At 68.7% G+C, this 57,433-nt stretch carries 47 protein-coding genes (1 of these 47 cut by a window edge); 31 read left to right on the top strand and 16 right to left on the bottom strand.

Translation table 11 applies throughout. The annotated features are described in order from the left end of the window. Together AB7M35_RS13155 and fsa are read right to left on the bottom strand one after the other, a co-directional pair. Window positions 1-840, bottom strand: partial view of a tyrosine recombinase XerC gene (locus tag AB7M35_RS13155; RefSeq protein WP_453960371.1) — the 5' portion only. 96 nt of this gene lie to the left of the window's left edge; 840 of the gene's 936 nt are visible here — the first part of the coding sequence; it begins with the start codon at window positions 838-840; the stop codon falls past the left edge of the window. A 148-nt stretch (window positions 841-988) separates the two neighbouring features. Continuing rightward, window positions 989-1,645 (bottom strand): fructose-6-phosphate aldolase, encoded by a 657-nt coding sequence (fsa, locus tag AB7M35_RS13150; RefSeq protein ID WP_453960370.1) that lies wholly within the window; start codon window positions 1,643-1,645, stop codon window positions 989-991. Window positions 1,646-1,713: 68 nt separating this feature from the next. Between fsa and AB7M35_RS13145 the strand changes: the two genes are divergently transcribed. The 7 genes from AB7M35_RS13145 to AB7M35_RS13115 all read left to right on the top strand — a co-directional run bounded on the left by AB7M35_RS13145 (window position 1,714) and on the right by AB7M35_RS13115 (window position 9,561). Then, window positions 1,714-2,103, top strand: a complete 390-nt coding sequence (locus AB7M35_RS13145; protein WP_453960369.1) for a VOC family protein — start codon at window positions 1,714-1,716, stop codon at window positions 2,101-2,103. 82 nt (window positions 2,104-2,185) lie between these two features. Further along, entirely contained in the window at window positions 2,186-4,336 is a 2,151-nt protein-coding gene (locus AB7M35_RS13140) for a primosomal protein N' (protein WP_453960730.1), read from the top strand. Window positions 4,337-4,541: 205 nt separating this feature from the next. Further along, window positions 4,542-5,102: a F0F1 ATP synthase subunit delta gene (locus tag AB7M35_RS13135; RefSeq protein ID WP_453960368.1), complete on the top strand. Its 561-nt coding sequence runs from the start codon at window positions 4,542-4,544 to the stop codon at window positions 5,100-5,102. Further along, window positions 5,102-6,634, top strand: a complete 1,533-nt coding sequence (atpA, locus tag AB7M35_RS13130) for a F0F1 ATP synthase subunit alpha (protein WP_453960367.1) — start codon at window positions 5,102-5,104, stop codon at window positions 6,632-6,634. Before AB7M35_RS13135 ends, atpA begins: the two co-directional genes overlap by 1 nt. Before the next feature lie 29 nt (window positions 6,635-6,663). Next, window positions 6,664-7,554, top strand: a complete 891-nt coding sequence (locus tag AB7M35_RS13125) for a F0F1 ATP synthase subunit gamma (protein ID WP_453960366.1) — start codon at window positions 6,664-6,666, stop codon at window positions 7,552-7,554. Between the two features lie 144 nt (window positions 7,555-7,698). Further along, the gene (gene atpD, locus AB7M35_RS13120; RefSeq protein WP_453960364.1) at window positions 7,699-9,120 is read left to right on the top strand and encodes a F0F1 ATP synthase subunit beta; all 1,422 of its coding nucleotides are present in this window, start codon (window positions 7,699-7,701) and stop codon (window positions 9,118-9,120) included. A 36-nt stretch (window positions 9,121-9,156) separates the two neighbouring features. Then, complete coding sequence (locus tag AB7M35_RS13115; RefSeq protein ID WP_453960363.1) at window positions 9,157-9,561, top strand: F0F1 ATP synthase subunit epsilon; 405 nt, start codon at window positions 9,157-9,159, stop codon at window positions 9,559-9,561. A 154-nt stretch (window positions 9,562-9,715) separates the two neighbouring features. On the opposite strand, the gene AB7M35_RS13110 is transcribed toward AB7M35_RS13115, so the two are convergent. The 6 genes from AB7M35_RS13110 to AB7M35_RS13085 all read right to left on the bottom strand — a co-directional run bounded on the left by AB7M35_RS13110 (window position 9,716) and on the right by AB7M35_RS13085 (window position 14,494). Beyond that, window positions 9,716-10,102 (bottom strand): ester cyclase, encoded by a 387-nt coding sequence (locus tag AB7M35_RS13110; RefSeq protein ID WP_453960362.1) that lies wholly within the window; start codon window positions 10,100-10,102, stop codon window positions 9,716-9,718. 13 nt (window positions 10,103-10,115) lie between these two features. Then, on the bottom strand, window positions 10,116-11,522 hold the full coding sequence (locus AB7M35_RS13105; RefSeq protein ID WP_453960361.1) for a serine hydrolase domain-containing protein: 1,407 nt from the start codon (window positions 11,520-11,522) through the stop codon (window positions 10,116-10,118). A gap of 72 nt (window positions 11,523-11,594) precedes the next feature. Further along, window positions 11,595-12,839: a CCA tRNA nucleotidyltransferase gene (locus AB7M35_RS13100; RefSeq protein WP_453960360.1), complete on the bottom strand. Its 1,245-nt coding sequence runs from the start codon at window positions 12,837-12,839 to the stop codon at window positions 11,595-11,597. Then, window positions 12,836-13,102, bottom strand: coding sequence for a DUF6111 family protein (locus AB7M35_RS13095; protein WP_453960359.1), 267 nt, complete (start codon window positions 13,100-13,102; stop codon window positions 12,836-12,838). The genes AB7M35_RS13100 and AB7M35_RS13095 overlap by 4 nt, the downstream gene beginning before the upstream one ends. 115 nt (window positions 13,103-13,217) lie before the next feature. Then, window positions 13,218-13,850, bottom strand: coding sequence for a CoA pyrophosphatase (locus tag AB7M35_RS13090; RefSeq protein ID WP_453960358.1), 633 nt, complete (start codon window positions 13,848-13,850; stop codon window positions 13,218-13,220). Window positions 13,851-13,879: 29 nt separating this feature from the next. After that, window positions 13,880-14,494, bottom strand: coding sequence for a DUF1285 domain-containing protein (locus tag AB7M35_RS13085; RefSeq protein ID WP_453960356.1), 615 nt, complete (start codon window positions 14,492-14,494; stop codon window positions 13,880-13,882). A gap of 228 nt (window positions 14,495-14,722) precedes the next feature. On the opposite strand from AB7M35_RS13085, the gene AB7M35_RS13080 reads away from it, so the two are divergent. From AB7M35_RS13080 to AB7M35_RS13065, 4 genes are all read left to right on the top strand, one after another. After that, the gene (locus AB7M35_RS13080; protein ID WP_453960355.1) at window positions 14,723-15,727 is read left to right on the top strand and encodes an AAA family ATPase; all 1,005 of its coding nucleotides are present in this window, start codon (window positions 14,723-14,725) and stop codon (window positions 15,725-15,727) included. Window positions 15,728-15,803: 76 nt separating this feature from the next. Then, a complete protein-coding gene (locus AB7M35_RS13075) occupies window positions 15,804-16,685 on the top strand; it encodes a DUF58 domain-containing protein (protein WP_453960353.1) in 882 nt (293 codons plus the stop codon). After that, a complete protein-coding gene (locus AB7M35_RS13070; RefSeq protein WP_453960351.1) occupies window positions 16,685-19,501 on the top strand; it encodes a DUF4159 domain-containing protein in 2,817 nt (938 codons plus the stop codon). The genes AB7M35_RS13075 and AB7M35_RS13070 overlap by 1 nt, the downstream gene beginning before the upstream one ends. A gap of 16 nt (window positions 19,502-19,517) precedes the next feature. After that, complete coding sequence (locus AB7M35_RS13065; RefSeq protein ID WP_453960350.1) at window positions 19,518-21,593, top strand: hypothetical protein; 2,076 nt, start codon at window positions 19,518-19,520, stop codon at window positions 21,591-21,593. Between the two features lie 76 nt (window positions 21,594-21,669). Here AB7M35_RS13065 and AB7M35_RS13060 read toward each other — a convergent pair whose 3' ends face one another. Continuing rightward, window positions 21,670-22,206 carry a GNAT family N-acetyltransferase gene (locus tag AB7M35_RS13060; protein WP_453960349.1) on the bottom strand — a complete coding sequence of 179 codons (537 nt, stop codon included), beginning with the start codon at window positions 22,204-22,206 and terminating at the stop codon, window positions 21,670-21,672. A gap of 345 nt (window positions 22,207-22,551) precedes the next feature. Between AB7M35_RS13060 and AB7M35_RS13055 the strand changes: the two genes are divergently transcribed. Then, entirely contained in the window at window positions 22,552-23,763 is a 1,212-nt protein-coding gene (locus AB7M35_RS13055) for a GGDEF domain-containing protein (protein WP_453960348.1), read from the top strand. 40 nt (window positions 23,764-23,803) lie between these two features. Here the strand turns inward: AB7M35_RS13055 and argE are convergent, their stop codons facing one another. After that, the gene (gene argE, locus AB7M35_RS13050; protein WP_453960347.1) at window positions 23,804-24,952 is read right to left on the bottom strand and encodes an acetylornithine deacetylase; all 1,149 of its coding nucleotides are present in this window, start codon (window positions 24,950-24,952) and stop codon (window positions 23,804-23,806) included. A gap of 229 nt (window positions 24,953-25,181) precedes the next feature. On the opposite strand from argE, the gene AB7M35_RS13045 reads away from it, so the two are divergent. Continuing rightward, window positions 25,182-26,948 (top strand): adenylate/guanylate cyclase domain-containing protein, encoded by a 1,767-nt coding sequence (locus AB7M35_RS13045; RefSeq protein ID WP_453960346.1) that lies wholly within the window; start codon window positions 25,182-25,184, stop codon window positions 26,946-26,948. On the opposite strand, the gene AB7M35_RS13040 is transcribed toward AB7M35_RS13045, so the two are convergent. Continuing rightward, entirely contained in the window at window positions 26,934-27,761 is an 828-nt protein-coding gene (locus AB7M35_RS13040; protein ID WP_453960345.1) for a creatininase family protein, read from the bottom strand. The genes AB7M35_RS13045 and AB7M35_RS13040 overlap by 15 nt on opposite strands. Continuing rightward, window positions 27,761-28,153, bottom strand: coding sequence for a RidA family protein (locus tag AB7M35_RS13035; RefSeq protein ID WP_453960344.1), 393 nt, complete (start codon window positions 28,151-28,153; stop codon window positions 27,761-27,763). The genes AB7M35_RS13040 and AB7M35_RS13035 overlap by 1 nt, the downstream gene beginning before the upstream one ends. Before the next feature lie 384 nt (window positions 28,154-28,537). Here AB7M35_RS13035 and AB7M35_RS13030 point away from each other — a divergent pair, with 384 nt between their 5' ends. The 9 genes from AB7M35_RS13030 (at window position 28,538) to AB7M35_RS12990 (ending at window position 37,400) form a co-directional block, all read left to right on the top strand. Continuing rightward, window positions 28,538-29,557, top strand: coding sequence for an ABC transporter substrate-binding protein (locus AB7M35_RS13030; protein WP_453960342.1), 1,020 nt, complete (start codon window positions 28,538-28,540; stop codon window positions 29,555-29,557). 28 nt (window positions 29,558-29,585) lie between these two features. After that, on the top strand, window positions 29,586-30,395 hold the full coding sequence (locus tag AB7M35_RS13025) for an ABC transporter ATP-binding protein (RefSeq protein ID WP_453960341.1): 810 nt from the start codon (window positions 29,586-29,588) through the stop codon (window positions 30,393-30,395). 91 nt (window positions 30,396-30,486) lie between these two features. After that, complete coding sequence (locus tag AB7M35_RS13020; RefSeq protein ID WP_453960728.1) at window positions 30,487-31,311, top strand: ABC transporter permease; 825 nt, start codon at window positions 30,487-30,489, stop codon at window positions 31,309-31,311. A gap of 4 nt (window positions 31,312-31,315) precedes the next feature. Continuing rightward, window positions 31,316-32,620, top strand: a complete 1,305-nt coding sequence (locus tag AB7M35_RS13015) for a cytosine deaminase (protein ID WP_453960340.1) — start codon at window positions 31,316-31,318, stop codon at window positions 32,618-32,620. A 10-nt stretch (window positions 32,621-32,630) separates the two neighbouring features. Continuing rightward, window positions 32,631-34,031, top strand: coding sequence for an FAD-binding oxidoreductase (locus tag AB7M35_RS13010; protein ID WP_453960339.1), 1,401 nt, complete (start codon window positions 32,631-32,633; stop codon window positions 34,029-34,031). Between the two features lie 28 nt (window positions 34,032-34,059). Further along, window positions 34,060-34,659 (top strand): NAD(P)H-dependent oxidoreductase, encoded by a 600-nt coding sequence (locus AB7M35_RS13005; RefSeq protein WP_453960338.1) that lies wholly within the window; start codon window positions 34,060-34,062, stop codon window positions 34,657-34,659. A 175-nt stretch (window positions 34,660-34,834) separates the two neighbouring features. Next, complete coding sequence (locus tag AB7M35_RS13000; RefSeq protein WP_453960337.1) at window positions 34,835-35,326, top strand: MarR family winged helix-turn-helix transcriptional regulator; 492 nt, start codon at window positions 34,835-34,837, stop codon at window positions 35,324-35,326. A gap of 142 nt (window positions 35,327-35,468) precedes the next feature. Beyond that, window positions 35,469-36,377, top strand: coding sequence for a DMT family transporter (locus AB7M35_RS12995; RefSeq protein ID WP_453960336.1), 909 nt, complete (start codon window positions 35,469-35,471; stop codon window positions 36,375-36,377). A 60-nt stretch (window positions 36,378-36,437) separates the two neighbouring features. Continuing rightward, window positions 36,438-37,400 carry a 2-hydroxyacid dehydrogenase gene (locus tag AB7M35_RS12990; protein ID WP_453960335.1) on the top strand — a complete coding sequence of 321 codons (963 nt, stop codon included), beginning with the start codon at window positions 36,438-36,440 and terminating at the stop codon, window positions 37,398-37,400. 30 nt (window positions 37,401-37,430) lie between these two features. Here AB7M35_RS12990 and AB7M35_RS12985 read toward each other — a convergent pair whose 3' ends face one another. After that, window positions 37,431-38,288 (bottom strand): isocitrate lyase/PEP mutase family protein, encoded by an 858-nt coding sequence (locus AB7M35_RS12985; RefSeq protein WP_453960334.1) that lies wholly within the window; start codon window positions 38,286-38,288, stop codon window positions 37,431-37,433. A gap of 136 nt (window positions 38,289-38,424) precedes the next feature. On the opposite strand from AB7M35_RS12985, the gene AB7M35_RS12980 reads away from it, so the two are divergent. Together AB7M35_RS12980 and AB7M35_RS12975 are read left to right on the top strand one after the other, a co-directional pair. Next, a complete protein-coding gene (locus AB7M35_RS12980) occupies window positions 38,425-39,603 on the top strand; it encodes a pyridoxal phosphate-dependent aminotransferase (RefSeq protein ID WP_453960333.1) in 1,179 nt (392 codons plus the stop codon). A 28-nt stretch (window positions 39,604-39,631) separates the two neighbouring features. Beyond that, complete coding sequence (locus AB7M35_RS12975; RefSeq protein ID WP_453960332.1) at window positions 39,632-41,812, top strand: FUSC family protein; 2,181 nt, start codon at window positions 39,632-39,634, stop codon at window positions 41,810-41,812. Between the two features lie 4 nt (window positions 41,813-41,816). Here AB7M35_RS12975 and ubiG read toward each other — a convergent pair whose 3' ends face one another. Continuing rightward, window positions 41,817-42,569, bottom strand: coding sequence for a bifunctional 2-polyprenyl-6-hydroxyphenol methylase/3-demethylubiquinol 3-O-methyltransferase UbiG (gene ubiG / locus AB7M35_RS12970; protein ID WP_453960331.1), 753 nt, complete (start codon window positions 42,567-42,569; stop codon window positions 41,817-41,819). Window positions 42,570-42,730: 161 nt separating this feature from the next. On the opposite strand from ubiG, the gene AB7M35_RS12965 reads away from it, so the two are divergent. The 6 genes from AB7M35_RS12965 to clpB all read left to right on the top strand — a co-directional run bounded on the left by AB7M35_RS12965 (window position 42,731) and on the right by clpB (window position 52,963). Continuing rightward, the gene (locus tag AB7M35_RS12965) at window positions 42,731-43,990 is read left to right on the top strand and encodes an aspartate kinase (protein WP_453960330.1); all 1,260 of its coding nucleotides are present in this window, start codon (window positions 42,731-42,733) and stop codon (window positions 43,988-43,990) included. Window positions 43,991-44,065: 75 nt separating this feature from the next. Then, window positions 44,066-46,327, top strand: coding sequence for a phosphoenolpyruvate--protein phosphotransferase (ptsP, locus tag AB7M35_RS12960; protein WP_453960329.1), 2,262 nt, complete (start codon window positions 44,066-44,068; stop codon window positions 46,325-46,327). Window positions 46,328-46,517: 190 nt separating this feature from the next. After that, window positions 46,518-47,588, top strand: coding sequence for a peptide chain release factor 1 (prfA, locus tag AB7M35_RS12955; protein WP_453960328.1), 1,071 nt, complete (start codon window positions 46,518-46,520; stop codon window positions 47,586-47,588). Further along, window positions 47,581-48,438: a peptide chain release factor N(5)-glutamine methyltransferase gene (prmC, locus tag AB7M35_RS12950; protein WP_453960327.1), complete on the top strand. Its 858-nt coding sequence runs from the start codon at window positions 47,581-47,583 to the stop codon at window positions 48,436-48,438. The genes prfA and prmC overlap by 8 nt, the downstream gene beginning before the upstream one ends. Before the next feature lie 583 nt (window positions 48,439-49,021). After that, window positions 49,022-49,729 carry a DUF4167 domain-containing protein gene (locus tag AB7M35_RS12945; protein WP_453960326.1) on the top strand — a complete coding sequence of 236 codons (708 nt, stop codon included), beginning with the start codon at window positions 49,022-49,024 and terminating at the stop codon, window positions 49,727-49,729. Window positions 49,730-50,362: 633 nt separating this feature from the next. Then, window positions 50,363-52,963 (top strand): ATP-dependent chaperone ClpB, encoded by a 2,601-nt coding sequence (gene clpB / locus AB7M35_RS12940; RefSeq protein WP_453960325.1) that lies wholly within the window; start codon window positions 50,363-50,365, stop codon window positions 52,961-52,963. 111 nt (window positions 52,964-53,074) lie between these two features. Here the strand turns inward: clpB and AB7M35_RS12935 are convergent, their stop codons facing one another. Continuing rightward, complete coding sequence (locus AB7M35_RS12935; protein WP_453960726.1) at window positions 53,075-53,995, bottom strand: LysR family transcriptional regulator; 921 nt, start codon at window positions 53,993-53,995, stop codon at window positions 53,075-53,077. Window positions 53,996-54,095: 100 nt separating this feature from the next. Here AB7M35_RS12935 and AB7M35_RS12930 point away from each other — a divergent pair, with 100 nt between their 5' ends. Next, a complete protein-coding gene (locus AB7M35_RS12930; RefSeq protein WP_453960324.1) occupies window positions 54,096-55,130 on the top strand; it encodes an aldo/keto reductase in 1,035 nt (344 codons plus the stop codon). An 83-nt stretch (window positions 55,131-55,213) separates the two neighbouring features. Here AB7M35_RS12930 and AB7M35_RS12925 read toward each other — a convergent pair whose 3' ends face one another. Then, window positions 55,214-57,148: a M23 family metallopeptidase gene (locus AB7M35_RS12925; RefSeq protein ID WP_453960323.1), complete on the bottom strand. Its 1,935-nt coding sequence runs from the start codon at window positions 57,146-57,148 to the stop codon at window positions 55,214-55,216. Window positions 57,149-57,433 lie beyond the last annotated feature (285 nt).

The following is a 57,433-nucleotide window of genomic DNA, read 5'->3' as shown; positions in this document are numbered from 1 at the left end:
CAGCTCCTGGATGGACCTGAGGTCGCCGCCGGCGGCCAGGAGATGGGTCGCGAAGGCGTGCCGCAGCGCGTGCGGCGTCGCGCTGTCGGGGAGGCCGAGACCGCCGCGCAGGGCCGCCACCGTGCGCTGGACGATGCGCGGCGAGAGCTGGCCGCCCTTGGCGCCGACGAACAGCGGCCCGTCGCTCGCCAGCGCATACGGCACCAGCCGCAGATAGGCCGTCACCGCGTCGGCGATGGCGGGCAGCACCGGCACGAGCCGGGTGCGGCCGCCCTTGCCGGTGACGCGCAGCGGCACGCCCACGTCGGTCGGGGCGGCCCGGCGGGTGATGGCCAGCGCTTCGCCGATGCGCAGCCCCGCGCCGTAGAGCAGGGTCAGCACGGCGGTATCGCGGGCGGCGATCCACGGGGTCTCGTGCTCGTCGGCCCCGTCGATCATGGCCCGGGCGTCGGAAACCCCTACCGGCCGCGGCAGGGTCTTGGGCGTCTTGGGGGCGGCGACGGCACGGAAGGCGGTGGCATCGAAGCCGCCGCGGCGCTCCAGCCAGGTGGCGAACGAGCGCACGCCGGCGAGGCCGCGACCGACGGTGCGCGTCGAGGCGCCGCCCATGCGCCGCCGCGCCAGGAAGGCGCGCACGTCCTGGGCCTTCAGGCCGGCCAGATCGTCCAGCGACGGCGGGTCGCCGATGTGCCCGGTAAGGAAGCCGCAGAACTGCCGCACGTCACGCTCGTAGGCGTCCAGCGTGTGGGCGGCGAGACGCCGCTCGCCGGCCAGATGGGCGAGCCAGCTGCGGACGCTGGCGGCAACGTCGGCCTGCATGATCGTGATCGGATCGGTCATCGCCTGCCACCTGCCCTGAAAGCGCATGGTCTGCGCGGAAAGCGCCGGACCGATCGCGCGCAACGCTGCGCCGACCGTCCTCGTTCCGCCGGGCACCATGCGGCCGGCCGATTAAGAACCGGTTAGGCGGGCCGGAGCGCACCGGCGATCAGATGATGGTCTGGCCGGTCTTCTTCCAGTCCGAAAGGAACTGGTCGAGGCCCTTGTCGGTCAGCGGATGGTCGATGAGCTTGTGGATGGTAGCCGGCGGGATCGTTGCGACGTCGGCACCGGCGAGCGCGCAGTCGCGCACGTGGTTGGAGGTGCGCAGCGAGGCGGCCAGCAGCTGGGTCGTCAGCTCCGGGTAGTTGTCGAACACCGTGCGGATCTCGCGGATCAGCTGCATGCCGTCGAGGCCGATGTCGTCGAGGCGGCCGATGAACGGGGAGACGAACGTCGCGCCGGCCTTCGCCGCCAGCAGCGCCTGAACGGCGGAGAAGCAGAGCGTCACGTTGACCATCGTGCCTTCACCGGTCAGCGTGCGGCAGGCCCGCAGGCCGTCCCACGTCAGCGGCACCTTGACGGTGACGTTGGGGGCGATCTTGGCGAGCTTGCGGCCCTCGGCGAGCATCGCGTCGACTTCGGTCGCGGTGACCTCGGCGCTCACGGGACCGTCGACGATGTCGCAGATCTCGGCGATCACGTCGGCCATCGGGCGGCCGGCCTTCATGATGAGGGACGGGTTGGTTGTCACACCATCGAGAAGACCAGTCTCCGCAAGGGCGCGAATCTCGGCTACATCGGCCGTATCGACGAAGAATTTCATGACGGCGTCCTTTTCCGTTTCCGAGCCGTCATGAGGCAGGCTCGCTTTCGACGCAAGGAGGAATGACGGTGGTTCTCGATCACATCGGGTTTGCGGTGGGCGACTACGAGAAGGCGAAAGCCTTCTACGAAGCGGCGCTGGCACCGCTCGGCATCGGGCCGGTCATGGAGGTCGGGCCGGACCAGACCGGCGAAGAGGGCTGGGCAATCGGCTACGGTCGCGGCCAGAAGCCGGAAGTCTGGATCGCCTCCGGCGGTCCGACGGAACGGATCCACATCGCGCTGACCGCCGACGACCGCGCCCAGGTCGATGCCTTCTACGAGGCCGCGCTTCAGGCGGGCGCCACCGACAACGGCGCGCCGGGCCTCCGGCCGCACTATCACCCGGACTACTACGGCGCCTTCGTCATCGACCCGGAGGGCCACAATCTCGAAGCCGTCTGTCACAAGCCGGGCTGAGGGGACGCACGGGCGGTTGATCGATCGGGGGACGGACCTTTTCGGAGCGGCGCCGGCGCGCGGCGCGCGGCACGACCACCGGGTGTCGGTGCTCGTGCCCGTTGCCGTGGAGGCGCCGTACACCTATGCGAGCGACCGGCCGCTGGTGCCGGGCACCGTCGTCGCGGTGCCGCTGGGCACCCGGGAAATGCTGGGCGTCGTCTGGGACGATCCGCCGGACCTGTCGATCGGCGGCAACCGGATCCGGCCGGTGATCCGCATCTTCGACGCGCCGCCGATATCCGACGATCTCCGCCGCTTCGTCGATTGGGTCGCCGCCTGGACGCTCGGCAGCCGCGGCATGGTGCTGCGGATGGTGCTGCGCGTGCCCGAGGCGCTCGAGCCGGAGCCGCCGATCCGGGCGGTGAGGTTCACCGGCCAGGAGCCGGAGCGGCGTACCGACGCCCGGATGCGGGTGCTCGAGCTCGTCCGGGAGGGCATGGCGTGGTCGAAGTCCGGGCTGGCGGCGGCGGCCGGCGTCTCGCCGTCGGTGGTCGACGGGCTCACCAAGCAGGGCTGCCTGGAGGAGGTGCTGATCCCGCCCGACACGGCCTATGCGGATCCCGATCCCGAGGCGCGGCCGCCGAAGCTGTCCGACCTGCAGGCGCACGCGGCCGAGAGCCTCGTGACCGCGGTGAAGGCGCAGCGGTTCTCGGTGTCGCTGCTGGACGGCGTCACCGGCTCCGGCAAGACCGAGGTGTTCCTGGAAGCGGTGGCGGAAACCCTGCGCCAGGGCCGACAGGTGCTGATCCTGATGCCGGAGATCTCGCTGACCAACATGGTCATCGACCGGATCGAGCGGCGCTTCGCGGCGCGGCCGGCCGAATGGCACTCCGCCGTGCCGCCGCGCCAGCGGGTGCGGGTCTGGCGCGGGGTCGCCGAGGGGCGGGTGCCGATCGTGGTGGGCGCGCGCTCGGCGCTGTTCCTGCCCTTCGCCAACCTCGGCCTGATCATCATCGACGAGGAACACGACCCCGCTTACAAGCAGGAGGACCGTGTCAGCTACCACGCCCGCGACATGTCCATCGTGCGTGGACAGCAGGGCGATTTCCTGGTCGTCCTGTCCTCGGCGACCCCCTCCATCGAAAGCCGCGTCAACGCCGACCAGGGGCGCTACCGCCGCCTGCACCTGCCGACGCGGGTGTCGGGCGCCGAGCTCCCCGACGTCACCGCCATCGACATGCGCCGCGACGGCCCGGGGCCCGGCGAGTGGATCTCGCCGATCCTGGCGTCGGCCGCCGAGCAGGTGCTGAGCGAGGGGCGGCAGGTGCTGTTCTTCCTCAACCGGCGCGGTTACGCGCCGCTGACACTTTGCCGCACCTGCGGCCATCGCTTCATCTGCCCCAACTGTTCCGCGTGGCTGGTCGACCACCGCCTGCGCGGCCGGCTTGAATGCCATCACTGCGGCCATGCGGAAAAGCGTCCCGACGCGTGCCCCTCCTGCGGCAGCGTCGACACCCTGGTCGCCTGCGGGCCGGGGGTGGAGCGCATCGCCGAGGAGGTGCGCACGCGCTACCCGGACAAGCGGGTGATGATCCTGTCGTCCGATCTGCCCGGCGGCACCGAGCGGCTCAGGCGCGAACTCACCGTCATCGGCGAGGGCAAGGTCGACGTCATCATCGGCACCCAGCTGGTGGCGAAGGGGCACACCTTTCCCCTGCTCGACCTAGTGGGCGTCATCGATGCCGACCTTGGCCTGTCGAACGGCGACCCAAGGGCGGCGGAGCGCACTTTCCAGCTTCTGACCCAGGTAACCGGCCGCGCCGGGCGGGTCGACGGCACCGGACGCGGCATGCTCCAGTCCTACGCGCCCGGCCATCCGGTCATCCGCGCGCTCGTCTCCGGCGACCGGGAGGCGTTCTACCGAGAGGAGATCGCCGCCCGCCGAAACGCCCGGTTGCCTCCGTTCGGCCGCCTCGCCGCGGTGATCGTGTCCGGCGCCGACAAGGCAGAGGCCGAGGCCTATGCGCGCACCTTCGCGCGCGCGGCGCCGCCCACCGACGAGGTGCAGATCCTCGGGCCGGCCGAGGCGGCGCTTGCCGTGCTCCGGGGGCGCTACCGCTTCCGGCTGCTCGCCCGCTGCGCGCGCGGCGTCGACCTGCAGGGATATCTCCGCGCCTGGCTCGCGGCGGCGCCGCGAACCCGCGGGAGCGTGCGCTGCATGGTCGATGTCGACCCGCAGAGTTTTCTGTGATGTGAGCGCCAAGCCGTGCCATAAGTGTGGCATCCGCGCACCGCGGGTTGTTGCACCTGCAAATCCCCTGTGCTAAGCGGGCCGCGGCCGCCGGGAAGGCCCGCTGGCCAACGATTTCCGCCCGACGTGATTTTCTTCGCTCGACGGACGATTGGTGGTTTTCCGGCAATCGTTGCCGACCCGCCCGAATGAAAGAAGGACACCGGTGACAGACGCACCATCGCTCACCTCCGGCGTTGCGCTTCGGTACGCATCCGCGCTGTTTGAACTGGCGCAGGAAGCCAACGCTCTCGAGTCCGTCGAAGCGGACGTCGACGCGTTCGGTAAGATGCTCGACGAGAGCGAAGACCTGAAGCGTCTGGTCGAGAGCCCGCTCTTCACCACCGAGCAGCAGGCCAGCGCCCTCGACGCCATCTTCAAACAGGCCGGCGCCGGCGAACTGGTGTCGAACCTGTTCAAGGTCGTTGCCCGCAACCGCCGTCTGTTCGCCGCCCGCGACATCGTCCGCGCCTTCCGCGGGCTGATGGCCGCGCACCGCGGAGAGATGGTCGCCGAAGTCACCACCGCGGAGCCTTTGTCGGATGAGAATGCGACACGGCTGCGCGAGATCCTTGCCGACCAGACAGGACGTGCTATCAAGCTCGCGACCAAAGTCGACCCGAGCCTGATTGGCGGTCTTGTCGTCAAGGTCGGTTCCCGCATGATCGATACGTCTCTGCGTACACGATTGAATTCGCTCAAGACCGCGATGAAAGAGGTCGGTTGATGGATATTCGCGCCGCGGAAATCTCCGCCATCCTCAAGCAGCAGATCAAGAATTTCGGCCAGGAGGTCGAGGTCACGGAAGTTGGGCAGGTGCTGTCGATCGGCGACGGCATCGCCCGCGTCTACGGTCTCGACAACGTCCAGGCCGGCGAGCTGGTTGAGTTCCCCAACGGCATCCGCGGGATGGCGCTGAACCTCGAGGCCGACAATGTCGGCGTCGTGCTGTTCGGCGACGACCGCGAGATCAAGGAAGGTGACACGGTCAAGCGGACCGGCACCATCGTTGACGCGCCGGTCGGCAAGGGCCTCCTCGGCCGCGTGGTCGACGCCCTCGGCAATCCGATCGACGGCAAGGGCCCGATCGATGCCGCCGAGCGCCGCCGCGTCGACGTGAAGGCGCCGGGCATCATCCCCCGCAAGTCGGTGCACGAGCCGATGTCGACGGGTCTCAAGGCGATCGACGCGCTGATCCCGGTGGGCCGTGGCCAGCGCGAGCTGATCATCGGCGACCGCCAGACCGGCAAGACCGCGATCATCCTCGACACGTTCCTGAACCAGAAGCCGCTGAACCAGGGCGACGACGAGAGCCAGAAGCTCTACTGCGTCTATGTCGCCATCGGCCAGAAGCGGTCGACGGTCGCCCAGTTCGTGAAGACGCTGGAAGAAAACGGCGCGCTCGAATATTCGATCGTCGTGGCCGCCACGGCGTCGGATCCGGCGCCGATGCAGTTCCTGGCGCCGTTCACCGCGTGCGCCATGGGCGAGTATTTCCGCGACAACGGCATGCACGCCGTGATCGGCTACGACGATCTGTCGAAGCAGGCCGTCGCCTACCGCCAGATGTCGCTCCTGCTGCGTCGTCCTCCGGGACGCGAAGCCTACCCGGGCGACGTGTTCTACCTGCACTCGCGTCTGCTGGAGCGCGCCGCGAAGCTCAACGCCGACCACGGCTCGGGCTCGCTCACCGCGCTTCCGGTCATCGAGACCCAGGCGAACGACGTGTCGGCCTACATTCCGACCAACGTGATTTCGATCACCGACGGCCAGATCTTCCTCGAGACGGACCTCTTCTACCAGGGCATCCGTCCGGCGGTGAACGTCGGTCTCTCGGTGTCGCGCGTCGGCTCCGCCGCCCAGATCAAGGCGATGAAGCAGGTTGCCGGCCCGATCAAGGGCGAGCTCGCCCAGTATCGCGAAATGGCGGCGTTCGCCCAGTTCGGCTCCGATCTCGACGCGTCGACGCAGCGGTTGCTTGCCCGCGGCGCCCGTCTGACCGAGCTCCTTAAGCAGCCCCAGTTCTCCCCGTTGAAGACGGAAGAGCAGGTGGCGGTCATCTACGCTGGCGTGAACGGCTACCTCGACAAGATCCCCGTTTCGGCGGTCGGCGAGTTCGAGGAGGGCCTGCTCCTGTATCTCCGTGGCGAGCACAAGGCTCTCCTGGACGAGATATGGGAAAAGAAGGAACTCACCGACGACCTGCGCGGCAAGCTCAAGTCGGCAGTCGATTCCTTCGCCAAGACTTTCAGCGCGTAAGCGGCGCCCCCGGCTAACGAGGACGCTCAATGGCGAGCCTAAAGGACCTGCGCAACCGCATCGCCTCCGTGAAGGCGACGCAGAAGATCACCAAGGCCATGCAAATGGTCGCGGCGGCGAAGCTGCGTCGCGCTCAGGAGGCGGCCGAAGCGGCACGCCCCTATGCCGAGCGGATGCAGTCGGTGCTCGCAAGCCTCGCCGATGCGGTGAAGGGGAGCGACGAAGCACCGACGCTGATGGTCGGGAACGGGCGCGACGACACCCATCTCCTGGTCGTCTGCACCGCCGATCGCGGCCTGTGCGGCGCGTTCAACTCCTCGATCGTGCGTCTTGCGCGGCAGACCGCCCTGCGGCTGCAGCGCGAGGGCAAGAAGGTCGAGTTCTTCTGCGTCGGCCGCAAGGGCTACGACATCCTGCGCCGCGAGTTCGCGAGCCAGATCGTCGAGGTGGTCGAGCTGAAGCACGTGCGGCGGCTGGCTTTCACCGACGCCCAGAGCGTGGCCGAGAAGCTGATCAAGCGCTTCGAGAACGGTGACTTCGACGTCGCCACCCTGTTCTTCGCCCACTTCAACTCGGTGATCAGCCAGGTGCCGACCGCGCATCAGCTGATCCCGGCGGATGTCGGCGGAGAGGCGGCGGCCGAGGCGGTCGAGACCGAGGGTGCCGCGGTTCGCGAATACGAGCCGGAGGAGAGCGAGATCCTGGAGGATCTGGTTCCGCGCAACATCTCGGTTCAGCTGTTCCGCGCGCTTCTGGAAAATGCCGCATCCGAACAGGGTGCGCGGATGAGCGCGATGGACAACGCCACGCGCAACGCCGGCGAAATGATCGAAGACCTGACGATGGAATACAACCGGACGCGTCAGGCCCAGATCACCAAGGAGCTGATCGAGATCATCTCCGGCGCCGAAGCGTTGTAGCGGCGACGCCGAACGCACAGACTTTTCACGTTCCTCGGCCGCTGCGCCCCGTCACTTGAGGCGGCGCGGCCGACGGGACAGGCCAATAGAACTCTCTCCTCCCGCGACGGGAGGGCGGACGTGAGCTCGAGACGGAGCAGACCCATGACGAAGAATGTCGGAACCATCAATCAGGTGATCGGCGCCGTTGTCGACGTGAAGTTCGGCGACACGCTGCCTTCCATCATGAACGCCCTCGAAACCGATAATAACGGCGTCCGCCTGGTGATGGAGGTCGCGCAGCATCTCGGTGAGAACACCGTGCGCTGCATCGCCATGGACTCCACCGAGGGTCTCGTGCGCGGCCAGGAAGTCACCGACATGGGCCTGCCGATCACGGTGCCCGTCGGCGACGGCACACTCGGCCGCATCATGAACGTCATCGGCGAGCCGGTGGACGAAGCCGGCCCGATCCAGCACAGCGAATCGCGGCCGATCCATGCGCCGGCCCCGTCCTACGTCGAGCAGTCGACGGAAGCGGAAATCCTGGTCACCGGCATCAAGGTCGTCGACCTTCTCGCCCCGTACGCCCGTGGCGGCAAGATCGGCCTGTTCGGCGGCGCCGGCGTGGGCAAGACCGTGCTCATCCAGGAGCTGATCAACAACGTCGCCACCCAGCACGGCGGCTACTCGGTGTTCGCCGGCGTGGGTGAGCGCACCCGCGAGGGCAACGATCTCTACTACGAGATGATCGAGTCCGGCGTGAACAAGGAAGGCGGCGGACCGGGCTCCAAGGCCGCGCTGGTCTACGGCCAGATGAACGAGCCTCCGGGAGCGCGTGCGCGCGTCGGTCTCGCCGGCCTGACGGTCGCCGAGTACTTCCGCGACCAGGGCCAGGACGTGCTGTTCTTCGTCGACAACATCTTCCGCTTCACCCAGGCGGGCTCGGAAGTGTCGGCTCTGCTCGGCCGTATTCCTTCGGCGGTGGGCTATCAGCCGACGCTGGCGACCGACATGGGCGCGCTGCAGGAGCGGATCACCACCACCACCAAGGGCTCGATCACCTCGGTGCAGGCCATTTACGTGCCCGCCGACGATCTGACCGACCCGGCGCCGGCGACCTCGTTCGCGCATCTGGACTCGACCACGACGCTGAACCGCTCGATCGCGGAAAAGGGCATCTACCCGGCGGTGGATCCGCTCGACTCCACGAGCCGCATGCTCTCGGCCCTGATCATCGGTGACGAGCACTACAACGTCGCCCGCCAGGTCCAGCAGATCCTGCAGCGCTACAAGTCGCTCCAGGACATCATCGCGATCCTGGGCATGGACGAGCTGTCGGAAGAGGACAAGATGACGGTTGCCCGCGCCCGCAAGATCGAGCGCTTCCTGTCGCAGCCGTTCCACGTGGCCGAGGTGTTCACCGGCAAGCCGGGCGTGTTCGTCGAGCTGGCCGACACCATCAAGGGCTTCAAGGGTCTCTGCGAAGGCGAGTACGATCACCTGCCGGAAGCGGCCTTCTACATGGTCGGCACCATCGAGGAAGCCGTCGAGAAGGCGCAGCAGCTGGCCGCGGAAGCGGCCTGATCCCAGGCGTAGCAGGCAAGAGCAAGGAACCCAGTCATGGCCGGGAGCTTCCATTTCGAGCTGGTTTCGCCGGAGCGTCTCCTCATCTCGGAAGACGTTGACGCGGTTCTCGTGCCGGGAAGCGAGGGTGAGTTCGAAGTGCTCGCCGGCCATGCGCCGTTCCTCTCGACCCTTCGGCCGGGACTGATGCGCGTGCGCGGCGGCTCCAAGCCGGACCGCCAGATCTTCGTGCGCGGCGGCTTCGCCGACACCGGACCGGATGGCCTGACCGTGCTCGCCGAAGAGGCGATCCCGGTGGAGGAGATCGACCGGGAGATGATCGCGCGCCAGATCACCGACGCGGAGGAAGACGTGAAGGACGCCAAGGACGAGGGGACGCGCGACGAAGCCGAGCGTAACCTCGAGCACCTGCGCGAAGTCCAGCGGGCGCTGGGGCACTAGAGCCGGTCAACCGCCGCGGTGTCTTCGACCGCTTGAGAATCAAAGCCCGCCTCCGGCATCCGGAGGCGGGCTTTTTCATTTTCGGCGCTGGGTATGCCGAACCGGCGCCGTGCGGGTCGGTCGAACGGCCGATCGCGGCTTCGCCTGCAGGCCGCTACAGCCGCGCCGCGACGGCGGCCTTGTCGATGACCGACCAGACCCACCGTATCTTTTCGCCCGCGAATTCGTAGAAGACGTTCTCGTCGAACTGCACACGCTTCCCGCCAGCCGGCAGTTCGAACAGATCTCCGACCGGGGTGCAGTCGAAATGCAGGCGGCTGGCGATGCGTGGCGGTTCGGTGACCAGAAGCGTGACGTTGAACCGGAGGTCGGGGATCGCCCGAAAGTCGGATTCGAGCATACGCCGATATCCGGAGAGCCCGATCGGCTCGTCGTTGTAGGCGACCTCGTCGTCGACGAAGTTGCCCAGCCGGGACCAATCCTGGCGGTTCAGGCAGTCGATGTAGCCGCGGTAGAGGCGGGACAGGTCGTCGGGCGTCATAGTGCGGTGCCGTTCAGTCAGAGGGCGATCTATTCGCATCGGGCAACGCCCCGATGACATCCGCGAGCAGCGCCTCGCGGTCGTAGAGATCCTGCGGGTTGGTCATGCCCATCCGCACGACGATCAGATCGAGGGAAGGGACGATGGCGATGGTCTGGCCGTCGTGGCCGAGGACCCACAGCGTGTCCGCCGGCACCTTGCTGCCGGTCTCCAGCCATATGTCGCCCTTGCTGTACTTGCCGTTCGAGGCCGCCACCGGCTCCATCATGGTGTCGACCCAGCCGACCGGCAGCACCTGCTCGCCGTTCCACATCCCCTTGCGGAGGATCAGGAGGCCGAAACGGGCCCAGTCGCGGGCGGAGGCATGGAGCCAGGACGGTCCCATGAACGTCCCCGAGGGATCCGTCTCGAACACCGCCGTCGTCATCCCGATGGGGTCGAACAGCGCGGTGCGCGGAAACGCGGTCCAGGCATCGGTGGGGAGGAAGGCCCGCATCGCGCCCATCACCAGCATGTTGGCGCCGCTCGAATAGGCCCAGACGCTGCCCGGCGGGTCCTCCAGGTCGATGCCGGCGAGGAAGTCGATGGCGTTGCCGGCGCCGTAGAGCATTTCGGTGGTGTCGGTGACGGTGCCGTAGTCCTCGTTGTAGGCGAGGCCATCGGTCATCTCGAGCAGCGCGGAGAACGGGATGCGGCTCTTCGGGTTGGAATCGCTGCTCCACTGGGGAAGCAGGTGATCGATGTCGAGCGCCAGGTCGGACTGCTGCATGGCGATGCCCGCCAGCGCCGCGGTCACCGTCTTGGACATCGACCAGCCGATCAGCGGCGTCCGGGCGTTGATGCCGTCGGCATACTGTTCCGCCACGATGCGGCCCTCGTGCACCACGACCACCGCACGGGTGCGCAGCTCGCCGGCGTTGGCGCCCTCGGGCTCGGCGAACGCATCGCCGACCGCCTTCTGGAGCGCGGCCGGCGGCTGGCCGGCGACGCCGTCGCCATCGGGCCAGGGATCGGTGGAGGCGACGGTCAGCGGCGCGACGGGGCCGGACTCGGCGGCGAGATCTGAGGGGGAGATCCCGATCGCGAGCGCGCAGCCGAGGCCGTCGCGATGCACCGCGGTGCGCTCGAACACGCCGAACCCGAACGGCGATGCGCTGATGCGCTTCACCGGATCGTCGACCGTCACCTTGTAGAGATTGAGCAGCGGGTTCTTCCGGCCGAGCACGTCCTCACGCCAGATTCGGTCGAGGTCGAGGCCGGAGACATACATGCCGGAGCAGACGGTCTTGGCGACGTAGGACGACCCCACCCAGAGCATCGGCGGGAGCTGCCAGGCGGCCGCGGCGATCCCGCCCGCGCCGAGGAGCAGGACCGCGATGCCAAGCCAGCGAAAGTAGGAGCGGAGAGTGATGGCGGCCATGACGGTCCCTTGTCCTTGATCGGCCCGCCTGTTCTGGCACGCGGACCGGGCCGTGTCACCGCAATCCGCCCGTCAGCCGCGGTCCGCGGGGATTTCGGCAAGCCGGAGCAAAGACTTGCGGTCGAGCGAGAAGCCGCTGTCGACCCAGAGGGCCTCGAGGCGGGCGAGCTCCACCCCGATGCCCGGGCCGGGCGGGAAGCCGAGCTTCATCAGGCTCTTGCCTCCGAGGGGAAAGACCGGCGGGTCGGACGCATCGGCGAGGTCGAGCAGCGCCGGCCACGGCGGGCCGTCGGGGGCGCCGCCGTTTTGCGCGAAGCCGAGGAGCGCGCCGCCGCGAAAGGCTGTCCGACCGAGGCGGTAATAGAGCTTGCGCGCCGGCAGTCCCGGTTCGACCGGAAAATGACGGGTCGCGTCGACGGCGAGGCGCATCTCCTTCGCCTCGGCGTTTGAGAGCTTGAGCCGTCCGGCGATGCGCTCGACATCTTCCGCGATCGCGCAGCCGGCGGCGGCCAGCCGGAGCGCCGGCGCCGGCGGCAGCCCGCGATGTGCCTCGATGCGGGCGAGGCGGGCCAGGCGTTCCGGATAGGCGATCCCGGCGAACACGCTCTCCACCAGCCCGGCCTCGGACATGACGGCGAGCGTGTCGGCGGCGTGCCGGGCGACGACGAGGCGGCGCATCTCCTGGGCGATGCGCTCGGCGGACAGGCGTCGGAGCCCCTCGCGGCCGCGGATCGCCGCGCGCATGCCGTCGGCATCGGGTGCGCCCTCGCCGTAGTGCGCGTGGAAGCGGAAAAAGCGCAGGATGCGCAGATAGTCTTCGCGCACGCGCATGTCCGCGTCGCCGACGAAGCGGACGCGACGCGCGCGGATGTCGGGATAGCCGCCGACGGGATCGTACAGGGTGCCCGTCCGGTCGACCGACAGGGTGTTCATGGTGAAGTCGCGGCGGTGCGCATCCGCCAGCCAGTCCCGGCCGAAGCGCACCTGGGCGTGGCGGCCGAAGGTCTCCACGTCCTCGCGCAGCGTGGTGACCTCGAACGGGGTCTTGTCGACCACCACGGTGACGGTGCCGTGCTCGACGCCGGTGGGGATCGTCTTGAAGCCGGCGGCGCGGGTGCGCGCCATGACCGTCTCCGGCAGCGCCGTGGTCGCGACGTCGACCTCCCGCACCGCCTCGCCCAGCAGGGTGTTGCGGACCGCGCCGCCAATGACGCGGGCTTCCTCGCCGTCCGTATCGAGGAGGGCGAGGAGGGTGCGGGTCGCGGGAGCCTGGAGCCACGCGGCTCCGGCCAGCGACGGCAGATCCGGCAGGGTCATTTCTTGAAGCCGCCCGGCACCAGCTTTCCGTCCTCGAAGATCAGCGGCTGGTAGACGCCGGTCGAGCGCTCGCTGGTGACGCCCAGGGTGAGGAAACCGATGATCGACAGAAGGAGGCCAGCGACCGCCAGCCAGTAGGGCATCGGACCGATGAAGTACTGGGACCGGGTCGCGGTCAGGCCGCGGGTGACGAGCAGGAAGATCCCCCATCCGACGAACGGCAGGAGAAACAGGATCAGTTGGATGATGACAGTCCGCACCATGGCCGGCTTCCTTGGTTGCGCGGTGCCGGTGGCCCCCAGCCGCCGGCGAGGTCCGCGAACGCAGTCGTTGCGATGGCGCATTCGCGGCCGGGTATCAATGCCGCAGCGCGGCCTCTCAGCCGTAGAGACGTTCGAACAGCGTGCGGACGATACCCGCGGTGACGCCCCAGATATACCGTTCCCCGTAAGGCATCGTGTAGAAATAGCGTTGTGATCCGTTCCACGACCGGCTGTCGCGGACATGGTTGGCCGGTGTCATCAGGTGCTCGAGCGGAACCTCGAAGACGTCCGCCACCTCGTCGGGATTGGCCGCAATGTGGGCGCTCTCCGGGACCAGCGCCACGACCGGCACGATGCGGTAGCCCGAACGGGTCGTGTAGATGTCGCCGTAGCCCAGCGGTTCGACCACCGACGGCGCGAGGCCGATTTCCTCGTCGGCCTCTCTCAGAGCCGCCGCCAGCGGGTCGCTGTCGCCCGGATCGATCTTGCCGCCGGGAAGCGCGATCTGGCCGGCGTGGGAACTCAGATGCTCGGTCCTGAGCGTGAAGATGACGGTGGCGGGGTCGCGCTTGACGATCCCGAAGAGGACGGCCGCGTCGCGCAGCGCCTTTCCCGGCGGCACCACGTCGGGCAGGTGCCGGTTGAGGATGTGGTCGCCGGCGGCGTCGTAGTCGAAGACCGGGTCGTCCAGCCGGATCAGCTTGCCGGCGCGCGCCTGGATCGACCGCCAGTCGGTCAGGAGGTCCATGTGTGCGCCGTCCAAAGGCGAGTCGATGTTCATGCGCTCAGTCGCTCCAGCTCCGCCTGGCGCATCATCGGGAAGAACAGGCCACTCGACCAGACACCGAACCAGTCGGTGCCGTCACGCTCCTCGGTCGTTCCGTGGTCGACCAGTTCGTAGAGCAGCGGCCGGGAAAGGCGCGCCTCCAGCCGCCCGCGAACCAGCACGTAGGGTTTCAGGCCGTCGGTCTCCTCCTCGGGCTCGAAGCGCATCGGGTGCTCGGCGTCGACGGTGACGACGTCGCCGATGTTGGTGCGCAGGGTCAGAACCTGCTCGCTGCCGGTGCCGGCGGCGTTCATCTCGACGCCGAGGAAGGGGGCGTCGTCGACGGCGATCTCGATCTTCTCCACAGGCGTGACGAGGTAGGTGACGCCGTCCGCGTCGCGGCGCAGCACCGAGGCGAACAGCCGCACGAGCGGTTCGCGGCCGATCGGCGTCCCGAGGTAGTACCAGAGCCCGTCGCGGCCGATGCGGATGTCCAGCTTGCCGCAATGCGGCGGGTCCCACTGCTCCACGGGCGCCGCGCCGCCGCCGGTGCCGGCGCGCCCGATCAGCGCCTCGAGGCCGGCAAGCCCGCCGTTCACTTCGTGTTGATCGGTCTGTCCACCCATTTCCAATTCCCGCGTTGCCCCCCGAAAGGCGCATGATAACGCCGCATTTTCGCTGTCCTTAGGCGCAGCAATGCTGCGTGGAACATAAGTTGCAAACCCTGCGATGACGAGGTCCGGCCGTTTCACGCCTGTGCGGGGGCGGGCCGGCACCCTACACTCAACGAATGATGTGACCAGCTACGCGAACTGCCCGGTTAAAGCGGTGCCGGGCCGCGAAAGGATCAGTTGATGAGCGTGATGGACAAGCCGATCGAGGTGGACGATGCTGCCATTGTCGCCGAGGCCGAGGCCGCCGCGGACCGCATGGTCGCCGCCCGCGCCGAAATCGGGCGCGTCATCTTCGGCCAGGAATCGGTGGTGGAGCGCACGCTCGTCACCCTTCTGGCCGGCGGCCACGGCCTGCTGGTCGGCGTTCCGGGCCTTGCCAAGACCATGCTGGTCTCCACGCTCGGCACCGTGCTCGGTCTCAATTCCCGCCGCATCCAGTTCACCCCCGACCTGATGCCCTCCGACATTCTCGGCGCCGAGGTGCTGGAGCAGGCCACCGACGGCACACGCACGTTCCGGTTCATCAAGGGGCCGGTGTTCACCCAGCTGCTGATGGCCGACGAAATCAACCGGGCGAGCCCGCGCACCCAGTCGGCGCTGCTGCAGGCGATGCAGGAGAGCCACGTCACCGTCGCCGGCCAATCTCACGAGCTGCCGCAGCCGTTCCATGTGCTCGCGACCCAGAACCCGCTGGAGCACGAAGGCACCTATCCGCTCCCCGAGGCGCAGCTCGACCGCTTCCTGATGCAGATCGACGTGCTCTATCCCGAGCGCGCGGCCGAGCGCCGGATCCTGCTGGAGACCACCGGCGCGGATAATGTCCAGCCCGGACCCATCCTCGCCGAGGGCGATCTCGCCCGCTACCAGCGGCTGGTGCGCCGGCTGCCGGTGGGTGAATCGGTGGTGGAGGCGATCCTTGATCTGGTGCGCGCGGCGCGTCCGGGAGACGGCGGCGACGCCGACGACGTCATCGCCTGGGGCCCGGGGCCGCGGGCGAGCCAGGCGCTGATGCTGACGGTGCGGGCGCGCGCGCTGATCGAGGGGCGCCTGGCGCCGTCGGTCGACGACGTCCTGGCGCTCGCCGAGCCCGTCCTGCAGCACCGTATGGCGCTGACCTTCGCGGCACGGGCCGACGGCGAGACCGTGCCCGGCGTCATCGACCGCCTCAAGGCCCGGATCGCCTGAAGGCGATCGAACCCCGGAGCGAGCAACACGATCCATGGCGCACTCCGACCGTCCCGAGCGGCCTGACGACCAGGGAATGACCGCGCTTCTGGCCGCGCGTTCGGTTGCCGCGAGCATGCCGGACCTGCTGGTGGAGTCGCGTCGGGTCGCGGCCACGGTCGCCATGGGCTGGCACGGCCGCCGGCGCCCGGGTCCGGGCGAGACCTTCTGGGAATTCCGTCCGTTCGAGACCGGCGAGCCGGCCTATCGCGTCGACTGGCGTCGCTCGGCCCGTGCCGACAGCCTGTTCGTGCGCGAACAGGAATGGGAGGCCGCACACACGGTGTGGCTGTCGGTCGACCGGTCCGAATCCATGGCTTTCGGGTCGAAGCTTGCCCAGGCGACCAAGCGCGACCGCGCCGTCGTTCTGACGCTGGCGCTTGCCGATCTGCTTGCGCGCGGCGGCGAACGGATCGGGCTGATCGACGGCATGCGACCGACCTCCAGCCGCGACGCGGCGGAACGGGTCGCCAGCGCGCTGGTGCACCTGCCGGTCGCCAAGACCCTGCCCGACACGAGTCAGGTGCGCCGCTTCTCCGACGTCATCGTGATCGGCGACCTGCTCGATCCGCTGTCCGACATCGACGCGTGGATGCAGCGGCTCGCCGGATCCGGCGCCCGCGCCCACCTGGTCCAGGTGCTCGACCCGGTCGAGGAGAGCTTCCCGTTCGGCGGCCGCGCCGAGTTTCGCGATCCCGAAAGCGGGACGGCGCTGCTGGTCGGCCGCGCGGAACGCTGGCGCGACGACTACCGGCGCGTCCTCAGTGCCCATCGCGAAGCGCTGGCCGACCGTTGCCGCGGGCTCGGCTGGACCTTCCTCGTGCATCACACCGACCGCTCGGCCACCGAGCCGCTGCTGGCGCTCCGCGCGCGGCTGTCCGCCGCGGGCGGCGTCGAGGGCGCCCGGAGGGCTTCGTGATGGGCGGGCTTCTGTCGATCGGTTTCACCACCCCGGCGATCCTCGGCGCGCTGGCGCTGCTGCCGGTGATCTGGTGGCTGCTGCGGGTGACCCCGCCGCGGCCGCAGCGCATTTCGTTTCCGCCGACCCGCCTGCTCCTGGAACTGGTGAAGCGGGAGGAGACGCCGTCGCGCAGCCCCTGGTGGCTGATGCTGCTGCGGCTTCTGATTGCCGCGCTGGTGATCATCGCGCTCGCCGGGCCCGTGTGGCGGGCGGCGACCGACGCCACCGCCGGCAGCGGCCCGATGTGGATCGTCATCGACAACGGCTGGGCCTCGGCGGACGCCTGGGCCGAGCGCGAACGTGTCGCGGCCGGCCTTGTCGACCAGGCCCAGAGCGCCGGTCGTCCGGTGGTGCTGATCGCCACTGCCGACGGGGCCAACCAGCCCGCCGATCCGGTCGAGGCGGCGCAGGTGCGCGACCGGCTGTCGGCGCTGGAGCCGCGCTCGTGGGAATCGCGCCGCGGCGACCTGATCGGGCTCGTGGAGCGGATGGGACAGGTGGCACCCCCGGCGCTGGTGTCCTGGCTCACGGACGATCTCGACAGCGCCGGCACCGCCGACTTCGAGGCCGCGCTGGTCGCCGCGACGGACGGCGCGCCGCTGCGGGTCTATCAGGGCGGCACGCCGGGACTGGTGGCGCTTGCCGGCGTCGAAAACGGCGGTGACGGCATGGATGTCCGCGCGCTGCGGCTGACCGACGCGGCCGATGCGGCGGCCGGCGGAACGCTGGTCGCGCGCGACCGGAAGGGATTTGCATTGGCCGAGACGCCGTTCACGTTCGACCCGGGCGCGACGGAGGCGCAAGTGCGCCTCGATCTGCCGGTTCAGCTTCGCAACGACATCGCGCGTCTCGACCTGACGGGCGTCGCGACCGCTGGCGCGGTCCAGCTGGTCGACGACCGCTGGCAGCGCCGCTCCGTCGGGGTCATCTCCGGCGGATCGGCCGACCTGGCGCAGCCGCTGCTGTCGCCGCTGCACTACCTGGAGCGCGCGCTCGGACCTTACGCGGAAGTGCGCGAGCCCCGCGAGGAGGAGATGTCGGCGGGCATCCAGCAACTCATCGACGGCGGCGTCTCGGTCATCGTGCTGTCCGATGTGGGCACCCTGCTTCCCGGCCCCGAGGACGCGCTGAGGCGCTGGGTGAACGATGGCGGCGTGCTGATCCGCTTCGCCGGTCCGCGCACCGTCGAGGGCATCGACGAGCTGGTTCCGGTGCCGATGCGGCCCGGCGCCCGGGTGCTCGGCGGCAATCTCTCCTGGGAAGACCCGCAGCCGCTGGCGCCGTTCGACGCGGCGAGCCCGTTTGCCGGCCTCGACACGCCGACCGACGTGGCGGTGACCCGCCAGCTCCTCGCCGAGCCGAGCGCCAGCCTGCCCGATCACACCTGGGCGAGCCTTGCCGACGGCACGCCGCTGGTGACCGCCGCCGGGCTCGGCAACGGCTGGCTGGTGTTCTTCCACGTCACCGCCGACACCACCTGGTCGACGCTGCCGCTCTCCGGCACCTTCGTGGAGATGCTGCGCAAGCTCGTCGGGCTTGCCGGAACCCCGCCGGGAGGCCGCAATCCCGACGCCCAGGGCGCGGCGCTGCCGCCGCTCAGGGTGCTTGACGGGGAGGGGCGCCTGGTCGTGCCCGGTTCCTCGGTGCGTCCGCTGCCGGCCGCGGCGCTGGCCGACATCGCCATCGGTCCCGAGCATCCTCCCGGGCTCTACGGCACCGAGGACGGCTTCCGGGCCCTCAACCTGCTGGGGGCCGACGACACGCTGACGCCGCTGGACCTCGGCGCGGTCGGCGCTGCGGCGACGGTGGCCTCCTACGCCACCGAAGGCCCGCTCGATCTGAAGCGCTGGGTGCTGGGTGCCGCGGCCGGACTGCTTCTGCTCGATGCCCTCGCCGTGCTGGTTCTCGCCGGAGGCGTGGGCCTCGGCCGTGGCCGCGGACGGGCCGCCACGGTGGCGGTCGCCGGCCTGCTTGCGCTCTGCGCCGTGGCCGCGCCCCGGCCGGCGGTCGCGGCCGATCAGAGCTTCGACATGGAGGCCGCCCTCAACACCCGCCTCGGCTACGTGCTGACCGGCGACGACAACGTCGACGAGATGAGCCGGGCCGGCCTCTCCGGCCTGTCGATGTTCCTGGCCCGGCGCACCGCGCTGGAGCCGGCGGAGCCGATGGGCGTCGACCTGGAAACTGACGACCTCGCCTTCTTCCCGCTCCTCTACTGGCCGGTGACGGAGACCGCGGCGCGCCCCTCCGACGAGGCGATGGCCAAGGTCGACGCCTACATGAAGAACGGCGGCACCATCCTCTTCGATACCCAGGATGAGCTGACGGCGGGCACGCGTGTCGACCAGCTCGGGGCCAGCCCGGCCACCATGCGGCTTCGGGCCATCCTCGACGGGCTGAACATTCCGCCGCTCGAGCCGGTGCCGGCCGACCACGTGCTGACGAAGTCGTTCTATCTGCTGCAGGAGTTTCCCGGCCGCTACTCGGGCGGCCCGCTCTGGGTCGAGGCGCTGGGGGGCGACGCGTCGCTCGCCGACCGGCCCGTGCGATCCGCCGACGGCGTCTCGCCGATCCTGATCACCGCCAACGACTTGGCCGGCGCCTGGGCGATCGGCGCCAACGGCGACTTCATGCTGCCGACGGTGCCGCCCGATCCGTTCCAGCGCGAACTGGCGATCCGTACCGGCATCAACATCACGATGTACACGCTGACCGGCAACTACAAGGCGGACCAGGTACATCTGCCGGCCCTACTCGAGCGGCTCGGACAGTGAGGAGGCGATCGCACCCATGACCTGGTCGATAGCCCTCGATCCGCTGGTCCCGACCTGGCTGGTGATCGTGTTCGCCACGGTCGGACTTTCGCTGGCGCTCGCCGCGTTGGTGCGCCGAGTGCGCGGCGCGGTGATCCGCGCGCTGGCCGTCGCGGCGGTCGCGGTCGCGCTCCTCAATCCGTCGCTGCGCCAGGAGATCCGGACGCCGCTGTCGAGCGTCGTGGCCGTGGTGGTCGACGAGAGCCAGAGCCAGGGCATCGAGAACCGCACGGCGGAGACCGAGCAGATCCGGACGCAGGTCGAGCGGGATCTCGCGGGGCTCGACGGAATCGAGGTGCGCACGGTGGTGGTCGACCGCACGACCGGGGCGGACGCCGACGGCACGCGCCTCTTCGACGCCGCCTACGACGCGCTGTCCGACGTGCCGCCCGACCGGGTGGCGGGCGCGCTCCTGATCACCGACGGCCAGGTGCACGACGCGCCGGAAGCGGGCGCCGAGCCGGGGATTGCCGGGCCGGTCCATGCCCTCGTCACCGGCCGGCCGGACGAGATCGATCGCCGTATCGTGCTCGACCGGGTGCCGCGCTTCGGCCTGGTCGATTCCATCCCGAACGTCGAACTGACGGTCGAGGACCAGGGCGCCGGCGAAGGCAGCGGCACGGCGCGCCTCGTTGTCCGGCGAGACGGCGAGGAGATCGCCAGCCGCGACGTGCCGATCGGACGCAAGGTGAGCGTGCCGGTCGACATCGCCCACGGCGGCGACAACATCTTCGAGTTCGAGGTTGAGCCGCGCGACGGCGAGCTCTCAACGGTCAACAATCAGGCCGTGGCCATCATCGACGGCGTGCGCGACAACCTGCGCGTCCTGCTGGTCTCGGGCGAGCCGCACGCGGGCGAGCGCACCTGGCGCAACCTCATGAAGTCCGACGCGTCGGTGGATCTCGTCCACTTCACCATCCTGCGGCCGCCGGAGAAGCAGGACGGCACGCCCATCAACGAACTCTCGCTGATCGCGTTTCCGACCCGCGAGCTGTTCTCGGAGAAGATCGACCAGTTCGACCTGATCGTGTTCGACCGTTACCACCGGCGCAACGTGCTGCCGTCGCTGTATTTCGACAACATCGCCCAGTACATCCGCAATGGCGGCGCGGTGCTGGTTTCGTCCGGGCCCGACTATGCCGGCCTGCAGAGCATCTTCTACACGCCGCTCGCCGACGTGCTGCCGGCCGAGCCGACGGGCCAGGTGCTGGAGCAGGCCTTCTATCCGGAGGTGAGCGCGCTCGGCGACAAGCACCCGGTCACCCGCGACCTTCCCGGAGCCGCCGGCGATCCGCCCGACTGGAGCCAGTGGTTCCGCCTGATCGACGCCACCCCCATCACCGGCGACACGGTGATGACCGGGCCCGACGACAAGCCGCTGCTGATTCTCGCCCGCCAGGGAGAGGGCCGCATCGCGCTGATGCTGTCGGACCAGATCTGGCTGTGGGCGCGCGGCTTCGAGGGCGGCGGGCCGTACGTTCCGCTGTTGCGCCGCCTTGCCCACTGGCTGATGAAGGAGCCGGAGCTGGAGGAAGAAGCCCTGCGGCTTTCGGCCCGCGGTCAAGACCTGATGGTCGAGCGCCAGACGCTCGGCGACACGTCTGAGCCGGTGCTTCTGACCGGACCGGACGGCACCGAGCAGACGGTGACGCTTCAGGAGGCCGAGCCGGGCCTGTGGCGCGCCGACGTTCCGGTGGGAGACGTGGGGATCTACCGCGCCACCGCCGGCGACAGGACCGCGATCGCCCATGTCGGACCGCCCAACCCGCGCGAGATCGCCGACCTGCGCTCCACCACCGACCGTCTCGCGGCGGTGGCCAACGCAAGCGGCGGGTCAGTCGTCCGCGCCGTCGACGACGGTGCGATCGAGCTGCCGCGCCTGACCTTGCGTGACGCGGGCGAGCGGATGAACGGGCTCGGCTGGATCGGCTTCAAGCGCTCGGCGGCGAGCTCGCTGGAAGGCGTTCAGCAGATCCCGCTGTTCTCGGGCTTCCTCGGCCTGGCGGTGCTGCTGGGGGTGATCGGGGCGACCTGGTTCCGCGAAGGACGATGAGCGGCGCCCGGTTTCACCCGGGCACCCTCGCTGGTTCCAGAGGACGACGGCTCCGAGTTCGGGAACAAGTGCGGCCTCAGCGGGCGGTGGGCCGACGCGCCTCGCCCGCAATGGCGTCGGCTCCGTCGTCCAGATGGACGGCGAGCAGCCGGTGCGGATCGACGGGGCCGGGGAAGGTGATCTGTCCCGGCCGCACCGGAGTGAAACCCACCGGCGCATAGTAGGGCGGATCCCCGACCAGGAGCACCAGACGGTGGCCGAGCTCGCGGGCCCGGGCGACCGCGGTGCGCACGAGCGCCCGGCCGATGCCGCGGTTGGCGACGTCCGGGTGGACGGCGAGCGGTCCGAGGAGAAGCGCCGGATCGGCTCCGACCAGGATCGGCGTCAGCCGCACCGAGCCGACGAGACGGTCGCCGACGGTGGCCACGAAGGCGAGGGCCGGATCGTGGGGGACGCCCTCGCGCATCCGATAGGCGGTGCGGGCGAAGCGGCCCGGCCCGAAGGCGGCGTCGTTGAGCACGTCGATCGCCGGCACGTCGCCGGCAGCTTCAAGGCGGATGAGATAGCTCAGTTCGGTCACGTGGGTCGGCCCTTCCTGCGGATGCAGCGACATCCGCGCGGGGCCATCCGGGTTGGCCGGCCGCAGCGGATCAAACGGTTCGGATCGTCGACGGCCGTCGTCGGGCCGTGAGATCGTCCGTGCTTCGTCGTCGGATCCTGCGGAAGACCGGCAGCGCGGGCGGTGTCGGGGCGATCCGCTTGCGGCCGGTCCGGATGGCGCTCATGTGCCGAGGCGACTCCGGTTCGTGAAATGGCCGGACTCGCTATCATGACGGGGGAAGACTGTCCATGTTACGTGGACCCGCGTCCATTTACCCACGCACAGGCGAGAAATCCGCAACGGTTTCGTGCGACAAGACTCGCGGAACGATTTTGGAAGAGGTGGTTGCGCGGCAACATGAACATCGACACCCAGACGGTCTATACGACCTCGATCTGCATTTTGGGTCTGGTGGGAATCCTGCTCCTGTGGTCGTGGCTGCAGGACAGGAGGAGCAAGGCGCTCGTCTGGTGGGCCCTGTCGTTCCTGGTATCGACCCTCGGTGTGGTGCTGCTGTCGGACTACAAGTTTCTGCCGGACCTCTGGACGGTCGATATCGCCATCACCCTGCTGATCATGGGGCACGGGCTCGTCTGGACGGGCGTTCGCTCCTTTTCCGATCGGCCCGTTCCCTGGCTCGGCCTCTTCGCCGGGGCGGTCGTGTGGATCCTGGCCTACCAGACCAGGATCATCGAGACGTCGATCTCCGATCGCGTCCTCCTCATCGCGGTGCTGGCGAGCCTCTACACCGCCGTGACGGCTTGGGAGATGTTCCGCGACGGGCTGATAAAGCTGCGGTCCGCCCGGGTGGTGCTGGCGCTGCTGATCGTCCACTGCGCCTGTCACGTGTTGCGCGTTCCCGCGGCCGAGCACTTTCCCTATTCCTTCGATCCGGACATCGACGGCCTCAACCTGGCCGTTCTCGCCCTAGAGCCGATGCTCTTCGCCGTGGCACTCGGCTACCTGTTCCTGATGATGACCCGCGAGCGCGGGGAGGCGGCTGCGAAGACCGACGTGCTGACCGGCAGCCTCAACCGCCGCGGATTCTTCGAATCGGCCGAGGGCGTTCGGCGCCTCGCGCGCAAGCAGAACAAGCCGGTCGCCAAGCTGCTGCTCGATATCGATCACTTCAAGGATGTGAACGACACCTACGGCCATGCCGCAGGCGACGAGGTACTGCAGTCGTTCACGGTGCTGGTCCGCGGTGCCCTGCGCGTCGGTGACGTGCTCGGACGCATCGGCGGCGAGGAGTTTGCCGTCCTCGCGCCGGATGCCGACAGGGATGTCGCGGAGGCACTCGCCGAGCGGATCCGGACGACGGTGAGCGCGAGCCCGATCATGTGGCGGGAGACGCCGATCGACGTCTCGGTCAGCATCGGGGTCGTCTGCGATCCGGCCGCCGAGGTGTCGATGGACGAACTCATCGAGCGTGCCGACCGTGCGCTCTACGAAGCAAAGCGGCTCGGCCGGAACAAGGTCGTTCTGGCGGACGAGGCGCCGGTCGCGGACCGGCACGCGCCGTCAGCGGTTTCGCGCGTCATCAGGGCGACCACGCGCAAGGGCGGATGATCGCCCGGTAGCTGTGGCTTGATGCCGGCGATCGGCCGGTTCAGGAAAGGTCGGCGATCAGCCGCCGGATGAAGGCCGTTCCGGCGTCGAGCTGGGAGACGGAGATGTACTCGTCCGCCTGGTGCGCCTGGTCGATCGATCCGGGTCCGCAGATCACCACCGGCCAGCCGGGTTCGCGGAACTGGCCCGCTTCCGTGCCGTAGGACACCGAATGTGTGCCGTTGTCGCCGGTCAGGCGGCGGCAGAGCGCCTCGGCCGAATTGTCGGCGTCCGGTACCAGTCCCGGCACGTGGGCACGGATGGCCACCTCGACTCCCGTATCCGCGTCGACAGCCTTCATGGCCGGCTCGATCTCTGCGGCGATGTAGGCGCGGTAGCGCTCCAGATAGGCCAGGGGATCGTCGTCGGGCAACGCGCGGATGTCGGTGACGAAGGAACAGTCGCGGGCCACGATGTTGTGGGCGGTTCCGCCGTGGATCGTGCCGGTATGGACCGTGGTGTAGGGCGGATCGAACGGGCTGCCGGGGACGGGATTGGCCATGTTCGCGCGCAGCATGTCGTCCAGGTACGCCACCAGGCGGCATCCGACCACGACGGCGGACACGCCCCGGTTCACCTGGCTGGAATGGACCGACTTGCCCGTCACCCTGGTGAAGAAGGAGAAGGTGGTCTTCTGGCCGGTCACGACCTTCATGTCGGTGGGCTCGCCGACGATCACGGCGGACGGCGGAGCGATGCGGCCGGCCATTTCCGCGATCATCGACGGCGCGCCGAGGCAGCCGACCTCCTCGTCATAGGAGAGCGCCAGATGGATCGGCCGCTTCAGGTTCGCGGCCACCATCTCGGGCACCAGCGCGAGCGCAATCGCCGAGAACGCCTTCATGTCGGCGGTGCCGCGCCCATAGAGCAGCCCGTCGCGCTCGGTCATCGTGAACGGGTCGGACGACCAGGACTGCCCTTCGACCGGGACCACGTCGGTATGTCCCGACAGCACCACGCCGCCGGGGACATCGGGACCGATGGTCGCGTAGAGGTTCGCCTTCTCGCCGGTGGCGTCGTGGACCAGCGAAGACGCGATGCCGTGCGCGGCGAGGTGCTCCTGCACGAAGCCGACGAGCTGAAGGTTGCTGTGGCGCGATACGGTGGCGAACCCGACGAGCCGCGCGAGCATGTCCTTCGGTGTCGGCATGGTCTCCCCTTATCCTTCATCGGAGCCGGTGCGCGGCTCGAGCCGCCGACTATGGGGCGTCGACGGTGCGCCGGACAAGACGCGAGCGCCACCTGCGACACAATACGCTAGAGTGGTCGTCGGCGAGCTGCGACGGGTGCGGCCGGCCTTCGACGATCCGGCCGATCGGATGGGGACATATGATCGATCAGACCTGTTTGCGGACTCCGATGCCGTGTCCCGGCCGCGCATGACCGGTCGCGCCGCCAACGATGTCGCGCCGATCGCCGTCTCGCCCGCCCGGCGCGGGCCGCCGAGCGGCGGACGGCTGACCCAGCGCCTGCGCCTTGCCAGCGGCCTGACGCTGTTCGTCTACGTGCTGATGCACCTCCTCAACCACGCGCTTGGCGTCGTCTCGATCGACTGGATGATTGCCGTCGAACCCTACCGGACCGCCATCTGGCGATCCGTTCCGGGGACGCTGCTTCTCTATGGCGCCCTCGCCGTCCACGTCTCGCTGGCGCTGGTGCGGGTGGCACGCCGGCGCACCATCCGCATGCCGGTCTGGGAAGCCGTCCAGATGGTGCTCGGGCTGCTGATCCCGTTCTGGCTGATCAACCACGTCGTCGGCTCGCGCGTGCTCTACGAAGTGTTCGGCATCCAGGACGACTACGTCCACATGCTGACGCTGCTGTGGCCGGGCCTCGTCACCTTCCAGACCACGCTGGTCCTGCTCGTGTGGGTGCACGGCTGCATCGGCATTCATTTCTGGCTGCGCCTGAAGGGCTGGTACCGGGCGGTGGCGCCCTGGCTGCTGATGGGCGCGATGGGGGTGCCGCTGTTCGCCACCTGGGGTTGGATCGAAGCGGCACGGCGCCTGGAGCTCACGGGCGGCCGCCACAGCAACCTGACCTCCGAGGCGGCGGTGTGGTCCGACGGCATCATCAACGGGGCGCGGCTGGGCTACGCAATCGCCGCGCTTGCCGCCCTCCTGGTGATCCCGATCCTCGCCACGCTGCTGAACCGCGGCCGCGGCTTCCGCGTCACCTATCCGGGCGGGCGGGTCGTCCGGTCGCTGCCCGGGCCGACGCTGCTGGAGATCAGCCGGCTGGCGAACATTCCCCATGCCTCGGTGTGCGGTGGCCGTGGCCGCTGCTCGACCTGCCGGACGCGCATCCTGTCCGGCGCGGAAAGCCTGGAGCTGCCCGGCACCACGGAGACGCGCGTCCTCAACCGGATCGGCGCCGGGCCGGATCTCCGGCTCGCCTGCCAGATCCGTCCGGCGGCGGACCTCGAGGTGCGTCCGCTGTTTCCCATCAGCGATGCCGAGCCCATCGATCTGGCCGCCGAATCCTACCGCTGGGGGCGGGACCAGGAGGTGGCGATCCTGTTCGTCGACATCCGCGGCTTCACGACGTTCTCCGAACAGCGGCTGCCCTACGACGTCGTCTACCTGCTCAACGAATATCTCGGGGTGATGAGCGGCGCGGTCACCCGCAACGGCGGCTATGTCGACAAGTTCATCGGCGATGCCGTGATGGCCATCTTCGGCATGTCCGATGGCGTCGAGGCGGGCAGCGCGATGGCGCTTGCGGCCGCCGGCGACATGGTAAGCGGGCTGGCCGACCTGAACCGGACCTTCGCCGAGCAGCTTCGCGAGCCGATGCGGATCGGCATCGGCGTCCACGCGGGGCCGGCGATCCTTGGACGGGTTGGCGTCGCCAGCGACAAGCGCACCGACGGACTGACGGCGCTGGGCGACACGGTCAACACGGCGAGCCGGCTGGAAACGGCCACCAAGGAACTTGGCGCGACGCTGGTCTTCTCCGATGCGGTGGCCAGAGCCTCGGGGGTCGACCTCAGCGAGACCCGTGCCTGCGAGATCACCGTGCGCGGACGCAGCGAGCCCCTGACCGTCTACGCGATCGACGATCCGACGGTGTTTTCCCAGGCAAGCGTGAAAAGTCCGCGGCGGCGGGGCCGGCTCAGCTGGCGCAGGGCGTCAAGAGCGGGATAGGCCCGGCATCTCGGCGAGACGGCCGAGGTCGAAACGGTGCATGTCGGCGAGGAGTTCGACGATGCCTCTCGCCGCGTGATCGATGGCCGTCCGGCCCTTCTCCGCGGTCGCCGCAGCGGCGTTGCCGGTGGCCCCGGACGGATGGAGGTCCTGGGCGACCCAGCCGAAGGCGTGGGGGCCGTGGCCGCGCAGGTGGTCGAACTCCTCGATGAAGTCCAGCTGGGCGGAGCGGAAGTCTTCCGCCCGCTCCATCCGCACCAGCTCCGGTGCCAGGTGCAGCATCGCCGAGGTCTCCAGATCGTTGCCGTGGATCCCGTAGGTCGCTTCGTGCGGGTCGAAGGTGCCCTCGGGGGCGGGAAAGCGGAACCAGCCCGAGTGCACCGCCAGCATGCCGCAGCGAACCCTAAGTTCGCGGGTCACCACGTCGATGAGCGGAACGTTGCCGCCGTGGGCGTTGAGGATGAGGAGCTTGCGCACGCCGGCCCGGCGCACGCTTTCGCCGATCTCGATCCAGGCCCGGATCACCGTGTCCCAGGAGAGCGTGAGCGTGCCCGGCGAGGCGATGTGCTCGTTGGATTTGCCGATGGCCTGCACCGGCAGCACGGTTGCCGGGAGGTCGTCGGGCAGGCTGGCGATCACCCGCTCGACGACGCCCGTGACGATGGCCGTGTCGGTCGCGACCGGAAGGTGGGGGCCGTGCTGTTCGATCGCGGCGACGGGAAGGATGGCGATCCAGCCCGACGTGTCTGCCTCGGCGAACATCGTTGTGGTCATGTCCGCCCAGCGGCGCGCGGGGAGGCGGATCGGAGCCATCAGCGGGCCTTTCCCGCCGCCAGTGCCTCGACTTCCACTTTCAGCTCCGGGACGGTGAACCCGGCGACGATCATCAGGGTGGACGCCGGGGCGCGGGCACCGATGAAGCGGTCGCGGGCGCGCATGTAGGCGGCGAGATGGGCACGGTCGGTGACGAACGCGTTGAGACGCACCACGTCGTCGGCCGACATGTCCGCCGACCGCAGGATTTCCCGGATGTTGGCGAAGCACTGGTCGGCTTGTGCCTCGGCATCGTCCGGAATGGTGTCCTCGGGTGTCACCCCAAGCTGTCCCGAGCAGACCAGCAGGCGAAAGCCCGCCGGGATCTCGACGCCGTGGACGTACTGCGCGAACGGGGGGCGGATGGTGTCGGGGGTGTGGCTCGTCAGCACGGCTAGGGCGCTCCTCGATCGATCACGGCATGCAGGCTATCGCACCTGCGTCGCGGCTGAAACGGGCGCGCAACGCGGATTGTTCGGGCGGCTTCGTCGACTTTTGCGCCGGCGCATCCGACGGCTTGCCCCGCGGGGTCGGCGTTCTATTCTTCCGGTCGTGGGGCTCGCGGCGTTTCCATCCGGTCATTCGTGCTCTCTGGCATGCACGTTGCACGTCGGTGATTGACCGTATCGAGCCGTCGCCTCTGGGAGGCCATCGCGTCCCGGGACGGTTGACGGCCAGTCGAAATCGGGCGGAGCGCGGGACCGCCTGCTCCGGATCCATCGACAGCGATCACCTCCGGCGCGGGTGGATCGAGACAACGTGAGGACGAACCAGCGATGACACGTGCGATCCCTTCTCTTGCCTGCGCACTGGCGGCGGCGACCCTGCTGGCGGGCCCCGCGGCGGCCCTCGAAAAGGTCAGGTTCGGCACCAACTGGCTGCCGGAGGCCGAGCACGGGGGCTACTACCAGGCCGTTGCCGACGGGACGTACGAGAAGTGCGGTCTGGACGTGGAGATCGTGTCGGGCGGCCCGCAGGTGAACAACCGGGCACTGCTGCTTGCCGGCAAAATCCAGTTCCACATGGGCGGAAACCTGATCCAGGCCTTCTCGGCGGTGGAGCAGAACATCCCGCTGAAGGTGGTGGCCGCGCACTTCCAGAAGGAGCCGCAGGTCATCATGACCCATCCGGACCAGGGTCTCGACACCTGGGAGAGCCTGAAGGAGATCGACCTGCTTCTGGGGGACGAAGGCTTCCAGTCGTTCTTCCAGTGGATGATCCCGGCCTACGGATTCAAGGCTGATCAGCGGAAGCCGTACACCTTCAATGCCGCCCCGTTCATCGCCGATCCGCGCGTTGGGCAGCAGGGTTACGTGACCTCCGAGCCCTATGCCATCGAGACCCAGGGCGGCTTCAAGCCGAACATCTTCCTCATCGCCGATTACGGGTTCGATACCTACGCCACCACGGTGGAGGTGATGCAGAAGACGATCGACGAGATGCCGGAGGCGGTGGCCTGCTTCGTCGACGGCTCGGCGCTCGGCTGGTACACCTATCTCTACGGGGATCCGTCCGCCGCCGACGCGGTGATCATGGCGGCGAACCCGGACATGACCGAGGAGCAGCTCGCGTTCTCGCGTGAAAAGCTCAGGGAATACGGCATCGTCGATTCTGGCGACGCGCTGGAGCTGGGCATCGGGGCCATGACGGACGCACGGTTCAAGAGCTTCTACGGCAAGATGGTCGACGCGGGCGTGCTGCCGGCGGACATCGACATCTCCAAGGCCTACACGCTCGAATTCGTCAACAAGGGCCTCGGGCTCGATCTGAAGAAGCAGCTGACCGGCAGCAAGTAGGCCGGTAGGCGGCAACGCGAGGAGGGCCATGGTGGAGGCCGCGGAAAAAGGCCGGACGGGAGCCGTCGCCGACGTGGCGCCGGCCGTCGTCCTGAGCGGTGTCACCAAGCGCTTTCCAAGCGGGACGACCGCGGTCTCCAGTCTCGATCTGACGGTGGCAGAAGGCGAGTTCCTCAGCCTTCTCGGACCGTCGGGCTGCGGAAAGTCGACCGTGCTTCGCCTGATCGCCGGCCTGATCGACCCCACCGCGGGCACGATCGCGCGGCCGGGCGGAAAGCAGGCGGACCGGGACGTCGGGTTCGTGTTTCAGGAGCCGACCCTGATGCCGTGGGCATCGGCGTTCACCAACGTCTGGCTGCCGTTGCGGCTGAAGGGCGTGTCGCGGCGCGCCGCGCGCGACCGGGTGATGGCGGCGCTGGAGGGGGTGGGGCTGGCCGGTTTCGCCGAGGCCTATCCGCGCGAGCTCTCGGGCGGCATGAAGATGCGGGTCTCCATCGCCCGCGCGCTCGTCACCGAACCGCGGCTGCTGTTGCTCGACGAACCCTTCGCGGCGCTGGACGAAATCACCCGCTTCCGGCTGAACAACGACCTTCTGGAGCTGTGGGGCCGACTCGGGTTCACCGTGGTGTTCGTCACGCACTCGGTCTTCGAATCGGTGTTCCTCTCGACGCGCATCGCGGTCATGGCGGCGCGGCCCGGCCGCATCATCCGGACGCTGGCGGTCGACGAGCCCTATCCCCGGCGCGAGTCCTTCCGCACGACGGAAGCCTATGCGCGCTCCTGCCGGGAAACGTCCGACGCGCTGCACGCCGCCATGGGCGAGGGATACGCGGCGTGAGGCACGGGAAGGCGGAGCGGTGGTGAGTACGGTGTCGGAGCCCGCGATCGAATCGGACCCCATCGACGAACCCGCCCAGGCGTGGCGGTCGATGGAGCAGACCGGCGACGCGGGCCCGCCCCGCGCCTCGTCGATGGACCGGGCAGCGCGCTGGCTTCTGCCGATCTGCGTGGTGGTGCTGCTCGTCGGGGCGTGGCACCTGGTCGTCGTGGTGAACCAGATCCCGCCCTACATCCTGCCGGGTCCGGGCAGGGTCTTCCAATCGCTGGTCGACGACTGGCCGATCCTCTCCGACGCGCTCCTCAACACGCTGGCGATCACGCTTCTGGCGCTGGGGGTCGCGACGGTCGGCGCGGTGGGCCTCGCCATCCTGTTTTCGCAGTCGCGGCTGGTCGAGTATTCCCTGTTTCCGATCGCCGTGGTGCTGCAGGTGACACCCATCGTCGCGGTGTTCCCGCTCATCAACATCTATGTCGACAACACCACCGCGAAGCTGCTGATCTGCGCGTGGATCGTCGCCTTCTTCCCGATCCTGTCGAACACGACGCTTGGGCTGAACTCGGCGGACCGCAACCTGCATGCGCTGTTCAGCCTCTACGGGGCAAACCGCTGGCAGACGCTGCGCCATCTGCAGCTGCCGGCCGCGATGCCCTACTTCCTCGGAGGGCTCCGCATTGCCGGCGGGCTGGCGCTGATCGGCGCGGTGGTGGCGGAGTTCGTGGCCGGCACCGCGGGCTTCGGGTCGGGGCTGGCGTTCCGCATCATCGAGGCGGGCTACCGCCTCAACACGGCGCGGATGTTCGCCGCCCTGATCCTCATCTCGGCGGTCGGCATCGCGATCTATCTGGTGCTCAGCTTCGTGTCCCACCTGGTGCTGCGCAAGTGGCACGAGAGTGCGATCCGGCGGGAGAGCTGACGCGATGGCGTGGAGCCCGGGACTGCGACCCGGCGACCGGCCAAGGCGCCTCGTGCGCGCCAGCGTCCCCGCTGCGCTCTGCCCGGCACTCGGGCCGGCGGCCGAAGGAACCGACGTCGTCCGGGTGGACCTCGCCATCGCCGACGGCAGGATCGCCTCCATCGAGCCGGCCGGCATCGATGCCCCCGCCGGGGTATCCGATCTCGACGACGGCTTCGTCTTTCCGGCCTTCGCCGACGTCCACACCCATCTCGACAAGGGCCACATCTGGGCGCGCGCACCCAACCCCGACGGTCGCTTCGAGGCGGCGCTGGAGGCCTGCGAGGTTGACCGGACGGCCAACTGGACGGCCTTGGACGTCCGCCGGCGGATGGATTTTTCGCTCCGCTGCGCCGAGGCCCACGGCACGCGGATGATCCGCACCCACCTGGATTCCAAGCCGCCGCAGCATCATATTTCGTGGCCGGTGTTCGCTGAAATGCGGGATGCCTGGCGGGGCCGGATCGAGCTTCAGGCCGTCGCGCTGATGGCCATCGACGATCTGCCGGAGGGCGCCGCCCTCGACGACTACGTGCGTCACGTCGCCGACCACGGTGGCATCCTGGGGGCGGTCACCTATCCGATGCCGGATCTGGATGGACGGCTGTCGCGGCTGTTCGATGTGGCGGCGCGCTACGGGCTCGATCTCGATTTTCACTGCGACGAGACGACCGATCCTTCGGCCGACGGGTTGCGGCGCATCGCGGAGACGTGCCTCGCGACCGGCTTCGCCGGGCGGGTGACGGTTGGCCATGCGTGTTCGCTGTCCGCCCAACCGGACGCCGACGCGGGACGGTCGCTGGACCTCGTCGCCCGCGCCGGCCTTGCGGTCGTCACCCTGCCGCTGTGCAATCTCTACCTCCAGGACAGGGTCCCCGGCCGCACGCCCCGCCTGCGCGGCGTGACGCTCGTTCACGAGATGCGAGCCCGAAATATTCCCGTCGCAATTGCAAGCGACAACACCCGGGACCCATTCTACGCCTACGGCGATCTCGACATGGTCGAAGTCTTCCGGGCGGCGACCCGGATCCTGCACCTGGATCATCCGTTCGCCGACTGGCCGGCGGCCGTGACACGGGTCCCGGCGGCGATGATGGGCGACGAGACGAGGGGGCGTCTCGAGGTCGGTGCGCCGGCGGATCTGGTGCTGTTCCGGGCGCGCTCCTTCAGCGAACTGCTCGCCCGCAGCCAGGACGACAGGATCGTGCTGCGCGACGGGGTGGTGCTCGACCGCGTCGTGCCCGACTATCGGGAGCTGGACGACCTCTAGGAGAGTGCGGATGGCTGATCTCGAAAGCCTCGTTGCGGACCTCGCTGGCGTGTCCATCGAGCGCAACCCCTCGCTGGTGAAGCAGAAGAGCCGCGATTTCTTCTGGTATTCGCCGGTCCTCAAGCGCCAGCTCGATCACGTCTCCGGCGATCTCGTCGCCACCCCCAGAACCGACGCCGACGTCGCCCGGATCCTCGCCGCTTGCCATCGCCACGACGTGCCGGTGACGGTGCGCGGCGCCGGCACCGGCAACTACGGCCAGGCGATGCCGCTTGCCGGCGGCCTCGTCCTCAACCTCGCCGAGATGGCCGATGTGCGCGCCGTCGGGTCCGGAACGGTGACCACCGGGCCGGGCGCCATCCTGGCCGACATCGACCGCGCCACGAAGGCTACGGCCGGGCAGGAGCTCCGGATGCATCCCTCGACCTACCGTACGGCTTCGATCGGCGGGTTCGTGGCGGGCGGGTCAGGTGGCGTCGGATCGGTGCAGTGGGGCGGCCTGCGCGATCTTGGCAACGTTGTCCGCCTCGACGTGATGACGATGGAGGCCGAACCGCGCAAGCTCAGCCTCAGCGGGGAGGACATCCACAAGGTCAGCCACGCCTACGGCACCAACGGCGTGATCACCGAGGTCGAGATGCCGCTTGCCGCGGCGTACGACTGGGTCGACGTGATCGTCGGCTTCGATGCCCTGATGCCGGCAGCCATCTTCGCCGACCTCGTCGCCCGCAGCGACGGGCTGCTCACCAAGGAGGTTGGGGTCGTGGCTGCCCCGGCGGGTCACGACTATTTCCTGCGCCACCAGCGCTTCATCGGGCGCGGCCAGTCCGTCGTCCTGCTGATGGTGGCCCCGTTCGCCGTTGATTCGCTGATGGCACTGGTGGGCCGGTCGCGCGGGAGCGTGCTCTACCGCTCCGACCGCGCGAGCGCCGCCGACCGGGAGCAGTTGCCGCCGGTGTACGAGCTGACCTGGAACCACACCACGCTGCGGGCGCTGCGCGTCGATCCGGCGATCACCTATCTCCAGTCGCTCTATCCCTATCCGAACCATCTCTCGAAGGTGGCCGCGATCGCCGATGCCTTCGGCGACGAGGTGGTCACGCACCTGGAGTTCGTGCGCTTCGACGGGGTGATCACCTGCTTCGGGCTGGCGCTCGTCCGCTTCACCACCGAGGAGCGTCTGGACGCGATCGTGAAGGTCCACGAGGACATGGGCTGTCCGGTCTTCAATCCGCATCGCTACACCCTGGAGGAAGGCGGGATGAAGCAGTCGGACAGCGCCCAGCTCGCCTTCAAGAAGGAAGCGGATCCGAAGGGCCTCCTCAATCCCGGCAAGATGATCGCCTGGGAGGATCCGGATTTCGATCTCCAGGGCCGGCAGACCTACCTGTTTCCGGGCCTTTCGCGATGAGGACGACCCGTCTTCGGGCCGGCGGATCATGAAGGTCCTCGTCGTCTACGCCCACCCCTGCGACGGGAGCTTCAACGCCGCCGTGCGCGACCGGCTCGTCGGGGGGCTCGCCGACGCCGGACACGAGGTGCGCGTCGCCGATCTCTACGCGGAGGGGTTCGACCCCGTGATGGGTCCGGCGGAGCGGGAGACCTACCACACGCCCGGCGAGAACGAGGCGCCGGTGGCGGGCGAGCTCGAGCGGCTCAGATGGTGCGATGCGCTGGTGTTCGTCTATCCGACCTGGTGGTTCGGCCTGCCGGCGATCCTTAAAGGCTGGCTCGACCGGGTGTTCGTGCCGCATGCGACGTTTTCGATGCCGACCGAGACCGAGCGGCCCGCCGGCCAGTTGCGCAACATCGTGGAGATCGCGGTGGTGACCACCTGCGGCGCGACCTGGCTGACCTCGAAGTTCGTCGGCGAACCCGGCCGCCGGACGATCCTGCGCGGCATCGGCAGCCTGTGCGCGCCGGGGTGCCGGCGGCGCTACCTCGCGCTCTACCGGATGGACACGGTGTCGCTCGACCGGCGGACCAGGTTCCTGGAGCGGGTGAGCGGGCTCGCCCGCGGCATGCGGGGAGGCTCCTGACCATGTCGCGCGTGCAGCCTTCGGTTGTCTTCGCGCTAAAGATGATCGCGCCGACCGCCCACCGCGTCGGGGTACGTTGCCCGGCCATCCGCGGTCGACTACCGTTTCAGTGATTCGTTGCCAGGCTCAGAATAGTCATGGAGCCGTCATCCCGGTTTGGTAGAGACAAAACACGATGTCATTCAGCTACCGAAAGACCGCGACGTTTCGACTCGCGCAGGCTGCGAAAGCCCAACGTGCGCGATCCGGTGGCCATTTGAGCCGCATCGGCCTGCATCCGGGACAGGAATTCCTGCTGAAGGCGCTGTCGGAGACCGACGGCCAGACCATGAGCGAGCTCGCCACGGTCCTCGGCGTTCAGCCTCCCACCGTCACCAAGATGATTAGCCGGCTGGCGAGCCACGGGCTCGTGGAGCGCCAGAGCTCGGCAAGCGACGGCCGCCTGTCCCGCGTCTTCCTCACCGACGAGGGCCGTGCGCGGATCTCCGACGTGGACAAGGCCTGGAAGCGCCTGGAGAAGGAGGCGCTCGCCGGCCTCGACGACAAGGACCGCAAGCGGCTGCGCAAGCTGCTGCGGACGATCGAGAAGAACCTGGCGGCGGCCGGTGGGTTCGTCGACAGCCTGGACGAAGAGCCGGACGACCTCGAAGAGCCTGCCACCGTCTGAGGCTCCCGCCCGTCTCCATGCACAGCCCACATGCTTCGTCTGCGTCGACAGCGCTTTGGAAAGCACGCGCCTGCGGATAGGCTCGCTGCGCGGCATCTGACGCCTTCGGATCGGCCGCGATCGTGCAAGGCGAAAGCGTTCCATGTCGACCCCGTCCCTGTCGGACCTCTCGTCTCGCGACACGCTGCGCGGCATCGTCCTGATGACAGCTACGGCGGCCCTGTTCGCCGCTCTCGACACCACGGCAAAATATCTCGGCCAGTACATGCCGGCGGTCGAGGTCGCCTGGCTGCGCTTCGTCACCCACACGATCTTCGTCGTCCTGCTGCTGCGGCTGTGGTCGCGGCCGTTCCATCTCAAGACGCGCCGTCCGCTGCTGCAGATCCTGCGCGGCGCGTTCATGTTCTCGACCACCGCGCTGAACTTCGGGGCGCTTCAGTATCTGCAGCTGACGGAGGCGGTGGCCATCATGTTCGCCACGCCGCTGCTGGTGACGGCGCTGGCCGGTCCCGTGCTGGGCGAAAAGGTGGGCGTGCGCCGGTGGTCGGCCGTGTCGGTGGGCTTCATCGGCGTCCTGGTCATCACCCGGCCCGGGTTCCAGGACATCAGCATCGGCGTCATGCTGTCGCTCTGCGCGATGGTGTCCAACGCCTGCTATATCCTGATGACGCGCCTGCTCGGGGCGACCGAAAGCTCCGAGACCATGATCTTCTATTCCGGCTTCGTGGGCACGATCGGCCTCGCGCCGGTGGCGCTTCCGGTCGCGGTGATGCCGTCGGATGTCTGGCTCGTGCCGCTGATCCTGCTGACCGGGGCGTTCGGCGGCTTCGGCCACTACCTGCTGATCCGGGCCCACCGGATCGCCCCGGCTTCGACGCTGGCGCCGTTCATCTACACCCAGATCGTCTGGATGAGCATCTCGGGCTATCTCATCTTCAACGAGGTGCCCGGGGTGTGGACCGTGGCCGGAACGTCGATCATCGTCTGCTCCGGCCTCTACATCCTGCACCGCGAGCACCGGCGCAGGGGTGGCGTGCACAAGCCGCTGTGATATCGCAGTCCCGCGCCCGCCGGCGCATCGTCCCGTCCGACCCCCTGCCTGGAGGCTGACTTGGCCAAACCGACCGTTCTGATGATGACCCCGATGCTTCCCACCATCGTCGCGAAGCTGGAAGAGCGCTTCGATGTCCTGTGGCTGCCGGGCGCGCGGGACCCGGGGGCCGTGATCGAGCAGGCGGTCGGGACGGCGCGCGGGATCGGCATGTTCCCGACCGGCGTCGTCGATGCCGCGCTGATGGACCGGCTCGGCACGCTCGAGGTGATCGCGGTCGCGGGCGCCGGCTACGAGGGCGTCGACGTTCCGGCTGCGCTGGCGCGCAACATCCTCGTCACAAACGCCCCGGACGCGCTCACCCAGGAAGTCGCCGACGTGGCGATGGCGCTGATCGTGATGACGGTCCGCCGGCTCGCCGCGGGCGACGCCTACCTGCGCGCCGGCAAGTGGGAAGCGAACGGGCCGATGCCGATCAGCCCCGGCAGCCTCGTGGGCGGCACCCTCGGCATCCTCGGCTTCGGGCGCATCGGCCACGCGGTGGCCCGTCGCGCGGAAGCCTTCGGCCTGAAGATCGCCTATCACGGGCGCACCCGTCAGGACGGGGTTGCCCACGCCTACTTCGACAGCCCCGCGGCGCTCGCGGAGGCCTCCGACATTCTGCTCGTCGCGACGCCGGGCGGCGCGGAGACGCGCCACATCGTCGATGCCGCCGTGCTCGAGAAGCTCGGACCGAAGGGGTACCTGATCAACATCGGGCGGGGCACGGCGGTCGACGAGGCGGCGCTGGTGGCTGCGCTGGAAGCGGGCACGATCGCCGGCGCCGGCCTCGACGTCTATGAGGAGGAGCCCCGCGTGCATCCGGGCCTGATCGCCCGCGAGGACGTCGTGCTGCTGCCGCACCTCGCGTCGGGCTCGGTCCCGACCCGGACCGCCATGGGGCAGGTCATGTTCGACAACCTCGAGGCCTGGTTCAGCACCGGCCGCGGCCTGTCGCCGATCGCCGAGATGGGCGCCGCCTGACGCGGCCGCCCTGGCAACGGATCGCTATCCTCACCGGCCCGGACGCGGCGGCAGCTCGCCCGTCGCGAAGAAGCGGTTGATCCGACCGACGCCGTTCGTCTCCTTCAGGAAGCCGAAGGAGCCGTCCTCGAGGATCTCGCGGGCCGCGTCAATGGCCATGGCATAGGCGAACTGCGCGAGCCCCGAGCCGAGGCTGACGCGCCGCACGCCCAGGTCCGCGAGGGCCTGGATGGAGAGCGGTTCGGGTCCGAGCCCGGCAAGCACGTTCACCGGGCGATCGACCGCCCCGACCACCGCGGCGATCTCGTCGCGGGTGGTGAGGCCGGGCGCGTAGAGGCAGTCGGCCCCGGCCTCCTGGTAGGCCTGCAGCCTGCGGATGGAGTCGGCGAGGGGATCCGGCGTCCCCATCAGGAAGCACTCTGCCCGCGCCGTCAGCACGAACGGCGCGCCGGACGCGTCTATGGCTGCCCGCGCGGCCGCGACCCGATCGGCCGCCTTCTCGATGGAATAGAGCGGGTCCTCCTCATCGTAGGTCGCATCCTCGATCGAGCATCCCGCCGCCCCGGTGGCGATCACCCGGCGGATGGTGTCGGCGACGGCGTCGGGGTCCTTGCCGTAGCCCGCTTCCATGTCGGCCGAGATCGGCAGCGAGGTGGCACCGGCGAACTCCGCGACGTGCGCCAGCGCCTCGTCGCGGACGATGGACCCGGTCCCGTCGGACCGTCCAAGGCTGTAGGCGAAGCCGGCGCTGGTGGTTGCAAGCGCGGGAAAGCCGATCGCCTCGAACATGCGCAGCGAACCGAGGTCCCAGGCGTTCGCCATGACGAACAGGTCGTTGCCTGCGTGCAGGGCCTGAAAGCGGCGGGCCTTGTCATTCTCGAATTCCATCGCGGGGGTCCCTCGGCTATTGACGATCCTTGGGCCCATCCAGGGAGGAGGGCCGATTGACGCTGCCTTCGACCGGTCGGTGCCGCAAGGCCTTTCGAGGGATCGGCGGACCAGCGCATAATTGGGAGAGACGTCGATGCCGACACCGATCGCAGCGTTTGACCGCATTGGCGAGGAGAACGCCTTCGCGGTGCTTGCCCGCGCAACGCAACTCGCCAGCGAGGGCAAGTCGATCATCAATCTCGGCATCGGCCAGCCGGACTTCAAAACCCCGCCCCACATCGTCGAGGCCGCCGTCAAGGCGCTGCGCGATGGTCACCACGGCTATACCCCGGCCACCGGCATCCTGCCGCTGCGCGAGGCCGTTGCCGCCGATCTCCTGGCGCGCACCGGGATCGAGCCCGCCGTCGACCGGATCGTCGTTGTGCCCGGCGGCAAGGTCACCATGTTCATGGCGATCCTGATGATGGGCGAACCCGGCGCCGACATCCTCTATCCGGACCCGGGCTTTCCCATCTATCGGTCGATGATCGAGTTCACCGGCGCGCGTCCGGTGCCGATTCCGATCCGCGAGGAAAACGACTTCGCGTTCTCCGCCGCCGAGACGCTGTCGCTGATGACGCCGCAGACGCGGCTGGTGATCCTCAACTCGCCGGCGAACCCCACCGGCGGGGTGACTCCGCGGGCCGAGATCGACGCCCTCGTGGCGGGCCTTGCCGACTATCCCGACGTCGCGATCCTCTCCGACGAGATCTACGGCCGCATCCTCTATGGCGGGACCGAGCACGTCTCGCTGCTGTCCTATCCCGAGATCGCCGACCGGCTCATCCTCCTCGACGGCTGGTCGAAGACCTACGCGATGACCGGCTGGCGCCTGGGCTACGCCCTTTGGCCGGAAAGCCTGATCAACCCGGCGCGCAAGCTCGCCGTGAACGCGTGGTCGTGCGTCAACGCGGCGACCCAGTACGCGGGGATCGCCGCGCTGACCGGCCCCCAGGACGCGGTCGACGAGATGGTCGCGGCGTTCGACCGGCGCCGGACGCTGGTGGTCGACGGGCTCAACCGCCTGCCCGGCATCTCCTGCCGGACCCCGAACGGCGCGTTCTATGCGTTTCCCTCCATCAAGGAGACCGGCTTCAAGGCCAAGCCGCTGGCCAGCCGCCTTCTGGAGACGGCAGGGGTGGCGCTGATCGGCGGTCCCGATTTCGGCATTCTCGGCGAGGGCTACATGCGGCTTTCCTATGCCGCCTCGGAAGCCGAGATCGAGGAGGCGCTGCGGCGGATCGCCCATTTCCTCGAGACCGAAACCCCGTGAAGCCATCCCGGACCGGCGAGCAAGGAAGATGACGGCGGACGCGGCGCGCGGCATCGGGCGCGTATCTGGTCTCGTGGAGCGGCTCGTCGCGTTCGACCCGGGCGGGGTGCGCCTGGCGCGCGGCCTTCATCTGGTCGCGGCACTGGCGCTGGGGATCGGCGCCGGCATGCTGCTGGCGACCCACGGCGTGCCGTTCGCCGACAGGCTGTTCGGCGACTGGGTGCGCACAAATCTGCCGGCCTATGCCGACATGTTTTCCCCGCCGAAGCTCACCTTCACGACCGCGGCGGTCGCCTCGGTGGTGGCGTCCCACATCGTGCTGCTCGTCCCACCCGCCTCGCGGCGGGCGGAGTTCAGGGCGTCGCTTCAGATCGCGCTCGTCGGCATCGGCTACCTGCTGGTGATCGGGCTGGCCGCCCCCGGCTCGTGGGGATATGGCGCGGTGCCGCTCCATCTCCTCTGGATCGTGGTCATCGGCGGCGGGCTGTACATAAGGCGCTACGGACCTGCCGGAACCCGCCTCGGCGTTGCGCTGATCATCCTCAGCCTGTTCGCCGTCCTGATCGATCCGACGCGCGGTCTGGGCGTCTGGCTGCCGGTGGCCGGTCTCGTCGGCGCGTTGGTCGGGTTGTTCGTGCGGTTCGCGACCTGGCGCCCCTCCGCAGTGCGCGTCTTCCGGCTCCAGAAGCAGCACTTCCTCGTAGCAATCGCCGCGGGACTCACCGACGTCGCCGACGCGCTCGGGCGCGGCGAGCGGCCGGTCTCGGAGATCCGGTCGCTGCGCCGGCGCTGGGGAAGCGTGGCGGGCGCGTACGAGGTTGCAGGCGCCGAGGCCCCCGACCTTGCCGACCGGCACGCTCAGGAAGTGGCCACCGCCTACCGGCTGCTGCTGGCCTGCGAATCGATCGCCGATGCGCTCGCCGAAATCGGCGAGTCCGCCCTCGCGACGCCAATCGTGAAGGGGCGCATCCGCGAGGCCCTCTCTTCGCTGTCGCATCTGGTGAGCCGCGTCGCGCATGGCGAGCCGGCCCACGCGAAGGAGCTTTCGGACGGCCTGGAGGCGGCGCGCGGCGACCTGATCGCCGACCCGCAGCTCGCAACCGAAGACAAGCTGCAGCTCATGCGGCTCCTGACCGGCGTGGTCCGCGTCGCGGTGTCGCTGGATACGGCGGGGGCCAGCATCGCGCCCGCCGAGGTCACGCCGCCGGCGGCCGGGCGGAACTATGGCGCCGCGTCGCTGGGCCGGCGGCTGCTCATTCAGGGCGTCGTCGCGGCGTCGATCACGACGGGGCTCAACTATGCGTTCCACTTCGAGCACGCCTACTGGGCGACGCTCACCGTCGCCCTGGTCCTCAACGGAACGGTGGGGGAGACCGTCAACCGGACGCTGCGCCGCGCCGGTGGCACCGCGGTGGGCGTGCTGGCGGCCATCGCGCTGTCGCCGCTGATCGGTCATGCGCCCGCGGTCGAACTCGCGCTGGTCTTCCTGTGCGTGATGGCGGCGATCATGGTGATCGACGTCCGCTACGAGGTGGCGGCCGCCCTGATCGGCTTCACGGTCGTCACCGGACTGCACATGCTGGAAGGCGTGGGGCCCGCGGTCATGCTGGCGCGGGCCTATGAGACCCTGATTGGGGCCGGTGTGGCGCTGGCGGTGGCCTGGACGGTGGCGCCCTCGTTCGCCGGCGACCGTGTCGGCACGGAGGTGCGGGCCTTTCTCTCGCGATGCCGCACGGCGTTCCGCATGGCGGCGGAGCGGCCGGTGATCGGGGTCGATCACACCGCGCCGCTGGAGGCGGAGGCGAGCACCATCCGGGCGGAGCTGCCGTCCCTCAAGGCGGAGCGGTGGCTCGGCCGCGGCGGCGGCGCGGCGCTGAACGAAGTGACTATCCTGATGGAGGCGCTGGTCAGCTATCTGGGGCTGTTCGAGCGGGCGTCCGCCGTGGCGCAGCGCATCGAGGTGGGCGCCGACGCACGGGCGGTGATGGCGGATCTCGACCACGAGGTCGAGAAGGGCTTCGACGCCATCCTGGAGGCGTCGATGGCGCCGCCGGCGCTCGACGATTTGCTGTCGCGGTTCGCCAAGGTGGCGCCGCTGGACGGCTCGATGCCGGCCGACGAGGTGTTCGCGCTGGTCGAGCGGTTCTACTACGGCCGCAAGATCGGGCAGACCCTGACCGAGTTCAAGGCGGCGTGGGAGCGGACCTGACGCGTCACGCGGCCGACGGCCGCGCGCTCAGCATCATGTAGTTGACGTCGATGTCGGCCGAGCGCTCCCAGCGGTCGCGCAGCGGGTCGAACACCACGCCGGTCGTTTCCAGGATCGACAGGCCGGTGCCGTCGATGGCGGCCTCCAGCTCGGTCGGCTTCACCAGCCGCTCGTACTGGTGGGTGCCGCGGGGCAGCCAGCGCAGGACGATCTCGGCGCCGAAGATGGCGAGGGCATAGGCCTTCGGCGTGCGGTTGATGGTGGCGAGCAGCAGCAAGCCGCCCGGCTTCACCATGCGCGCGCAGGCGGACACGAACAGCGGCACGTCGGCGACGTGCTCGACGATCTCCATCGCCAGAACGACGTCGAAGGTCTCGCCGTCATCGGCCAGCGCCTCGGCGGTGGTCGCGCGGTAGTCGACCGTCACGCCCGAGCGCTCGGCGTGGATGCGCGCGACCTCGATGTTGGTTTCCGCGGCATCCGCGCCGACGACGTCGGCGCCGAGGCGGGCCATCGGCTCGGAGAGGAGCCCGCCGCCACAGCCGATATCCAGCAGCCGCAGGCCGGAGAGGGCTTTCGCGTCGTCGACCTCGCGGCCGAAATGGCGCGCGACGACCTCCTTGATGTAGGCGAGGCGGACCGGATTGAACTTGTGGAGGGGCCGGAACTTGCCGCGCGGGTTCCACCATTCGGCGGCGAGCGCCGAAAAGCGGTCGACCTCCCCCTGATCGATCGTGCCCGTTGACATGGCCTTCATTCCTTGCGTCCGTCTGTCTCGCGGTCGCTGCCGCGCGGGGGTGCTGTCACGTGTCGAGTTGCTGTGGCGACAGCACGGTGATATCTAGCCCGCCACTTCGGTCGGGAAACCCGTCGACGGGGATCCTTTAGCCTTTTTCACAAACGAATCGGTATTGGACCATGGCCCGACTGGTCATGAAGTTCGGCGGAACATCCGTCGGCGACCTTGATCGCATCCGCAACGTGGCCTGTCACGTCAAACGCGAAGTCGACGCCGGCCACAAGGTCGCGGTCGTCGTCTCCGCCATGGCGGGAGAGACCAACAAGCTGGTGGAGTACTGCCGCGCGATCTCGCCGCTGCACGACGCGCGCGAGTACGACGCCGTGGTTGCGTCCGGCGAGCAGGTCTCGACCGGGCTGCTGGCGCTCACCCTGCAGGCGATGGGCGTGGACGCCCGGTCCTGGCAGGGCTGGCAGGTGCCGGTGCTGACTGACGGCACCCATGGCGCGGCGCGCATCACCTCGATCGTCGGCGACAAGCTGATCGAGCGGATCGAGGGCGGCCAGGTTGCCGTCGTCGCCGGCTTCCAGGGGCTGGCGCCCGACGGCCGCATCGCGACCCTCGGCCGCGGCGGTTCCGACACCAGCGCGGTGGCGATCGCCGCCGGCATTCATGCAGACCGCTGCGACATCTACACCGACGTGGACGGCGTCTACACCACCGACCCGCGCATCGTGTCCACCGCCCGCCGGCTGGACCGCGTCTCCTACGAGGAGATGCTGGAAATGGCCTCGCTGGGTGCCAAGGTACTGCAGGTGCGCTCGGTGGAACTGGCCATGATCCACGGCGTCCGGACGTTCGTGCGGTCGAGCTTCGACGACCCGGAGGCGATCCGGGCGAACGGCAACCAGCCCGTGGGCACCCTGATTTGCGACGAGGACGAGATCGTGGAACAGCAGATCGTAACCGGCATCGCCTATTCCAAGGACGAGGCGCAGATCTCGATCCGGCAGGTCGCCGACCGCCCGGGCGTGGCCGCTTCGGTGTTCGTCCCCATGGCGGCGGCCCACATCAACGTCGACATGATCGTCCAGAACATCAGCCCGGACGGATCGACCACCGACATCACCTTCACCGTGCCGCAGAGCGAGTATGACCGCGCGCTCGCGGTGCTCGACAAGGCGAGCGACGAGATCGGCTACACGGCCATCGAGGGCGCCACGGACGTGGTGAAGGTCTCGGTGATCGGCGTCGGCATGCGCAGCCACGCCGGCGTTGCGGCCGCCGCCTTCCGGGCGCTGTCGGAGAAGGGGATCAACATCCGGGCGATCTCCACGTCCGAGATCAAGATCTCGGTGCTCATCGATGCGGCATACGCGGAACTTGCGGTGCGCGCGCTCCACTCTGTATATGGGCTGGACAAGACGACGACTGCCTGACGCCGGCTGGCCTCGAACGGAGGCTGGCCGTTTTGGCATGGAGTCGATCGGCGACCGAGGTTCCGGGGAGGCACTATGCGAGGCTCTCTCGCCGGTCCGCGCCTCCTACTCAGACGGCTCCGCGAAGTCATGGCGGAGCCAATCGATGCGCAGGAACGGCTCGACAAGATTGTCGTACTGATCGCCGCCAACATGGTGGCGGAGGTGTGCTCCGTCTATGTCCTTCGGGCAGACGGTGTGCTCGAGCTGTACGCCACCGAAGGTCTGAACCGTGACGCCGTCCATCAGACGAGCCTCAGGATCGGCGAGGGCCTGGTCGGTCTGATCGCGGCGGAAGCGCGCGCGCTGAACCTGCCGAACGCCCGCAACCATCCCGCCTTCGCCTACAAGCCGGAGACCGGAGAAGAGATCTACAACGCCTTCCTGGGCGTGCCGATTCTCCGGTCTGGCCGCACGCTCGGCGTGCTCGTGGTGCAGAACAAGGCGCACCGCAGCTATTACGAGGAAGAGGTCGAGGCGCTCCAGACCACCGCAATGGTAATCGCGGAGATGATCGCCGCCGGCGAGATCGAGGCGCTGGCCAAGCAGGGCCCGGCGCTGGATCTCCGCCGCCCGATCCATCTCGAGGGGGCTGCCCTGTCGGAGGGCGTCGGCCTCGGTCACGCGGTGCTGCACGAGCCGCGCGTGGTGGTCACCAACCTGATCGCCGAGGACGCGGACTTCGAGCTCAGCCGCCTGGAGAACGGCCTTCAGAAGGTGCGCTTCTCCCTCGACCAGATGTTGTCGCGCCGGGAGATCGCCCACCACGGCGAACACCGCGAGGTGCTGGAGGCCTATCTGATGGTGGCCCAGGACCGCGGCTGGGCGCGCAAGATGGAAGAGGCCATCCGCAACGGCCTCACCGCCGAGGCGGCGGTCGAGCGGGTCCAGTCCGACACCCGCGCCCGGATGCTGCGCTCGGTCGATCCGTATCTGCGGGACCGCCTGCACGATCTGGACGATCTCGCGAACCGGCTGATGCGCGAAATCGTCGGGCGGCCGCACGGCACCGCCTCGTTCCCCCAGGACGCAATCCTCGTCGCCCGCAACATGGGGCCGGCCGAGCTTCTCGACTACGACCGCGAACGCATTCGCGGGCTCGTGCTGGAGGAGGGCGGTCCGACCAGCCACGCGACGATCATCGCCCGGGCGCTCGGCATTCCGGCGGTCGGTCAGGTCGCCGGCGCGGTGTCGATGGTGGAGGAGCGGGACGCGGTCATCGTCGACGGCGATTCCGGCGCCGTCCATTTCCGTCCGATGGCCGATATCGAACGGTCCTACGCGGAGAAGGTGCGGTTCCGGGCCCGCCGCCAGGTCCAGTACCGGCGCCTGCGCAACGCGCCTGCGACGACGCGCGACGGCCGCGAACTGACCCTGATGATCAATTCCGGCCTGCTGGTCGACCTGCCGCACCTCGACGAATCGGGAGCGGCCGGCATCGGGCTGTTCCGCACCGAGATCTTGTTCATGGTGGCGCACAGCCTGCCGCGGGTGCGCGAGCAGCAGGATCTCTACCGGCGGATCTACGAGGCCGCCGGCGACCGGCCGGTGACGTTCCGCTCGCTCGACATCGGCGGCGACAAGGTGCTGCCGTACCTGCGCGCGGTGGACGAGGAGAACCCGGCGATGGGCTGGCGGGCGATCCGGCTCGGCCTCGACCGTCCGGGCCTTCTGCGCGTCCAGGTCCGCGCGCTCCTGCATGCGGCGGCCGGCCGCGAGCTGCGCCTGATGTTCCCGCTCGTCTCGTCGGTCACCGAGTTCACCGCGGCGCGCGCGCTGGTGGACAAGGAGATCCGCCACCTCAAGCGCCACGGCCACGAAACGCCCGAGGCCATCAAGCTCGGCGTGATGCTGGAGGTCCCGTCGCTGCTGTTCGAGCTGGAGGAGATCCTCGCCGCCGTCGACTTCGTGTCGGTCGGGTCGAACGACCTGTTCCAGTTCATGATGGCCGCGGATCGCGGCAACACCCGGCTTTCCAAGCGGTTCGATCCGCTCTGCGTGTCGTTCCTGCGCGCCCTCAAGCGCATCGCCGACGAGTGCGAGCGCGCCCATGTGCCGGTGACCGTCTGCGGCGAACTGGCCGGCCGCCCGCTGGAGGCGCTGGCGCTGCTCGGCCTCGGCTACCAGCAGCTCTCGATGCCGCCGGCCGCGATCGGTCCGGTAAAGGCCATGGCCCGCGCGCTGGATGTCGGGCGGCTGCGCGCCCGGCTGCTCCCCCGCCTCGAACCGGGCCGCTGGCCGGGCAACATGCGCACGTTCCTGGCAGCCTACGCCGAGGAGCACGATATTCCCCTCTAGAGCCGCTTCCGATCGGGTCGATGCGTTCGCCCGTCGGGATACGGCTCCCGATCCAATGCCTTGAGCCGCTCCTGGTCGAAGGCACCGCTTCGATCCGATCGGAAAATGCGTTAACTGCAGCGATGGCCCGCGCAACGGATCCGATCCGCAGCCCGGCCGCCGTCCATCCAAGAGGTCCGGACCGCAATCCATGTTCTCCCAGGAAAAGCTCGAATCCCTGGTCGACCGCTTCGACATGCTGGAAAGCCGCATGGCGTCCGGCGCGGATTCCGACACCTATGTGGACCTCGCGCGCGAATACGCGGAACTGCAGCCGCTGGTCGCGAAGATCCGGGCCTACAAGGACGTGCGGTCCGAGCTCGACGACATCGAGGCGATGCTGGCCGACCGGACGACGGACAAGGAGCTCCGCTCCATGGCGGAGGGCGAGCGTCCGGGCCTGCTTGAGCGGCTCGAGGAACTTGCGCAGGAGATCCGCATCGGCCTGCTGCCGACCGACGCAGCGGACGAGAAGAGCGCGATCGTCGAGGTGCGCGCCGGCACCGGCGGGCAGGAAGCGGCGCTGTTCGCGGGCGATCTCTTCCGCATGTACGAGCGCCTCGCCGACAAGCACAAATGGAAGATCGAACTGCTTTCGGAGAGCGAAGGCGAAGCCGGCGGCTACAAGGAAATCATCTTCTCGGTCTCCGGCCGCGGGGTGTTCGCCCGGCTGAAGTTCGAATCGGGCGTGCACCGGGTTCAGCGCGTGCCGGCAACGGAATCGGGCGGCCGGATCCACACGTCGGCGGCGACCGTCGCGGTTCTCCCCGAGGTCGAGCAGGTCGAATTCGACATCCCGGCCTCCGACATCCGCATCGACACGATGCGGGCCTCCGGCGCCGGCGGTCAGCACGTCAACACCACCGACTCCGCCGTGCGCATCACCCACCTGCCCTCGGGCATCGTGGTCACCTCCTCGGAAAAGTCGCAGCACCAGAACCGGGCGCGCGCGATGCAGGTGCTGCGGGCACGCCTCTACGAGGAGGAGCGCTCGAAGCTGGACGCGGAACGCGCCGCGGCGCGCAAGGGGCAGGTCGGCTCCGGCGACCGCTCCGAGCGCATCCGCACCTACAATTTTCCGCAGGGGCGGGTGACCGATCATCGCATCAACCTGACCCTCTACAAGCTCGACGAAGTGCTGGCCGGCGAGGCCCTCGACGAGATCATCGACGCGCTGATCACCGAGCATCAGGCGGCGCTTCTGGCCGAGCAGGATGGCTGACGGGACGACCGTCGGGCGCGCCCTCGTCGAAGCCCGCGCGCGGCTGCGCGCCGCCGAGGTCCCGAACGCGGCACTCGATGCCCGGCTGCTGGTCGCCCACGTCCTCCGGCTCACTGCGACGGGGCTGATCGTCGCCGAACCCACTGCGCTCTCGCCGGCCGACGCCGCCGCGATCGATGCCGCGATCGCGCGGCGCCTGGCCGGTGAACCCGTCGGCCGGATCGTCGGCCGGCGCGCGTTCTTCGGTCTCGATCTGGCGCTTTCGCGGGAAACGCTCGAACCCCGGCCGGACACGGAAACGCTCGTTCAGGCCGTCCTTGATTGGGTGGGAGACCGCCAGCGGCAGGTCCGGATCGTCGACGTCGGCACCGGCACGGGCGCGGTCCTGATCGCGCTGCTCTCCGAGCTTCCGAATGCGACGGGGCTCGGAACCGACATCAGCGCCGACGCGGCGGCAACGGCCGCACGCAACGCGCAGGCCATCGGCGTCGCTGGCCGGGCGGGGTTCACCGTCTGCGACGCGGCATCCGCCGCGCGCGGGCCGGTGGACGTGCTCGTCTCCAACCCGCCCTACATCCCGTCCGGCGACATCGCGCACCTCGACCGGGAGGTGCGCGAGCACGATCCACGGGCGGCACTCGACGGCGGCCCGGATGGGCTCGCGTTCTACCGGCAACTTGCCGGCGTCGCCTCCGGGCTGGTGTCGCCGAAGGGCGTGGTGCTGGTGGAGTTCGGGATCGGTCAGGCCGAATCAGTCGCCGAAATCTTCGGCGCGGCGCACCTGGCGCGGTTGCAGGTCATCCGCGACCTCGAAGACCGGCCCCGGGTTCTTCGGGCCGAATGGCAATGAGGCGAGAATATGCGCCCGAAGCTGCTTTTAGCGGCACCCCGTGGGATTTTTACTCTTGGAAATCGCTAAGGAAATCGCTACGTTCCGGGTGCCGACGGGGTTACGGGCAACCCTCACCACACTTGGTGACATTTAAGTGGATGCCCAACCGGTTCGATTGCACATGTGCGATGGAACCGAGACCTTGCGCCCAAGAGGAGGCCGCTGACCACCGCGTCATTCTCGACTGCCTTCGCCTGCCGATCGCTCTTCTCGGGAGTTCGGCACTGCGAAGTCGCAGTCTCGGGACGACTGTGGGATTCGGTTAGAGCATCCCGCCACCAGGAACGGACCTGAGAGCGGAAAGATGTTCGATCTCAAACTGCTGGAGCGAACCAGCCCCAGGTCCATCGACCAAGGGTCGTTCCGGTTTGCGGCCTGCCGAATGTCACGCGTGCGCGTCGGATGGCGGGACGTCTTTGAGGTGCTGGAGTGCCGAGTGTGATCCGATCGATCCCAAGGACTCTAGTCTGCGGCGCCGATGCCGGCTTTGGCGAGTTTCGCCGGGTGACGGCCTACGTTATTCCGAACGAGAAACGATCGGATGCGACAAGGTAATCCTAACAAGCGACTGCGCGGTCGGAACCGGAAGGGACCGAATCCGCTGACGAAGACGTTCGAATCGAACGGACCCGATGTGAAAATCCGCGGGACCGCTCTCCACGTTGCCGAGAAGTACCTCCAGCTTTCTCGGGATGCCCAGGTTTCGGGCGATCGCGTGATGGGCGAGAACTATCTCCAGCATGCGGAACACTATTTCCGGATCCTGGCTGCGGCGCAGGGTCCCAACCAGCCGCAGCAGTCAAGCCAGCGCGACGATGACCAGGACGGCGACGACCAGCCGCAGCAGTACGGTCAGCATCGCGGCGGGCAGAATGGAAACGGCCATTCGGACCCGGCGGCCTCCGACCAGCCCAGCGATTCCGGCTTCGAGCGTCACGGCGCGAACGGCCATGGAAATGGCAACGGGAATGGAAACGGAAACGGCCACCGATCCGGCCGCGCCGAGATCGATGCCGACCGGTCGTCGGGTGACGACGGCAATTCCGATCAGGCGGCCGAAGCCTCCGGTTCCGGCAATCAGGCCGCTGAGGCGCCGTCCGGCGGTGATGAGGCGAGCGAGGCGAAACCGCGCCGTCGTGCCCGTGCACCGCGCACCCCGCGTGGGCGGCCGCGGCGTGCGAGCGCCGATGCTGCCGGCGAGGCCGCAGCACCGCAGCCTGGCAACGAAACGGCACCGTCCGACGCATAAGACACGCCGGGGGTGGCTTGCCGCCCCCGGTGCCGTCTCGGGCGATCATCGCAGCGCCGTCGCGTTCCGCAGCGCGGAACTGCCGGTCGCGGTTGACCAATCCACGTTCAGCTGACGCCATAAGGCGTCGCGCCGGTGTCCCCGCCGGTCCTGTTCGCACGCGGGTGTGACGCCTGCCACGTCCGCGCATGCGCGCGGGCAGCGCTACGCTTTCGATCGGATCGACACGTCCGCCGGAGCAGCAATAGCTCCCAGCGCTTCATTCGTGCCCTCCGTGGCCGCCGAAGCTCTTCCCTGGTTGCCGAAACGCGCCGGACCGGCGCCACGCCGGCCCTTCATGCCCCCGCGGCCGACTGGCCTGACGAGAGCGCTTAACGGCGCACATTTTTCCTTCTCCCGACCTCTTTTGTTGCATTACGGCCACACCATATGAGGTGTCGCGGTCGCCGCAACGGGGCCGTTTTTGTCTTGTCCGATCGTCCGTGCCGCCTTGGTCGGCAGCCGGAGACATGATCGATCTCAAGGTGTCATGGCCGCTCTCGTGCGTACCTTTCGAAAGGACGCGGAGGTGCCGGTCGTGTGAAACGTGACGCCGGGCCTCGATGGACGGTGCGCACGAAGGAGAAGAGCCAGATGGACTTCGAAAAATACAGTGATCGCGCGCGTGGCTTCCTGCAGTCGGCGCAGACCCTGGCGATGAACCAGGGCAACCAGCAATTCACCCCCGAACATGTACTGAAGGTTCTGCTCGACGACCCGGAAGGGCTGGCGGCGGGGCTGATCACGCGCGCCGGCGGCCGCGCCGACGAGGCGCTCCAGGCCGTCGAGGCCGCGCTCGCCAAGCTGCCGAAGGTCGAGGGCTCCGGCGCGGGCCAGCTCTACCTCGCGCGGGCGACCGGAAAGGTGTTCGAGGCGGCCGAGAAGCTCGCCAAGAAGGCGGGCGATTCCTACGTCACCGTGGAACGGCTCCTGCTCGCGCTGGCCAGCGAAGGCGATGCCGATTCCTCCAAGATCCTCAAGCAGGCGGGCGTCACCCCGCAGGCGCTGGAGGCTGCCATCGACAACCTGCGCAAGGGCCGGACGGCCGACACCGCGGGTGCCGAAGGACAGTACGAGGCGCTTCGCCGTTACACGCGCGACCTGACCCAGGCCGCCCGCGACGGCAAGCTGGACCCGGTGATCGGCCGCGACGAGGAGATCCGCCGCACGATCCAGGTGCTGTCGCGCCGCACCAAGAACAATCCGGTGCTGATCGGCGAGCCGGGCGTCGGCAAGACGGCCATCGCCGAAGGCCTCGCCCTGCGCATCGTCAACGGCGACGTGCCGGAAAGCCTCAAGGACAAGCAGCTTCTCGCCCTCGACATGGGCTCGCTGATCGCCGGCGCGAAGTATCGCGGCGAGTTCGAGGAACGCCTGAAGGGCGTCCTGTCGGAGATCGAGTCGGCCGAAGGCGGCGTCGTGCTGTTCATCGACGAGATGCACACGCTCGTCGGCGCGGGCAAGGCGGACGGCGCGATGGACGCGTCGAACCTCCTGAAGCCGGCGCTTGCGCGCGGCGAGCTCCACTGCGTTGGCGCCACGACCCTCGACGAGTACCGCAAGCACGTGGAGAAGGACGCCGCGCTGGCGCGTCGTTTCCAGCCGGTGTTCGTCGACGAGCCGACGGTCGAGGACACGATTTCGATCCTGCGCGGGCTCAAGGAGAAGTACGAGCTGCATCACGGCGTGCGGATCTCCGACTCGGCGATCGTGTCGGCGGCGACGCTGTCGAACCGCTACATCACCGACCGCTTCCTGCCGGACAAGGCAATCGACCTCGTCGACGAGGCGGCGGCGCGGCTGCGCATGCAGGTGGATTCAAAGCCCGAGGAGCTCGACGAACTCGACCGGCGCATCATCCAGCTCAAGATCGAGCGGGAAGCGCTGAAGAAGGAGAGTGACGAGGCGTCCAAGGACCGGCTGTCGAAGCTTGAGAAGGAGCTCGTCGATCTCGAGGAACGCTCGTCGGAGATGACCTCGCGTTGGCAGGCGGAGAAGGAGAAGCTTTCGAGCGCGCAGGACCTGAAGACGCAGCTCGACCACGCGCGCATCGATCTCGACAAGGCCCAGCGGGACGGCAACCTCGCGCGCGCCGGCGAGCTCGCCTACGGCGTCATTCCGGACCTCGAGCGCAAGCTCGCGGTGATGGAGGAGAGCGAACAGAAGGGCGACGTGATGGAAGAGGCGGTGACCTCCGAGCACATCGCCCAGATCGTCTCCCGCTGGACCGGCATTCCGGTCGACCGGATGCTCGAGGGTGAGCGCGACAAGCTGCTTCGCATGGAAGATGCGCTGGAGCGTCGGGTCGTCGGCCAGGCGGAGGCGGTGCACGCCGTTTCCTCGGCCGTGCGGCGCGCACGTGCGGGTCTCCAGGATCCGAACCGGCCGATCGGCTCGTTCATGTTCCTCGGCCCCACGGGCGTCGGCAAGACAGAGCTGACCAAGGCGCTTGCCGAGTTCCTCTTTGACGACGACACGGCGATGGTGCGCATCGACATGTCGGAGTTCATGGAGAAGCACTCGGTGTCCCGCCTGATCGGCGCGCCTCCGGGCTATGTCGGCTACGAGGAGGGCGGCGTGCTCACCGAGGCGGTGCGACGGCGTCCGTACCAGGTGATCCTGTTCGACGAGATCGAGAAGGCTCATCCGGACGTCTTCAACGTGCTGCTGCAGGTGCTCGACGACGGTCGCCTGACCGATGGCCAGGGACGCACCGTCGACTTCCGCAACACGCTGATCGTGATGACCTCGAACATGGGTTCGGAGTATCTGGCGAACCAGCCCGACGATCAGGATGTCGACGCGGTGCGCGAGCTGGTGATGACCGCGGTCCGCGGCCACTTCCGGCCCGAGTTCCTCAACCGGCTCGACGAGATCATTCTGTTCCACCGGCTCCGGCGCGACCAGATGGCCTCGATCGTCGACATCCAGCTCAAGCGCCTGCGCAAGCTGCTGGTCGACCGGAAGATCACGCTCGACCTGGACGACAAGGCCCGGCTGTGGCTGGCCAACAAGGGCTACGATCCGGTCTATGGCGCCCGTCCGCTGAAGCGGGTGATCCAGAAGGAAGTCCAGGATCCCCTGGCGGAGAAGATCCTCCAGGGCGTGATCCTGGATGGCGACACGGTCAAGGTGACGCCGGCCGGCGAGCGGCTGGTGTTCGAGCCGGCACGGGCCGAAAGCGCCGCCGCCTGATGACCATGCCTCCGCCGGGTGCCCCTTGGCTGACGGCGGTAGCTTAGAGCTGAAGGCCGGGATCGACAGCAGTCGGTCCCGGCTTTCTTTTGTCCTGTCGCCGCTGCCGGCTCAGCGCGGGGCTTCGGACGGAATCCGGCCGCGTTCGACGAGAAAGTCGATCAGCGCGCGCACGCGGGCGGGTATCGGTCCGCCGCGGCCGAGATAGACAGCGTGAAAGTCCTTGCTGTCTCCCGGGTTGAACGCCTCGAGCACTGGGATCAGCCGGCCGGCGGCAATGTCCGCCCCGATCATGAAGCGGGCCAGCCGGGCAAGTCCGGTGCCGGCGAGCGCCATTTGGCGAAGGCCTTCGCCATCGTTGATCTGGGACCGGCCCAGCGTCGGCACGGTTTCAGGCCGTCCGTCCACCACGAACGGCCAATGTTCGACGGATCGGGCGGTACAGAGACCGAGCGTGATGTGCCGGTCGAGATCGCTCACCTGGTCTGGCGTCCCCGCCCGGGCGAGATAATCCGGCGACCCAACGACCACCATCCGCGTTGATCCGAGCTTGCGCGCGATCAGCCCGCTGCTCTCCAAGGGGCCGGCACGCACGGCGACGTCGACGCTCTCACCCAGAAGATCGATGACGGTGTCGGTCAGAGTGAGATCGACACTGATCTCCGGATTGGCGCGCAGGAAGGCCGGCAGGACGGGGATGAGGACGTGGGTGGCGTAGGCCGCACTGGTGCTCAGCCGCACCTTTCCGGCCGGCCTTTCTCCGCCGCCCGCCAGCCGCTCGGCCTCATCGATGTCCGCCAGGATGCGGACACTGCGCTCGTAGAAGGCGGCACCCTCCGGCGTGACGCCAAGGCTGCGTGTGGTCCGGTTTATCAACCGCGTCCCGAGGCGTCCCTCCAGGCGCGACACCAGCTTGCTGACGGCTGACGGGGTCAGGCGGCTCGCTCGGGCGGCCGCGGCAAATCCACCCGCCTCGACCACGCGCACGAATACCATCATCTCGGCGGCTCGGTTCATCTCTGCCATGTCGATTGATGATTTCCATTCAGGAAAGAGATGCCTTCGTTCCCGCTAGTGCACTTTGCTCCCGCCGTCCATCTCCGTTCTGAAACGCGAGACAGGAGATGACGCGATGCATTACCGGCGATTGGGGCATTCAGGTTTGATCGTCCCGGCCCTCAGCCTGGGCACGGGGACGTTCGGGGGCACCGGTCCGCTGTTCGGAAACTGGGGGACGACGGACGTGCGCGAGGCCCGGCGCCTCGTCGACATCTGCCTGGAGATGGGGGCAAATCTGTTCGACACCGCGGACGTCTACTCCGAGGGAGCGTCGGAATCGGTGCTCGGCGCGGCGATCAAGGGGCGTCGCGACGACGTGCTGATTTCGACCAAGCTCGGGCTGCCGATGGGCGACGGCCCGTGGCAGGCCGGCACGTCGCGCACGCGGCTTATGGCCTCGACAGACGATGCGCTAGGGCGCCTGGAGACCGATCGCATCGACCTGCTGCAACTGCATGCGTTCGACGCGGGCACGCCGATCGAAGAGGTGCTTCATGCCCTCGACGATCTCGTCGCTGCCGGCAAGGTGCGCTATGTCGGCGTCTCCAACTTCGCCGGCTGGCAGCTGATGAAGTCGCTCGCTCTGGCCGACCGCCATGGCCTGCCCCGCTATGTCGCCCACCAGGTCTATTATTCCCTGGTTGGGCGGGACTACGAGTGGGAGCTGATGCCGCTGGCCGCGTCCGAGGGCGTCGGCGCGCTGGTCTGGAGCCCGCTCGGGTGGGGCCGGCTCACCGGGCATGTGCGGCGCGGCGTGCCGCTGCCGCAAGGCAGCCGCCTGAACGCCACCGCCGATTTCGGACCTCCGGTCGACGAAGAGCGGCTCTATTCCATCGTCGATGTGCTCGACGCGCTCGCCGAGGAAACCGGGCGGACGGTTCCCCAGATCGCCATCAACTGGCTGCTGGCCCGGCCGACCGTGGCATCGGTGATCGTGGGGGCGCGCAACGAGCGCCAGCTCCGCGACAATCTCGGTGCGGTGGGCTGGTCCCTCACGCCGGATCAGATCGCCCGGCTGGACGCGGCGAGCGCCGTTACCGCACCCTATCCCTATTTTCCGTATCGCCGTCAGGAGGGGTTCGCCCGGCTCAATCCTCCGCTCGTCTGATTGCGAAGGTCGGGGCAGTGGTCTCCGTCATCGACGGGCATCGGGCCCGTCCATGAACCGAAGGCCGCTCGTTCGAGCCCGGATCAGTTCTGGGCGATGCGGGCGTCGGCCGGGATCTCGCGCCGTACCAGCGTGTCGATGCGGGCGCGTTCCTTCTCGAACGTGTCGAGCTGCTCGCCGGCGAGCTCCCGGCCGCGCGGCAGACGGATCCGCAGCGGGTCGACCGGGCGGCCGTTCACGTGAACCTCGTAGTGCAGGTGCGGGCCGGTCGACAGGCCGGTGGACCCGACGTAGCCGATCACCTGGCCCTGGCGGACGCGGCTGCCTTCCTTGAGGCCGTCGGCGAAGCCGGACTGATGGCCGTAGCCGGTCTCGTAGCCGTTGGCATGCTTGAGCAGTGTCCAGCGGCCATAGCCCGACTTCCAGCCGATTTCCTCGATGGTGCCGTTGCCGGACGCGAAGATCGGCGTGCCACGCGGGGCGGCCCAGTCGACGCCGTTGTGAGGGCGGCTGTAGCCCAGGATCGGATGCCGGCGGCCGCCGAAGCCGGACCGGAAAACGCCGCGGGCCATCGGCTTGCGCATCAGGAACTTCTGCGCGCTCTTGCCGGTCTCGTCATAGAAGTCGACGGACCCGTCGTCGGGCGTCCGGAACCGGTAGAAGCGCCGTTCCACGCCGCCCGCCACCAGCGACGTGTAGAGCACCTCGGGCGGCGCATCGTCCGTCTTGTTGTGGACGGCGTAGAACACCGTGAACTGGTCGCCCGGGCGCACCCGCCCGTTGAAGTCGACGTCGAACGAATAGGTGCGCACCAGGTCGTCGATCAGGTCCTCCGGAATGTCGTGCTGGAGGGCCGTCTGGTACAGCGAGTCGTAGATCGTCGGTGCCTGGCCCTGCGGTGAGGGCGCCGGGTTGATGTCGGCGACGTCGACGTCCGGCATCGCGTCTTCCGGCGCTTCCGCGGCGACGAAGGTTTCGTCGTCGGTCATCGCCACGGTGGCGATGTGCTTGGCGTCGTCGTAGAGGCTCACGCGGACGGGCCGGGCGCCGGCGTTGTCGTCGAAGCCGTAGCGGTCGATCTCCATGCGCACCGTCTGGCCGGGCGACAGCTCGTCGACCTTCCAGGCGGTCTTGAAGACGTCCTCGATCGCCTTGATGCTGTCGGGCTGCGCGCCGTACTGGGACAGGATGCTTTCCAGCGTGTCGCCCTTGGCGACCAGCGAAATGACCTCGTCGGAGGCGATGCCCGAGGCCGCCCCTTCCTCGTCGTGCTTCATCAGCTCGGAGACGTTCTCCGGGACGATGCTGATGGCGGCGTCCGTCATGTTGCGCGGATCGGCGAGCGCGAAGTCGAACCGGTGGTCGGAGGCGAGAGACGTGTTGGCGAACTCCACCGACGCCGTCCCGTCGAACCACTGCTGCTCGCGGAGCTGGGCCTCGGCCTCCTCGGTCGAGACCTCGGCGCTCGGGGCGAGCGTCACGTCGTCGCCCGTCGGGAAATCGTGCTCGGTGATGCTGATCTCGCCGTCGACCTGGGCATCGTAGATGGCGTCGGTCGTCACCCGGCTCGGGAACACGGTGGTGTCGGAGAAGATCGACAGCGGGTTGAACGGCGGGATGTCGTTGACGATCTCGCTCGACCGCGTGATCAGGCTGGCGGTGACCAGCGCGTAGGGCTGCATCTTGATGAGGTTGCGATCGCCCATGCGGGTGACCGTGCTGACCTCGACGATCTGCTTGTTGGAAATCTCTTCGGCGGCCGGGATGATGCGGTCGCTCTTGGAGGCGGGGCCGGCGCCGAGCGTCGTGGCGGTCATTTCGCCGACGTTCGCCGAGGCTGGCAGGGTGATCGAATAGCGTCCATCGAGCGCGCCGATCAGCGCGCCGCCCATCAGCACCGTCGAGGTGATCCCGGTCAGCACGGTTCCCGCCAGCCAGCGGATGCTCACCGACCGGCGACCGAACGCCTCCGGCCCGCTCGGTCCGACGACGAGCGGGGGTTCCTCACCGAGATCCACGGCGTTTTCGATGGCTTGGGTGTGCCAGCCGACTTTCATTGTCGCTGCGTTGGGCCTCGATTTGCGGACGAATCGCTCAAACGCGCTCACACGGACAGGTCCGAGTGGACACCAAAGTCATCCCAGGTGGCAGAAAGATGACGAGCTGAAACAGTTCGTCAGAATGGGTGATCGAAACTGGCGCGGCCCCCGCCGTCTGTCAAGCAATTGAAGCCGCCGAACGCGCCGGCTTTTGCCCGGAGAGCGGGACGCGCGGAGATGCCGGATCAGAGGGCGGCAGGAGCC

It is taken from the genome of Amorphus suaedae (assembly GCF_053629675.1).
Note: the sequence above shows the minus strand (reverse complement) of the source record. Positions and strands in the feature narration are given on the sequence as shown.

What these genes read in the sequence shown, in the direction of transcription:
- atpA (WP_453960367.1), top strand. Translation starts at nt 5,102, where the DNA reads ATGGATATTCGCGCCGCGGAAATCTCCGCCATCCTCAAGCAGCAGATC.
- ptsP (WP_453960329.1), top strand. Translation starts at nt 44,066, where the DNA reads ATGCGAGGCTCTCTCGCCGGTCCGCGCCTCCTACTCAGACGGCTCCGC.
- ubiG (WP_453960331.1), bottom strand. Translation starts at nt 42,569, where the DNA reads ATGAAGGCCATGTCAACGGGCACGATCGATCAGGGGGAGGTCGACCGC.
- AB7M35_RS12980 (WP_453960333.1), top strand. Translation starts at nt 38,425, where the DNA reads ATGCCGACACCGATCGCAGCGTTTGACCGCATTGGCGAGGAGAACGCC.
- prfA (WP_453960328.1), top strand. Translation starts at nt 46,518, where the DNA reads ATGTTCTCCCAGGAAAAGCTCGAATCCCTGGTCGACCGCTTCGACATG.
- AB7M35_RS13040 (WP_453960345.1), bottom strand. Translation starts at nt 27,761, where the DNA reads ATGGCTCCGATCCGCCTCCCCGCGCGCCGCTGGGCGGACATGACCACA.
- AB7M35_RS12995 (WP_453960336.1), top strand. Translation starts at nt 35,469, where the DNA reads ATGTCGACCCCGTCCCTGTCGGACCTCTCGTCTCGCGACACGCTGCGC.
- AB7M35_RS13055 (WP_453960348.1), top strand. Translation starts at nt 22,552, where the DNA reads ATGAACATCGACACCCAGACGGTCTATACGACCTCGATCTGCATTTTG.
- AB7M35_RS12985 (WP_453960334.1), bottom strand. Translation starts at nt 38,288, where the DNA reads ATGGAATTCGAGAATGACAAGGCCCGCCGCTTTCAGGCCCTGCACGCA.
- AB7M35_RS13090 (WP_453960358.1), bottom strand. Translation starts at nt 13,850, where the DNA reads ATGGACCTCCTGACCGACTGGCGGTCGATCCAGGCGCGCGCCGGCAAG.
- AB7M35_RS13080 (WP_453960355.1), top strand. Translation starts at nt 14,723, where the DNA reads ATGAGCGTGATGGACAAGCCGATCGAGGTGGACGATGCTGCCATTGTC.
- AB7M35_RS13060 (WP_453960349.1), bottom strand. Translation starts at nt 22,206, where the DNA reads ATGTCGCTGCATCCGCAGGAAGGGCCGACCCACGTGACCGAACTGAGC.
- AB7M35_RS13100 (WP_453960360.1), bottom strand. Translation starts at nt 12,839, where the DNA reads ATGACCCTGCCGGATCTGCCGTCGCTGGCCGGAGCCGCGTGGCTCCAG.
- prmC (WP_453960327.1), top strand. Translation starts at nt 47,581, where the DNA reads ATGGCTGACGGGACGACCGTCGGGCGCGCCCTCGTCGAAGCCCGCGCG.
- AB7M35_RS13115 (WP_453960363.1), top strand. Translation starts at nt 9,157, where the DNA reads ATGGCCGGGAGCTTCCATTTCGAGCTGGTTTCGCCGGAGCGTCTCCTC.
- AB7M35_RS13045 (WP_453960346.1), top strand. Translation starts at nt 25,182, where the DNA reads ATGACCGGTCGCGCCGCCAACGATGTCGCGCCGATCGCCGTCTCGCCC.
- AB7M35_RS13005 (WP_453960338.1), top strand. Translation starts at nt 34,060, where the DNA reads ATGAAGGTCCTCGTCGTCTACGCCCACCCCTGCGACGGGAGCTTCAAC.
- AB7M35_RS13020 (WP_453960728.1), top strand. Translation starts at nt 30,487, where the DNA reads ATGGAGCAGACCGGCGACGCGGGCCCGCCCCGCGCCTCGTCGATGGAC.
- AB7M35_RS13085 (WP_453960356.1), bottom strand. Translation starts at nt 14,494, where the DNA reads ATGGGTGGACAGACCGATCAACACGAAGTGAACGGCGGGCTTGCCGGC.
- AB7M35_RS13075 (WP_453960353.1), top strand. Translation starts at nt 15,804, where the DNA reads ATGACCGCGCTTCTGGCCGCGCGTTCGGTTGCCGCGAGCATGCCGGAC.
- AB7M35_RS12965 (WP_453960330.1), top strand. Translation starts at nt 42,731, where the DNA reads ATGGCCCGACTGGTCATGAAGTTCGGCGGAACATCCGTCGGCGACCTT.
- AB7M35_RS13125 (WP_453960366.1), top strand. Translation starts at nt 6,664, where the DNA reads ATGGCGAGCCTAAAGGACCTGCGCAACCGCATCGCCTCCGTGAAGGCG.
- AB7M35_RS13015 (WP_453960340.1), top strand. Translation starts at nt 31,316, where the DNA reads ATGGCGTGGAGCCCGGGACTGCGACCCGGCGACCGGCCAAGGCGCCTC.
- AB7M35_RS12945 (WP_453960326.1), top strand. Translation starts at nt 49,022, where the DNA reads ATGCGACAAGGTAATCCTAACAAGCGACTGCGCGGTCGGAACCGGAAG.
- clpB (WP_453960325.1), top strand. Translation starts at nt 50,363, where the DNA reads ATGGACTTCGAAAAATACAGTGATCGCGCGCGTGGCTTCCTGCAGTCG.
- AB7M35_RS13030 (WP_453960342.1), top strand. Translation starts at nt 28,538, where the DNA reads ATGACACGTGCGATCCCTTCTCTTGCCTGCGCACTGGCGGCGGCGACC.
- AB7M35_RS12930 (WP_453960324.1), top strand. Translation starts at nt 54,096, where the DNA reads ATGCATTACCGGCGATTGGGGCATTCAGGTTTGATCGTCCCGGCCCTC.
- AB7M35_RS13025 (WP_453960341.1), top strand. Translation starts at nt 29,586, where the DNA reads ATGGTGGAGGCCGCGGAAAAAGGCCGGACGGGAGCCGTCGCCGACGTG.
- AB7M35_RS13010 (WP_453960339.1), top strand. Translation starts at nt 32,631, where the DNA reads ATGGCTGATCTCGAAAGCCTCGTTGCGGACCTCGCTGGCGTGTCCATC.
- AB7M35_RS13070 (WP_453960351.1), top strand. Translation starts at nt 16,685, where the DNA reads ATGGGCGGGCTTCTGTCGATCGGTTTCACCACCCCGGCGATCCTCGGC.
- argE (WP_453960347.1), bottom strand. Translation starts at nt 24,952, where the DNA reads ATGCCGACACCGAAGGACATGCTCGCGCGGCTCGTCGGGTTCGCCACC.
- AB7M35_RS13110 (WP_453960362.1), bottom strand. Translation starts at nt 10,102, where the DNA reads ATGACGCCCGACGACCTGTCCCGCCTCTACCGCGGCTACATCGACTGC.
- AB7M35_RS13000 (WP_453960337.1), top strand. Translation starts at nt 34,835, where the DNA reads ATGTCATTCAGCTACCGAAAGACCGCGACGTTTCGACTCGCGCAGGCT.
- fsa (WP_453960370.1), bottom strand. Translation starts at nt 1,645, where the DNA reads ATGAAATTCTTCGTCGATACGGCCGATGTAGCCGAGATTCGCGCCCTT.
- AB7M35_RS13095 (WP_453960359.1), bottom strand. Translation starts at nt 13,102, where the DNA reads ATGGTGCGGACTGTCATCATCCAACTGATCCTGTTTCTCCTGCCGTTC.
- AB7M35_RS12975 (WP_453960332.1), top strand. Translation starts at nt 39,632, where the DNA reads ATGACGGCGGACGCGGCGCGCGGCATCGGGCGCGTATCTGGTCTCGTG.
- atpD (WP_453960364.1), top strand. Translation starts at nt 7,699, where the DNA reads ATGACGAAGAATGTCGGAACCATCAATCAGGTGATCGGCGCCGTTGTC.
- AB7M35_RS13065 (WP_453960350.1), top strand. Translation starts at nt 19,518, where the DNA reads ATGACCTGGTCGATAGCCCTCGATCCGCTGGTCCCGACCTGGCTGGTG.
- AB7M35_RS13105 (WP_453960361.1), bottom strand. Translation starts at nt 11,522, where the DNA reads ATGGCCGCCATCACTCTCCGCTCCTACTTTCGCTGGCTTGGCATCGCG.